The sequence below is a fragment of the Desulfosporosinus burensis genome, assembly GCF_054657535.1.
Genome location: NZ_BAAHYN010000012.1, coordinates 175172 through 228118, shown reverse-complemented (window position 1 = coordinate 228118; position 52947 = coordinate 175172). Strand labels below are relative to the sequence as shown.

Genomic DNA, 52947 nt, shown 5'->3' with positions numbered 1-52947 from the left:
TTTAGGGTAGTGGTTGTTGACCTTCTCAAACTATCAGGACTCTGCAGTTTCTCCTGGGCGACCTCAGCTGAGATCAGACCCTTTTGAACTAAGTCAAGAATAGCTTTATCCATGGTCTGCATCCCAAGCTTAGCATTGGTTTGAATGACTGTGGGCAGTTGATGAGTTTTACCCTCACGAATAAGACTGCGAACTGCAGGGGTTGCCAACATGACCTCTATGGCAGCCACGCGCCCTTTTTTATCTGCCCTAGGGAATAATTGTTGAGACATTATCCCTTGTAAAACGGCCGCCAGCTGCACTCGAATTTGTTGTTGTTGATGTGGTGGAAAAACATCGATCATCCGATCCACTGATTGGGTCGCATCATTTGTGTGAAGTGTGCTAAAAACTAAGTGCCCTGTTTCAGCCGCAGTAACAGCCGTGGCAATGGTTTCTAAGTCTCGCATCTCTCCGACTAAAATAACATCGGGATCTTGCCGCAAGACCGCGCGTAAGGCATTGGTAAATGACATGGTATCATTACCAACTTCTCGCTGATTGACCAAACTTAAATTATGTCGGTGCAAGTATTCAATGGGGTCTTCAATCGTGACAATGTGACAGGACCGCGTACGATTAATATAGTCCACTAATGAAGCAAGAGTCGTCGATTTTCCACTTCCGGTTGGGCCGGTCACAAGCACCAGCCCTTTGTGTAAGCGTGCTAACTCGATACTTACAGGGGGCAACCCTAAACTCTCAGGACTTGGAATAACGAAGGGTATCAAGCGAATGACTACGCCAATCGACCCGCGCTGGCGAAAAACATTAACCCGATATCGTCCGATTCCAGGCAAACTGTACGATAAATCGAGCTCACCGGATTCGGCAAACCGTTTAGCTTGTGTCTCATTCATGAGGGAAAGGGCGAAGGTTTCTAAATCAGATTGGGACAGTTTATCCGCTTGAAGTTGAACCATGGAACCGTCAATACGTAAGACGGGCGGACTCTCTACAGTTAGGTGAATATCCGAGGATTTTTTTTCCCCAGCTATGATTAGTAATTCTTCAAGTGTTAGCATGTGTTTAACTTCCCCTCTTACCCTCAAATACCAGATGCCGCATGGAGTAATTCCTCCATGGTGGTTAATCCTTGGGTTACTTTTAACAGACCATCTTCGAAAACCGTAAGCATACCTGAAACTAACGCTTGTCGCTCAATGTCACTAGAATTATGTCGCGTCAACACAAGGTCTTTAATTTCTTGATTATAAAGCAAAAATTCATGAATCCCAATCCTGCCTCGAAACCCAGAGCCAAAACATTCCGGACATCCGGTTGAGCGATAGAACAAATTAATCGATGCAGGTAAGCGGAGGGCCCGTTTTTCGGTTTCCGTTAGCCTATACGTTGTCTTACAATGTTCGCACAACCGGCGTACCAGGCGTTGGGACAAAACTCCACTGACTGCTGCTGCTAATAGATAAGGTTCTATCCCCATATCAACAAGCCGAGCTAAGGCCTCTGCTGCCGTATTAGTATGGAGGGTTGATAAAACTAAATGACCTGTAAGTGCAGCTGTTATCGCAATTCTCGCTGTTTCTTCATCTCGGATTTCTCCAACCATAATCACATCGGGGTCTTGTCGCAAGATATGTTTCAACCCAACAGCAAAACTGAGCCCTGCCGGCAGATTGACTTGTACTTGGTTTACCCCTGAAAGCTGATATTCAACCGGCTCTTCAATGGATATAATGTTCTGCTCTTCAGCCTTCAATTCCCTCAGCAGTGCATAAAGAGTTGTGGTCTTACCACTTCCCGTCGGTCCTACTACCAATATTAAGCCATTCGGACGTGTCAATAAGGATTTTACACCTGCTTCTATCTCCGAACGCATACCTAAGCCATTAAGCGAACGCTGTGCCATTTCTTGGTCCAAAATACGTACGACAATCTTTTCTCCATAAACAATGGGCATTGAGGACATGCGAAAATCAACCTGTCGCACCCCTGCGTTGAACGCCATTCGACCATCTTGAGGGATTCGTCGTTCTGCAACATCCATTTGGGCCATGACTTTTAAACAAGAAACTATACTTCGGGCAGTTTTTGAGGAGAGAACGTGTTTCTTCAGAAGTTTACCATCTATGCGATAACGCACGACAAAATCATTCTTACGGGGTTCCCAATGAATATCGCTTACGCCTTGCAAAACAGCCTCATGCAAAATTGAGTAAACCAATTTGAGCGTGGGCGCATCCTCTACTAAGGAATCGAATTCAACCGATTCAAGAGATTCGTTCGACCAAACGCTCTGATCCTCAAAGATATGATCCTCAAAATGCGTAATTCGGGCGACGGACTGTTCCACGGTTAAGTACTGGCGGATTGCAGCCTGAATTTCCTCAGCCTTAGCGAATACTGGCTCAACCTCTAAACCCGTAAACATTCGAACATCCCGTATAGCTCGTTCATGTGTGGGTTCTAACATGGCTACTCTTAAGACTCCCGATCGTCGCTCAAAGGGAATAAGGGTATAGCGGCGAGCCATTGCTTCGGGAATTTGCCCTGCAATTTCTGGGTCAATTGTGACTCTGGTCAGAGAAACTTCCGGGATGCCCAAATATCTACGTACGGCTTCCGATAACTTCGCTTTGGACAACACACCCATCCGCACAAGGATATCACCGATGGGTTCCCTTCCTTCCAGGGCAAAATCTAACCCCCCCGCCAAGCCCTTTTCGTCAATATACCCCTTGACAAGCAAAAACTGACTAAATTCAAGCGGCTTTTCCATGGTTAGCGGTGTAGTTCCTGATAACTCGTCATGACCCACTTTCCCGAGTCTAAGTGCAGTGTTTGTTCAATTTTTCGAATGGCTAAGCCTGACCGTCCCTCAGAAATCACTTTATACCCTCCTCCACTTAACTCAATAACAATAATAGCACGTCCGGTTGCCAAAGAAACGTTACCCATACTAAGTCCTGGATTCTCTAGCAGATGAGCTTTCGCCCACTCAATTCCTCCCTCAGCAACGTAAAGAGCCTGCCTGCTCTGAGTTTCCCGTTTTACCATACGATTCTCTGCATTAGCCTTCAGATAGACTTCCATCCCTAGTCCGGCTAAAGTCGTTAATAAAAGGAGGATAAGCAGAGTGACATACCCTGTTGACCTGTGCTTTGAACCACTGAAGTATGCGGTGATCCGTGACATATCGTAGAATGCGCACGTTGTCGGATCATACTCTGCCAAATAACAGTTTGACCCTCGACACTTGCTTGCAAAAAGATCTCCCACAGTCCCGGTTCCACCTCCATACATTCCCATCCAATAACATAACTCGCCACAGGCTGCGAAGCACCTAAATGTCTCCAATAAAGATCCCTCGTCCCATCATGATCTAAGTCAGCCACGAAATAGATGTCAAGAGACGGTGTGAGATTTGCGTCATCCGGTAAGGGTAAAACTTTTAGCATCCCAGAATCCGGAACCCATTCCACAGTTTGCGCCGTTCGAATCACATCCGAGACAGTATTGCCAGCCGTCATCACGAAATAGTGAGCTTCTAAATGATTTTTGAGAAAACGCGCTCCCCGCCACTGATCCGTGAAAAATCGCAAGGCCATGATTAAGAAAATTCCGGTGATTAATAAGGCAAATAAAACTTCCATGAGCGTTAGGCCACATTCAGCATTACTACCATTACAATTGCTATTTCTATTGCGACTATTCGACAGCATAAAGACTCTCCAGTTTGTACTGGGAAGGATTTTCCTTACCTTTCCAGAATACTTCCACACTAACTCTCAAAAGCTGCGGCATATCATCCCATTCAGAACGGATGATCCACTGGAATTTTCCTTCTTGTCCTCTCACCGTCCCACCGGGTATGCAGGCTTGTTGAACCAGGTTATCCCTCCATTCATGGTTCGCCAACCGATCCATGATTTTCTGGGCAAGATTCGCTCCCTCCATAAGGGTAAAGGCTTGGCGGGATTGGGTAACCGCGCTCTCCGTCAAGCCAAAGAGAACAGCAAACCCGAGGGAAAAAAGAAACAGGGCAAGCAACACATCAAACAATATATAACCCAAGGAAGCGTTTGCTCGTTTCGTTCTTCATCCCTCCTTGAATTTCTTCAAGTCGCTTAAAGTTCTTCTTAAAATTTTTTCCGTGTATTCTTTCTTGAACCTATAAAGCTGTTCGTGCTTTAACCCGTCCCAAGGCATCGAGCTGATAACTCAGGACGGAATTGAAAGGATCTTCTGGAACCTCAGCTAAGTATGGACCGCGCCATCCACTCACGCCGATCGGAGAGTGAACCAAATCCGAAACCCTCACCGGAAACGTTCCCACATCAATTCGATACAGCTGAACTGCCCCTTCGATCATTATTACATTCGCGAGATCCACGCGGTTCCGAACCTGACTCGTAGCTGAACCGAAGTGAGGTGTTAGGGCTAGGAGAATTCCCATTAATGAAAGTACAAGTAGAAGTTCCCACAATGTAAAACCTCTTTGCGTGTTTTTTCCACTTTTCAAGGCCTCACTCCTTTCCAATAGAAACCCGTATTAATTGCACAAATTACAAATCACGATTTACGATTGATAATTCACAATCTCAAACTTACACCAGATTATTTCTGTCTAATTCCTTTTGATTTCTCCATCCATTATTAAATCCCTTTCGACTCGACATATCTTTCTTATAAATACCTTCTATTGTCATTCTCCCTTATTAATTCGCAGTATATCGTACAAACACTTGCAATTTCTCCACTTAAAACAAGAAATCTGACAAAGATCCCTCGATCTATGCCAGATTATCAATCTACTTGTTAGTTCACTTGTCTGAGGTAATTACCTGTTCCCATGCGCTTAATATTTCTTGGTCGGTACAATCCTTAGAAATAACCGCATGTCCGATTCCTTTGGGAAGAATCAGGATTTTACGTCCCCCCTGGTTTTTCTTATCTGTTTGCATGCGCTGCAACAAGGTCAGTGGGTCTTGCCCCTTTATAGCCACCTCGGTCGGTAAACCAAAGTGAGTCAATAATTGCTTAATTCTACTAACCTCTAAGGAGGTCATTAGTCCTTTGGTCTTCGCTAAATATGAAGCTGCTACGAGACCAATACTAACCCCTTGCCCGTGAGTCACTCCACGATAGTTCATCTCCGTCTCTAAGGCGTGCCCGAAGCTATGTCCTAGATTCAACAAACCACGTTTCCCTTGCTCGTGTTCATCTTGGGAAACTATACCTATCTTTACCGCCGAAGACCGTGTCACCATTTCGCTCCAAATCAGGGGATCGCGTTGCTTAATGTTAAGTTCTTGTTGTTCGAAAAACTCAAATAGGTCCAAATCCGCAATTATGGCATGCTTTATGCTTTCTGCTAATCCGTTTTCAACTTCTTGCCAAGGTAAACTATCTAGTGTCGTAAAATCTGTCCAAACTGCCAACGGTGGAGTAAAAGTACCCAGAATATTTTTCCCGGCCGGATGATTGACAGCCGTTTTCCCACCTATACTACTATCAACTTGCGCTAACAGGGTTGTCGGAACTTGAATAAAGCGAATTCCCCGCATAAAGACGCTGGCAAAAAAACCGGCCAAATCCCCAATTACCCCACCTCCCAGAGCAATAACGAGAGTTTTGCGGTCTGCACCACAACGTAGTGCGGCTGTCGTAAGCTGACTTAAACGTTCCAGCGACTTTTCTGTTTCTCCAGCAGGGACAGTCAATAAATTCACGCGATAGTCAAGCAGACCTTTTTGGAGACGTTCCGCGTAAAGTTCCCCAACTTCCCTATTTGTAATGATCAGAATGTGCTCCACATCGTTTATTTGAGAATGAAGGTACTCCCCTAGCGCTTCGAGAGGCGCTCCTAAAAATACTGGATAGGGTTTATCCGAGCTGACTTCAATCTTTTGCAACTCCGCTAGACTCATTATTATTAATCCTCCTAAGTATGGTAAGAATCTCACTTACCACTTCATCAATATTTTTTTGAGATGTATCAATTATAAAGTCAGCCTGAGCGTAGCAGCCTTGACGCTCCGACCATAACTTCTCAATCTCCTCTTTGGAGCCTTTCAGCAGCGGACGATCATTTTTATGGCCAATCCGATTAAGAATCTCTTCCAGCGAAGCATGCAGACCGATCACAGTCCCCTTCTGAGCCAGCGCCTTCCAGTTGAGCGGATTTAATACTGTACCGCCGCCTGTCGCTATGACAATATGGTCTAATTGACTGAGCCTAGCGACCACAATGCTTTCTTCTGAACGAAAACGCGTCTCTCCATGACGACGGAAAATTTCTGTCACACTTAAATTAGTGACTTCTCCTATTTCATTATCAGTATCGACAAAATCCCAATTAAGCGCCTGGGCTAACCGCTTACCAACCGTGCTTTTGCCAGTTCCCATGAATCCTATGAGAACGATGTTTCGCATGGTGATCAATCCTCTCGATGATAAAGTAATAATTACAATCGTTCCGATGACCGCAATTCGCACAAATCTCCCTAGTTATAAGTAAGTCCGTTATACCTAGATTAAGCTAAAAGCTACATCATACGCAAGTTTTCTTGATAAGCTTCCCAGGTGGATTTTAATTCGGCAAAGCTATCTGCTGGAAACTTCTCCAGGACCGCTTCAGCAATCACCCAAGCTACCACATGTTCCAAAACGACTAAGGCAGCTGGCACGGCACAAACATCTGAACGCTCCACACTTGCCTTTACCACCTCTTTGGTTTCCAAATGCACCGTATCTAAAGGTTGATAGAGGGTCGGGATGGGTTTCATAACCGCTTGAAGGATTATGGGTTCCCCATTACTCATTCCCCCTTCAATTCCTCCCGCATTGTTGGAAGCCCTAGCAAAGCCTTGCCCCTGACGATAAGTGATCGGATCATGAACCAGCGAACCCATGCGTTCCCCTGCCTCGAAGCCTAGCCCAAAGGAAACCCCTTTGATCGCTTGCACTGAGAGAACTGCTTGGGCCAGCTTTCCATCTAACTTGCGGTCCCAGTGCACATGGGAGCCTAATCCTGCCGGAATATTATGCACTTGTACCTCTAATAGTCCTCCCAAGGATTCTCCTTGATTCCGAGCAATAAGGAGTTGATCCTCCATCTTTTGTTCAGCAAGAGGATCTCCCACCGACCACTCGGATTTTTTCACATGTTGCCAATACTCTTCCTTGTCCGAACGTTCCGCATGAACACCGCCCACCGCCAGGACATGCCCTCTGATTTCCACTCCGAGGGCGGCCAAAGCTTGCCTTACTAGATTTCCTATCCCTACCCGCATGGCAGTCTCTCGGGCACTCGCCCGTTCGAGGATATTCCGGACTTCTGTACGATATTTAAGAGAACCCGTTAAATCCGCATGCCCCGGCCGAGGGGTTAGCACTTTTCGGCTTTCTAAGTCAGCCTCTTCTCCCCAAGCCATGATTTTCTGCCAATTTTCCCAATCACGGTTGAGGATCTCTAAGGCGATTGGAGCGCCCGTACTTAATCCTCCTCGTACCCCGGAAATAATTTGTATCTCATCTTGTTCAATAGCCATTCGTCCACCACGACCAGGTCCTTGTTGTCGCTGCCTTAAGGCAATATCAATACTATCTTTGGAAATCTTTATTCCAGACGGAAGTCCTTCGATGATACCGACTAACTTTTGACCATGTGATTCTCCTGCCGTTAAAAAGCGCATCTCATGTCCCTTCTCTCTATTCCGTAATCGTAAAAATTGATCTATGTATCATAAACTTTGGTCAGCGCAAAACTAATCCATATTTTGTTTGGTACACGGCTTGCACAGAAGGTTACTCTGCTCTGATTCGCATCCCTACAGGAGCCACGATAACACGACTTCGCTTACCCGAAGGGGTTGTCAAAATAATCGTTGAACCGACACTTCGACCAGAAGCATTAAATTGTAATTCTGGCGGGCTGCCTAAAAATCGAACCCCATCTTGGAAATAAACGTCTTTCACCCTTGTCCCTTGACGAAAAATCTGATAATGATGGTTAGTTTGATAGTAAAACTTGATCGCATACCAGTTATTTTCAGCAAGTGCCGCCTGGCGAGTATCACGAATTTCCTCTAACAATTGGGTTGTCGCCAAGGCTAAATGTTGCTTTTCGAAATTTATAGGAAGCTTAATAAACAGCACAAACCCAGCACCAGCTAAGAGCGTTAATACAAGGATCATTTCCAGAAGTGTAAATCCGAAATCCTTACCCTGCAGATTTGGCATTTTCTTCGTCCTCTTTAACTCTCAGTTATCCTTTATCAAACAGCCGCTCAAAGAATTGACCTTTCAAGGCTTGTCTCATCTCCTCGACAGGAGCCTGTCCACCGAGCCAAAATTCCCAAGCCAAAGCCCCTTGATAAAGCAGCATACCTAGTCCGTTCTGCGTACGACAACCCAACCGTTTAGCTTCTCTTAAGATGGCAGTCTCCCTCTGATTAACGATAATATCAACCACGAGCGCCCGCTTAGAGATCCCTTGAATCGAAAATGGAAAAGACTCATTAAGTAACCCAAGGGAGGTTGTCTGAACTAAAAGGTCTACATCCTCTAACCACGCTCCGGGAGCAAACTCCCCTGATGTCGCTGTTCCTCCCCAGTGTTGAATGACCTGAACTAATTCCTTGGCCTTTTCAGGAGTCCGATTAAGAATATGTAACTCCATTCCTTGCTCCGCCAGCGCCAAGGCAATTCCTTTTGCTGCCCCGCCAGCGCCGAGAAGGACCGCCTTTTTTGCCTGAAAGCCGTTTAATTCCGCTTCCACAGAACGCACAAACCCAGCCCCATCTGTATTGTGCCCAATCTTCTGCCCCTCATGGATTTTAACTGTATTAACAGCCCCAGCTCGGCGGGCTTCGGAAGTCAAACTATCGAGCAGGGAAACGATAGGTTCCTTGTGGGGGATCGTGACGTTCCAGCCCGAAAACCCCAGAGCACAAAGTCCTTCCACTGCCTCAGCTAACTGAGCGGGCTTAACTCGAAAACGATGGTACTCCGCTTTTATTCCTAAAGCCTTGTACCCAGCATTGTGCATCCCAGGGGAGAGCGAATGCTGAATCGGGTCACCGATCACTGCATAATGTTTTTCTAGGTCATTTTGGTGTTTTTCCATTTATTACTCCTCTTGCATTGTGGTCAAGGATATCATGAACGTTTAATTGGTACCACCGATTTGCTTTAGTACAGCCAAGTTGCCTATATGCACACTACGGAGGTTCAACCGTATAATGAAAAGGAATGGCTAAGCCATTCCTAAATGCTCAATGAATTTTTGGACTAAACGGTTTTGCAGAAGCAAAATGTTTCATCAGCCAGACAAGCACTTTCTCCAACTGACGCATAATCCGGGTTCCGATAAACTCTTGGTCATTGATGGGTGTAACCAAGATCGTATAAAGACCAAGCCGATTTCCACCCAATATATCCGTAAACAACTGATCTCCAATCACAGCCGTATCCTTCTGCCCTGTCTTTAAAAGATCCATTCCCGCTCGAAAAGCTCTTCGACGTGGCTTTGTCGCCCCGAAAATAAAGGGTATACCCAAACGGTCGGCGACCACCGCCACACGCTGTCGCTTACTATTGTTGGACACCACGCAGGCGCCAATTCCTGCTGCCTTGACTTTTATAAACCACGCTTCCACTTTAGGACCTACTTCGACATTGTTCCATGGAGTCATGGTATTATCTAAATCGATAATTAGCCCTCGGATCCCGTCTCGAACAAGTTGTTCTACTGAAATGAGATCAAGCGAGGTAGCTTGAAGTGTCGGCCGAAAATACTCAAACATTGAATCCTCCAAAGCGCTAAAGTTTATTATATATTATACCCTAGAGGATGCCATGAGAGCAAGTAATGGACTTATCTATTTGAATCAATTTTCCCCATCTCTTCCATCAATTTTTGAATAGCTTTCTTCTCGATGCGAGAGACATACGATCGGGAGATTTCCAAGGCTTTAGCAATCTCCCTTTGAGTGCGTTTCGGACTGTTCATCAACCCATAACGCAACTGGAGTACTAATTTTTCCCTTTTAGTCAGTTTTTTAACGAGTTCTAGCAAAGCTTTCTGTTCAGATTCATTTTCGACCTTCAACGAGATGTCCTCTTCGTTCGACCCTAGTACATCGATCAGCGAAATTTCATTGCCTTCTTTATCCATTCCGATCGGATCGTAAATAGAAACCTCGCCGCGGGATTTTTTCAAAGATCGCAAATGCATTAAGATCTCGTTTTCAATACAGCGGGCAGCGTAGGTGGCCAGCTTCGTCCCTTTCCCTGGATCAAAGGTATTAATCCCCTTGATTAAACCAATCGTGCCAATGGAAATTAAGTCATCACCATCTTCCCCTGTTCCGTCAAACTTCTTGACAAGATGAGCTACCAACCGCAGATTATGCTCCACTAAAGTGTTGCGTGCGTTCTCTACTTCACGGGTTAAGGTAAAGGGTTCTGTTTTACTTTCACTAAGAATTTTCAAATAACGCGCTTCTTCCTGCTCATTTAAGGGCTGAGGAAAGGCATTGTTGTTTATATACGAGACTAGCAATGAAACTCCCTTAAGAACAGAGAGTGCCATACTGACAAAAAAGAGTTCCGCGAACATCTTCTCCACCCCTTTCGCACTGTTCTAATACCTATGCTTCAGAGGAGGGAATTTTGCTTATCCACGTTATAATAAAAATCCGCACTCCCGATTGTCTTCGGGAGGCGGTTTACTAAGGTTGAAATATTTTCACGGGAGAATCCACTCCGATGGGCGAATTCATAAAGGTGGGCTTTTGATTCAAACCGTTTGAGATTCCGATGCTTGCATAAGCCGTCAATTTTAACTCCGTCCGCATGATCCCTTGCGAAACTGAAAGGTTTATGCTTTTGATCGCCAATCGTTGACTCCCTCCGAATTGCAAATCTTGAATCAATGTGAGTATGTCCGCCGTTTTACCCAAACAGCTGAAGCTCATCCCCATCTCTTGATAGGCACCTTTATTTTGAGCTTGCTCAAAGGCTATCGTTTGAGGAATAACTGAGTGTTGTTTAGCCAAAGTATAGAGCCCAACCATGAGTTGGGGTTTATCAAGCCGATTGGGAAGCTGGGCATTCAATTGGAGGACTTTAGTCTCCAACGTTTTAATTTCCTGTTGAAGCCCGCTTTGATTTTTTTGGAAGGTTAGCAATTCCTGATAATGATCTTTCTGAGCATATAACTGACTTGTTGAACTTTTAATAACCATCCATTCGGGCAAAAAAAGAAGTGTCATATAGGCATAGACAAGCCCGAACATCACAAAAAGGATTAGTGCTATTATTTCTAGTTTTTCTTTTTTTAACTCCTTCACCCTTTTTGCTCCTAACTCTTCTACGTCTGACAGTCGAATCCGAATTCTACTTTAACTTTAAATTGAAATTCAGAGTTTGTGCCTTATCTTGTAACGATACGGTCTGAATATCAACCTCTTGGAACATCCCAGAATCGCGCAAACTGACCCACAGCCGCGCCACGTCCACCGGTGTTGGAACACTCACGCCCATTGTCAAAGTATTTTCCTGCAAGGAAAACGTATTGACTACCGTCCCTATAGGTAAGGTATTTTTTAATTTTTCCAAAATAGGACCGGGATCTCGGGTACTTTTTTGCATAAGATCTAATAACTGCTGTTGTCCTTCAGCTTGAACCTTTAACGCCCTAAGTTGTTTAACCTGATTAGGGATCTCCCCGAGCGCGGAGATTTGCTGTTCAACAAGGGTGATATCTCTTTTCACCTTATACTCCCATAGCCATGGAGCACTTCCTACTACTGCTAAGATTAATAGGCTTCCCGTTCCCCAAAGCAATGCTCTTTTTTTCCATTTTGTAGGACTCTCACTCTCTCGGGCCAGCCCGTCAACCCATCGTTGGGCAAAATTAAACTCTTTCTTTTCCCTCATTTAGCCCTCCCGCAAGGCCAAACCATAAAGGCTGCCATATTTCATCCCGTTTTTCTGAAGAGTTGTAATCCTTCTGCTAAAACGGGGACGCCAAGCATTAGGGAAGCCCACCTGGGTAAATACTTCTAAATTAGACTCAAAAATCTCTTGTATAAAGGGAAGATCCGAATAGTCCCCGGTAAGATAAATGCGATCAATGGATTTACCAAAATGTCTTGCCGCAAAAAATCCGAAAAATTCGGATACTGACTGTAGGACATTTCCCAAAGTTGACTCAATTTCCGCTTTAGCCCATTCATGCAATCTCATTGTCTGTAGATCAGAATCTTGCGTATCTTCGCTTAGTCCATCCCCACTCTCTCGAGAAGTAACATTCAATGCTATCTTAACTTGATCCAATCCTTTTAAAGAAACCTCTAAATCCGAATACAAAAAAAACACTCCATGCTCCATGAGAATAAATTCCACTCGATCAGCACTCAGTTCTACAATCGCTAAATCAAGAGGAGTCTCCAACTCAGCCGTGTTCTTTTTGTTCTTACCCTTCAGAGTCAATTGCGAATATAAACGAGCCAATCCATCTGCAGCTAAATCCACCACTTTTGGTTTAAACCCGATGTTTTCCCACTCTGACCATAATGTCTCCCACTGATACTTAGGCAGAGCAGCCAGAAGAACTCGTTGACGCATTTCCCCGTCTTCTATTAAACGTTCCAACACTCTATAATCTACAACATAATCCGAAATATTTAAAGTGAAATACTGATCCACGTGCAAGGTTAAAAGTTTATCTAAATCTTGGGCTGACATTAGCGGAAGAGTGATCATCCGCGTGATCACTCCCGGGCAAGAAACCGCAATGCGAAGTTTTTTGACGGGAACACGGTTTTTATCCAACCACTCTTTAAGTAAAGCCGTGTTTTTCCCACCATTCGAGCGCTTCTCTTCTTGAAAACTTTCTTTCTGTGCGAGAACATTCTCCCCGAGTTGCTCTTGACCGTCTTCGGATTCAAATTCAAATTCAGATTCTGATTCGACGCGGAATTCAGACAAGCGAAGAATATCCAGATTATACTTCCGGCGAGCCACTTTGGCAACAACCCAGTGGTTTCCCCGTACAACTGCCAGCCATTGTTTTTGTTTGAACACGTTGCAATCTCCCTCAAAGCTTATTCATCAACTATTTCTTTTTCCCAAATGAGTCTATTATTAGGTTCCGGAGCTGGCGGAACAGCATTGACCGTCAAGTCAGCTGTTCCTGATTGGCCCTCGAAAGTGGCTGTGATAGTGCTAGTTCCAGCGGCTACACCTGTCGCAACACCACCAGCCATCGTCGCTATGCTTTCATTTGAGCTGGACCAAGTTACCGTATCGATATCCGTAGAAGAACCATTAGAATAAATCGCCATAGCTGTGAATGTTTGAGTTTGGCCGACTTGAACCGAAGCATTCGTCGGGGTCACCAGGATCAACTGAAGCAATGGCGCTGCGATCGTTAAGTTAGTTGTTCCAGATTTACCGTCGATACTCGCTGTGATATTACAGGTACCAGGTGCCACCCCAGTCGCAACGTTACCCGCCATTGACGCCTTGCTTACGTCTGAACTGGACCAAATGGCCGAATCACTCACATCTTCCGTGGACCCGTCAGAATAGTTTGCTATAGCGGTAAAGGTTTGAGTCAGACCCACTTGAATCGTAGAATTAGCTGGGGTTATAGTAATGGTCTGCAGGACTGGAGGAGGGACACTAATATTAAAAGAATTGCTGTTTGCTTTGGCAAATATTTCATGGTTTTTATTTTTACTAATATATCCCTCAACATGTAAATGTACCCTTGCTTCATAATCAAGAGATAGATTACTAATGACAGCGTAACCAACGCCCTCATTAATAGTGGTTGTCCCAACTTCAATAGTTTTCGAACGTGTTTCATCTATAATCGTTAGTTTTACATCTTGAGCAGACATGTCTTTATCGTATCCACCATTGTTTATAATATAAATGTAAGCAGAATAGGTATGGCCTACCTGTTTATTCGGTATCTGATAATCTTGTTCCGGATAAGGATAGACATCTGCAATTGCAAAAGTACGAGAGGTATGATCCGTTTCGGCATCATCCCCGGGATAATATTGTTCCCAACAGCCTGTAAGCAAAAAGGAAGCCAATACAAGGAAAATAACACTCCTGATCAGTTTAAAACTGTTCAACATAGACTGACCACCCCCATCATCCGAAACGATTAACTCATTAATTTCCAGGCAGCGGAAATATCCGGTTGGGCATTTTGGGAATACCACTCAGCTCTATACCTGTGTCCATTATACACGACTTCATCCCCGGTAATATAAACATTAAACGATCTCCATTCGTCCGTTAATTCCTGCCAGGGGCTGCTTAGTAATCCGGGTTGCTGATTATTCGAATAATTCCTTGCTCGAAACTGTTTGGAGTTATAGATTACAATATCTCCTGTATTATATACATTAAAGTCCCGCCACTGATTCGTTAGCTCCTGCCAAGGGCTGCTTACTAACCCAGGTTGCTGATTAGTTGAATTATTCCTAGCTTGAAACTTTTTGCCATTATAACATACAATATCATTTGTGTGATATACATTGAAATTTCTCCATTGTTTCGTTAGCTCTTGCCATGGACCGCCAATGCTTGCTCCTGGAACATCACTGGCATGCGCATACCAAATGTTATAAAAAACTCTTCCGTTATAGATGACATAAGTTCCACTCGTAGAATATACCTGTGCAACCCATAATGGATAATCCGGAAGAACATCGTCATCTTCGCAATCGTCATCGTCGTCATCGTCGTCATCGTCATCGTTGTCGTCCCCGTACTTATACTCGGCAACTTTTTTCCTGATAATACCTAAATATGTACCCGTACTTGTAACAATGAAGGAAGGTCCATCTTCACTATCCTGCCACTGAACTTTAAAACTTCCACCTTGCCCAAAAGGGTCATTGACTGTTTCAGATTCTGGAAGAGGATCCCCCTTTTTGATATTTTCATCCAGTACTTTCGCAATTCCATACTGTACACCCGCTTCAGCCAAATAATAAGCCGTGAGACCCTTTTCTTCAGAAGATTCGAGCTTTGTGTGTGACATAACCATGGTAAAAAACACCCCAGAAATCGAAACAAGGATCATGATGGATATTACTGCAGTCAATAAAGCAGAGCCGCGGTCCTTCACAGTAATATCCCTCCTTAATACAAACGCACCCATGTTAGTAGTTCGTGATTTAAATCCCCCGAATCATCTTTGGCTTCAAGATAGATTTGCACTAAATGTTCAGTAACTGGAAGTATGGTTACGGAATTGATCTCGTCAGCAATTAAATGAACGGAATTCGAACCTGTGTTCCTATACCAAAGCTTCTTGGCATCATAGTCGTAATATATTTTTGTTCCACTCGGCAGTGCGCTGATATTGCCCGTTAGCACTGTAGGGTTAGGATATATGTCAATGAGACACTTCGTAGGTTGACCGGGTTCCGTTGTATACACACCATGGTCATAGGAACCAGAACCGGAAGAATAATACGTGAATCGGTTAAGCCTGATTTCATCCATCATCTGAACTATAGCTGTCCTTGCTTTGTGCTCTATCTCACTTTGTCTACTGGCATTGTTGAACATTCGGATTTCTCCGCGCATGATTTGAGCAATCATGGTCATTAAGAACCCGAAAATTGCAATAGCAATCATCACTTCAAGAATTGTGAATCCTTTGTCTCTCTTCGTCATTTTTTCACCCTATATGTAAACAGACTTACAGGTTCTGGGTCTGTGGGAGAACTTGTAAGGTATACCTTCACCTGCACTTTTTCAAGATGAGCACTCTGATCGACTGTAATAATATCCGCTTGGAAATTACTAAACGGCTCGGAATTTACGGTGGGCCTGATCCCTTCGATCTGGGCCTCTAATAGTCCTGCAGCATAAAATGTCATCTGTTGTCTGACTTGGCCCTTGTAGAAGTACTTATGTGCCACCGCGTCGCTCTTAAAGATAAAACCAACACCAATCATGAAAATACTGAGGGCGAAAACTACTTCAAGTAACGTTATTCCTTGATCGGTCGAGCGCTTCATCTAAGTCCTCCTCGATACTAGTAAACGTTTATGGCCAAGTAATAGAAAAATAGCCCGTTTTTTCTGCAATCTGCACACCCACTTGTCTTAGACTGGTCGGATTAAGTAAAATTGTCCCAAACTCAGATATAAATCCTTGATAATTGTAATACACGCCGTATCCAAGCAGAGCATTGGTATTTAAGTCAACTAGGGGGACCATCCAAGAATCACGCACTGGGTCAAAGATAAATGTGACTCCAGTGTCAAATTCCTTTTTATCTAACGTTTGATAATTTCCGTTTCTTATTTGCATGACTTGAACACTATTTGTGTTTAAAACGACATAGGTCTTTCGTCTTTGATCCTTGGCCAATTGTTGAGCATACTTAAGTTCTGCTACTACAGCCTGAGCAGAAGCTTCCAGACGATATTGACTTTTAATAGCTTGAAATTTCGGTACCCCAACTACCGCTATAATGCCAATAATCGCCAAGACAATCATCAATTCAATCAGAGTAAAACCAGACGTTAGCTTTGCATTTTGACGAACTCTAGTTAACCCTAACATTTAGGCGCCCTACTCTCTACATCTTTGTAAGGTTTGTCTCCCCACCCATCAATATCATCGAACCTCAACTTCAACTTTATTCACTTTGCCCCACTGACCCCACTCGCCATGTTGAAAATTGGTAAGGCTATCGCTATGATTAAACCCCCTGCAAAAACCCCGATTATGACCGTAAAGATCGGTTCAACCAAGGCCACTAAACGAGCAAGTCCAATCTCCACCCGTTTATCATAGTGATTGGCAACTTCCACCATTAATTCTTCTAAACGCCCAGTCTCTTCCCCAATGGACATCATTTGAATGACGAGCGGATCAAAGAAGGGTTCCATTCCAAAGGCCAAAGCCATCGTCTCTCCACGAATAATAAGGTCTTTTGAGCGGGCAACTGCTAAACGGGGAACTTCGTTGCCCACTATGGTTTCGAGCGAGTTCAAAATCGGCACAATGGGTATAGAAGAATGTAGAAACAAGGCAAGGGTTCGGGAGAAACGAGCAATGATGACATCTTTCATGTTCTTCCCCAAAAGAGGGGTTTTCAGAAGGAAAGCATGCAGATAATAGCGGTACTTGGGAATCTTGAAAACCCTATTCAAAAGAACAACAAGTGCGACTATGCTAATTAAGAGGTATAATCCATTATTCAAAAGAAAATCCGACGCATCGACAATCATCTGGGTAGCTGCGGGTAGGCTTTGCCCGTTCCCCTTCATGAGTTCGGTGATTTCCGGGAGAATAAAGTTCAAAAACAAGATCACAAGTCCGATGAGTACGACGGTGAGAACTACTGGATAAACTGCCGCGCTCGTAATCTTTTTTCGGATAAAATTTTCCCGCTCGTAATACTCAGCCATACTTGTCAGGACCGAGTCCAAACTTCCACTTTCCTCACCGACACCTACCAAGTTAATCAGCAGCTCCGGCAAAGCCCCTTGGCATTCTCTCATAGCCGCGGATAACGAACTTCCTCTGCTGACACTACGATGAATCGTTTCTACGACTTCTTTTAGACGGCGATCCTCCATCTGAGACTGAAGAATGTCCAGTCCCCGAACTAAATTGGCGCCAGACCGGATCATCATCGCCATTTGTGTGCAAAAAGCGGCAATGGAATCATACTTAACCTTACTCTTAAATCCCATGGAGAGTATACTACTGAGACTAGATGCTTGCTCCAAGGAAATAATTTGCCAGCGGTTCTCGAGAACTTGTCGCCTCGCGCTCTCCAGATCAACCGCTTCCAATACTCCTTCTGTCACGCGCATTTCTTGATTGATAATTTTATAGCGAAATTGCATTCCTGCCGTTCACCTCAGCCTATTCATTCACATAAGTAACCCGCAGGAGTTCATCTATGGTCGTGACTCCTTCTAAAACCAGTCGCGTTGCCGCATGCTTAAGGGTCGTCATCCCCTGGTCAATCGCATAGTTTCTTAATTCGTCCGCAGTTGCTCTCCGGTCAATGAGTTGTCTGTGTCCTGCCGTAATCGGCATAATCTCAAAGATGGCAATCCGTCCTTTATAGCCGCTCTTATTACAGTAAGTGCATCCCTGCCCTTTTTTTAATCCAAGGTGGATTGCATTGGGAATTCCTAGTAACGAATGCTCCTTAGCGCCTGCCTCATATTGAGTCAGGCATTGTGGACAGATGCGCCGGACAAGCCGTTGAGAAATGATTCCTAGGACCGAAGCGGAAAGCAGAAAAGGCTCAATCTCCATATCCATTAAACGCGTAATTGAGCTGGCTGCGTCATTGGTATGAATGGTGGATAACACCAAATGACCCGTTAAGGCCGAACGCACAGCTATTTGAGCTGTTTCATTGTCCCGCATCTCACCTACCATGATAATGTCCGGGTCTTGCCTCAAAAGAGAACGAAGTCCTGTGGCAAACGTAAGCCCCGCTTTAGGGTTTACCTGCATTTGATTGATCCCTTTAAAGTTAAACTCAACTGGGTCTTCAAGAGTCACAATGTTTTTCTCGGGTGAGTTTAATTGGTTCAGAGCCGTATATAAAGTTGTCGTCTTCCCACTTCCCGTCGGTCCCGTAACCAATACGATCCCGTAAGGTCGCGAGATCAGATCCTCAAACGTTTTTAAATCTTTCCCGACCAGCCCCAAAGCTTCCGTCTCTAGTATAACACTAGATTTATCCAAAATACGCAAAACAACTTTTTCCCCGTACATTGTCGGAGTTGTGGACACCCGAAAGTCGATCGCCTTACCCCCGACAAGATAGGAAATTCGACCATCTTGCGGCAAACGACGTTCCGCGATATTAAGGTCAGCCATAATTTTCACGCGACTAACAACGGGATTGGCCATGCTTATAGGGGTACGCATGATCTCCCGTAACACGCCATCTATCCTAAAGCGCACCCGAAGTTCTTCATCAATGGGCTCGATGTGAATATCACTGGCATGATTATTGACTGCATTCTCGATAATCGTGTTTAAAAATTTAATGATAGGGGTTGATTCCTCATCCACGACTTCCATCCCAGCAACAACGTTTGCAGACGCCTGGGACGTTGCTGCAACTGGGACCACTCCCAATTGTTTCGAATATTCACGGGCCGCCTTTTCTGCTTCACTCCGACCATAGAAGCGATCAATGGCCCGGAGGATATCCCCTTTTTTGGCTAGACAAGGCTTAACCATCATTCCTGAAGCCAAGCGTATGTCATCGATCGCAAAATAATCGGTTGGATCGCTCATAGCCACCAGAAGTTGGGCATTGCTCATTTCCACGGGAAGGACCGTATATTTCCGCACGACGTTCTCGGGAAGTAACCTGAGAATTTGATCAGGCACAACAACGCGGTTTAGATCAATCGAAGGCAGCCCCAACTGACTTTGCATCGTCCGCAGGATGTCCTCTTCCGTGACAAGCCCTTGCTTAATTAAAACCTCGCCTAAACGAAGACCAAGAGACTTTTGCATAGCAAGAGCCTCTTCCAAGTGCGTCGAAGAAATCACACCACCAGCGATAAGTATTTCCCCGAGACGTTTGCGTTCTTGGCGTAGGGCCATGGCGGAGCCTCCTTTCTGATTACCTTAAGGATATAGGAAAAGGGTGTTTTGGTAAACACCCTTCCAAACATCAATTTTTTACTACGTTTCTATACCTTATCATGACTAAGGAGTTATTGTAACTGTTTTCTCAGTAATAGTTGCACCAGTATTATTATCATGACCAGTAATAGTTATAGCATATGATGGATCCACATCAATACTAACAACTACTGCTCCTTTATTTGTTGTTGCATCAGCATCTTGTATTAGTACGGTTAAAGCATTATTACCTGCAGCATCATCTATGGTAGTTGAAAGAGTAAAGGGATTTGAAATTTTCTCACTACTTGAATTTAAATCAAATGCAGCTAATATGTCACTCTGAATAGCAGCGGCCGAAACACTTTTGTCTGCCCATTTTGTTATTTTGCTCTGAACATAGCCCTCTACTAACCGAATGTTGGTATCCAGCCCAGTAGCTTTCGCTTGAGTTTTAACAGTTCCCACCTTCGGCACCAACACAACCGCCAAAATCCCAATTACTGCAATAACAATCATAAGTTCGATTAAAGTGAAACCTTCATCTTTTCTCCGTTTGATCATTTCATTCAACTCATTCATCCCTCTCCTTTGTGTACTTTTTCCCTTTCTCAACACTACATTTAGGACCTTCGGCCTATTCACTTGGGGCCTTTTTCCTATTGACTATTTTTTCATATATGCTCATATTATCGGTTTTATTACTGATCGTCAATAGGGTAAATTCTCAAATTTTGATTTCTTTATAGAACATTATTTTAGTCAGAATTGTATCGTCATTTGCAACCCTGTCATAAGCTTACCCACTTCGTCACAGCCATAGACTACTATGCTATTGTCAGCTTGTACAATTGCTACGACTGCTCCTTTATATTCTGACTGCTCTACTCCTGATGGTACTGCATCTAATACATAGACTGCTGCTGTTGGTTCATCGGTGAGGGCCACTGCAGTTGCCACCCCCATCTTGTTGGTAATTGGATTTGTCATATCTTCAACTTTAGGACTTACTGAATTGCCAAAAAGAGACGTTAATTTTGTGGCTACATCATCCGTGCTTTGCAGTCCGTAAATTGTCGTTATTACTGATCTATAGTTTGATTGAACCCCGGTAAGTTTCGCAGATGTTCTAACCTGCTCTACTTCTGGAAATGCCAGAACCCCCACTATCGCAATGACAATCATGAGTTCGATTAGGGTATACCCGTCCTCTTTTTTTCGTCGGATCATATTAATCTATCCCTCCTACATATAAAATGTTGCCATTTTGTAGGAGTTCTAACCTCGGTCTCTCTAGTGAATCGGTAGTTAATTTGAGTGAAAAGAGTATTTTGATATGGAACAAGACAAAAGATTATATTTAAAGCGAGTTCATTTGAACTCGTTTTAAATATAATCTTATTAGCTATACGACCCCTTGGTTGTGCTCCTAACGATAAGCATCCCTACGGTTAAGTACCCTGAGAGCATATACTACTACGGAATAGTCTCCTGCTCTTTCTATAATAATTCGGTAGTCCCCTGAACGTATACGATATAATTGTTTGCCAGATAACTTTAAAATATCCACTTGCTCTCCTGCAATATACTTGTCGAGGACAAGTGATATTTGTTTCTGTGTTGTCCTGTCAAGTTTGGCTAAATCTTTCAGCGCAGGCTTAGTAATTACTACCTTCAACCAAACCCAACTCCCTCTTCGCATCTTCCCAATCAGATACTTCCCCTATTGAAATAGCCTCTTTTGCTTCCCTAACGGCTTCTTCATCCTCTTCTGTCCAAGGCTCATCATCATAACGAGGATTTGCAAGAGCATCCTCCCAAGTTTGATGACCTAGTAAGGATTGAAGGAGTTTAATAGCTTTTTCTAATTCCTCAACAGTCATTGACTGCGATATTCGATTTAGTTCATCTTGGAGTTTTTCTTTGGGTAACATGATAATCAACCTCCCATCTTTTCTTTGGGGTCTGACCCCAGTGTTCCAGTGAAGGACAAATAACTAAACAATCCACGAGAGGAAGATTTCCTCCGGTCGATCTTAACCTCCGCTTCTGAGTATATAGGCAGGGATTCTGTCCAAAAGCTTGATTTCGATATCTTATGAATCAAATACCTTCGAATACCGGCTTTAAATCTACTACAAAGTCTGGAAAAACAGAAACTTTTATTTTATCTGTTTCCGTATATGATTCCGGACGGCCATATCTATAATTCGGCTGTAAAGTAAATACAGTGACAAATTTAGCGTCCGTTTCTACTATCCAATATTCTTTAACACCAGCTTTTTCATATTTGTTGAACTTCCAAATCTTATCATTTCTCGTTGTTGAAGGGGAGGATATTTCTATTACAAGGGTCGGCGTTCCAAAGTAGCCCGTTCCTTTTAGACCCTTTTTGTCACATACAACAATAATGTCCGGCTGTACAACAAATGTGGTTTCTTCGTCCTTTTCGTTCCCCTCGGGTAGCCTCAAATCGAAAGGAGACGCAAACACTTGACAAGACTTCCCGGCTAGGTAATTGTAAAACTGTGATAGTAATGCCGCCGATAATGCTTGATGTTGCCAGGTTGGGGCAGCCTGCATATAGGGTACTCCATCAATGATCTCCCATCTTTCATTTTCCGGCCACGTTAAATAATCCGCATAGGTATTTATTTTGTTGTCTTGCGGTAATGGCATATAGAATCACTCCTCTTTTCTGTCTCTATGTCATTAACCCAATAAAAATTTCTATTCAATTAGTTTCTTGATAAAATTTTACAAGAACGTACCGTACCGTGTCAAGATAATTTGGAATATTTATGGATTCTGAATCCTAGCCAATTACAACATTATAATTGTATAGTCATTTGTAACCCTGCCATCAGCTTCCCTGCTTCGTCACAGCCATATACGACTACACTATTGTCAGCGTGTACAATTGCTACGACTGCTCCTTTATATTCTAAAAACGCGGGGTTCCTTCTCTAGAGCATCAGATAAATTCTATCTCAATCGGCATCTTTTCTATCACACTCTTCAACTCTGGCCAACAATCCTTCGTCGTTTGGATCATAACCTCTCCCAGTGCTTTGTTCGTCGTGGTGACAATGCCAAGATGACCTAAACCCTCAACCAATTTGCATAGCATTTGGATTTCTGAGCGGTCTATGCGCGCTTTGATGATAAGGTCAGCATCCGCATACACAGAGTTCCCTGGGGGGGTATTCTGTACTTCTAAAACATTCATCAGCGATTCTCCCTTACATCCAAGCAAATTTTTCGTTTTATCGCAGCAAAATGCTACTTGATAGAACCTTCTTTATTACCGGTAAACGATCGTTAAGCTCGTGCACACAACAAGGCACCTCAACTTTTGAGCGTAAACGCTTGAGAATACAGACAACATAGCCTTACCAGAAGGCATCGTGCTTATAGTGACTATTGATCCAGGGTTCAACAAGCCTTATCAAGATAATACTGGGGCCTTCTGGGTTATAAGTGGTGCCGATAAACGCAAAGTCACTTCTAGAGAAGAAATCCAACGAATGTTTCAAATCATAACTTCCCCTAATGCTTTATTTGTCGTCGTTACTATACCAAGATAACCTAATCCCTCGACAAGTTTATCTAATATTTGCATTTCCACGCGTTCTAAGCGGGCTTTAACAATAACATCAGCATTCGCAAATTGAGAACTTGCTGAGAGTTCTCTCTTGGCGATGGGCAAAGAATTCATGCACTCGTCCCCCTTAATTCAACCTACTTTTTGTCAGTTTTCGCCCGACGCAAAATACTATACGGGTGGATCCTCTCAGGTACCGTCATTTTGATCTTTTGTTGGGCATGGCGAGCGACTTCGATCGGAATTCCCTCGTCATCCCACATCTCCTTGACTTCAAATGACCAGGGAATTCCCTGCGGAGTTAAAACTTCCAACACCTCTCCGAGCTTAAAGTTGTTCCGTTGCTCGATCCATGCCGTGTAACTATCTGTAGAGTCTGTAGCGTCGCCCTCAGGTTCATCGTCCTCAGGTTCATCGTCAGAAAACCTCACCCCGACGAAATCATAATCCCGGACATAATGGGAGGACTCTAAATTATGCGATTTTGCCCCAGGTTTACCGAACAGAAAACCTGGTGAATAGTCTCGGTGACTGACTTTATCCATCTCTTCTAACCACTGAGGGAGCTTTTCTTGAAATGCTTCCTCCCCTTGATCCCACAGCGTATCGATTGCTTCACGATAGACTTTAACAGTACTGGCAACATATTGAACGCTTTTCATCCGCCCCTCAATCTTGAAGCTGTTCAGGTCAATCGGCTTTAACAAGGGTAGATGTGGCAAAAGACATAAATCATGCGAGTTAAAGACATAAGTCCCGCGTTCATCTTCCTCAATAGGGAACCTTTGCTCCGGTCGCTTTTCCTCCACCAGACTATATCCCCAGCGACAGGGCTGGGTACACTCGCCCCGGTTGGCATCTCGCCCGGTTAAATAATTACTCAGTAAACACCGTCCAGAATAGGACATACACATCGCTCCATGGATAAAGATCTCTAGCCCGCCCTCAACCTTGGTACGAACATCCCGTAGTTCCTCAAGCATTAGTTCCCGAGCGAGCACGACTCGTTCGATCCCTTGTTTCAGCCAGAATCGAACTGCATAGGAATTCGTACTATTCGCTTGGGTGCTTAAATGCAGAGGCAAGCCCGGAGCCACCTCCTGAGCCATCGCAATGATGCCCGGATCAGAGACAATAGCTCCGTCCACTCTCAGCCCTTCCAATTGCTTTAGATAAGCCGGAAGTTCCTCAAAATCAGGTTCATGAGCAAATATATTCACCGTCACATAGAGTTTCTTGCCCAACCCATGTGTCCAGCGAACCGCTTTCTCCATTTCCTCTAAGCTGAAATTCCCTGCATAAGCCCGAAGGCCAAACACCTGACCGCCCATATAGACTGCATCCGCTCCATATGCCAGAGCGTATTTTAACTTTTCCCAATCTCCCGCAGGTGCTAACAATTCTGGTTTTCTCATGAAGATTCCCCTAACGTTTACTCTAAGCCCGATTTAATCAGGCTTATTTATGTAGTTTATCATAAACAAAGGAATATTAATAAAATTTTATCTCTCATCATAGCCTTAAGTGACAATATTAATTGTAGCGACTTCTAAATGTTGCAAGTTGAAGAAGGAACCCGTATGGGTTCCTTCTTTGGAGTCCGTTATTCCTAAAGTTTCAATTTTCCTCATCCTTAATGTCAACTTCTACTGCTGGTTGCTCGAGAACACGATACTGTTTCACATAACTCTGGCACATCATGATTAATGGTTTCCCATACGGTTGGAATAGTAATATCTCCATATTTATGGGCCATAATATTCCTCATGCCCTTAATATTTCTCCATGGGACTCCGGTGTAAATCTTCTTAACTAAATAGGAAACCTTATACAATAGTGGTATGATTATGTTAGAAGAAGTTCAAAACGTTGAGGAGGCACCAATAGAATGACCGAACAATTATCTTATCAAGGAACTGAGGATTACATTGTTTCAAATGATCTTCAGAACAGCGTTAATATCTCAGTGGCTTTAAAAAGACCCCTCTTGATTAAAGGAGAGCCTGGCACAGGCAAAACAGTCTTAGCGGAAAGTATTGCTCGTTCACTTGGTCTGCGCTTGATTATCTGGAATATTAAATCGACCACCAAAGCTCAGGATGGTCTTTATGTCTACGATACAGTCCAGCGCCTCTATGACAGTCAATTTGGAGAGCAGAATGTTTCTAACATTAAACAATACATTAAGCTTGGCAAATTAGGTGAGGCCTTTGAATCGACGGAGCGGGTTGTCCTCTTAATTGACGAGATCGATAAGGCAGACTTAGAATTTCCCAATGATTTACTCTGGGAATTAGACGTCATGAATTTTTACATACCGGAAACGGGCGAAACCATCACAACGAACCATAGGCCGATCGTCATCATAACGAGCAATGCCGAAAAAGAACTACCCGATGCCTTTTTGCGACGCTGTGTTTTCCATTATATTGACTTTCCTGACCAAAAAATGATGGAAGAGATTGTGCATGTCCATTTTCCAGACTTGGAAAAACAATTACTGGCTGAAGCTTTAAAAGCCTTCTATTGGTTGCGTAGTATCTCAGGTTTACAGAAAAAACCGAGTACTAGCGAACTTCTGGATTGGGTTCAAGCCTTGACGATCGGTGGTATCGAGCCCAGTAAGATTGCTCAGGAAATCCCGTTCTTAGGGGCCCTGTTAAAGAAGAATCAGGATTTTGATTTGACCTTAAGGCAACTTCATACGCGCGGGACTGATAATTCGTCTCGAGCCAAACGCGGCTGGTAGACTATGTATACAAACTTTTTCTATACACTACGTCGTGAGGGGATTCCCGTTTCTATCACAGAATGGATGACCTTGATGGAGGCTCTTTCAGTTGGCTTAGCTGACTCTAGTCTGTCTGGTTTTTATTACTTGGCCAGAGCTGTCTTGGTTAAAAGTGAAAGTCATTTTGACCAATATGATCTTGCCTTTCAAAAGTATTTTCAAGGCATAGAAACCCCAGCACAATTATTGGATCAGGTTTCGAAATGGATGGAAAATCCTTTGCCTCCAAAAATGTTCTCTGAAGAAGAACGCAACGAGCTGTTAAAGAAATTGGGCTTGCCGGATTGGGAGAGTTTAAAAGCCGCTTTGGAAGAACGTTTACGCACGCAAGATGGCGCTCATCACGGTGGAGGTAATTGGATTGGTACGGGCGGAACCTCAGCCTTCGGTCACTCTGGTTTTCATCCTGGTGGAGTGAGAATCGGGGGTGAGTCATACGGGCAGTCCGCGGTTAAAGTGGCATCTGAACGGAATTACCGAGACTATCGCAGTGATGAAACCTTAGGAGTACGTCAGTTCGAAGTTGCTTTACGTAAGCTGCGTCAGTTCAGTACACGCCTTGATGGCGTCAAAGATCAACTTGACTTAGACGATACGATTGATGAAACCTGTAAAAATGCCGGACGCTTAAAACTGGTCTGGACAAGACCTCGCAAAAACTCCGTCAAGGTTATCGTACTGATGGATGTCGGTGGTTCGATGACACCTTATGCCAATATCTGTAGCCAATTGTTCTCAGCGGTTCATAAAGCCTCTCATTTTAAGGATTTGAAGTTCTATTACTTCCATAACTGCTTCTATGACCTACTGTATTTAGATGCTTCGAATAACCCCAGAAAGACCATTAAAACTGAGGACATCCTGAGTTCGCTCAGCTCAGACTACAGAGTGGTTATTATTGGGGATGCAGCCATGGCTCCCAGCGAATTGATGATGAGTGATGGTAACATCTATTGGGGTCTTGGCAATGAAGAACCCGGAATTACCTGGTTACAGCGGATAGCTAAGAAGTTCCCGTATAACGTTTGGCTCAATCCTATTCCAGAGAAGTATTGGGAACGCATTCACGGATACCAAACGCTAAAAATAGTGCGTGAAATTTATCCGATGTTTGAATTAACTCTGGAGGGGCTTGATCGGGCTATTAAGAAACTAATGGTACGCAAGTAGATAGAGGAACCCAAAAAGTTTCTTCTTGCGTTCCGTTAAATCAGTCTTTACTCCTTTTGATTCGACAATTCCGTATTACGATGAAGAAATATTTGGTAATTCAGTCAAAGATATGATATTCTTTTACTTATACAACTGAATAGGGCGGGTGGGCGGCCGATCCCTCTACGAAAGGGGGTGAGGCTTATGAGTACGTACCAAGCATTGATGTTTGCCGTGGCATTTGCGACATTAGTTGTATTCATACTTAAAGAAAAGCAAAAGAGCAAGTAGTCCACCCCAAGGAGCTCTTGCTCTTTACCCTGTATTTAGCCGCACACTACGGCCAGTTGTATAGCCGGGATGTTTGCACCATCCCGGTTTTAATTATTGTATGCGGTCTTTAAAGTAATTATACGATATAAAAGCAATAACATCAAGTTAGCAGTGCATACGTACCCTATCCGTTTAGTTTATCATGAACAAATATACTCTCGGCAGTGATTGAATTCAACCCCACTCGATGATTGTTAAACAAATAAGCTAAAAGTCAGCCACCGAAAATCTTTTACTCAACACCCCTTGACGAAACTCTTCTGCTATATTACAATACAGAAAATTAACATGCAAGACAATGATGAGAATTAGTAAGTCTTTTGAGGAATGTTCTAGCGAGTCAGAGATGGTGAGAGTCTGATACACTTCCTGTAGACCGAATGGATCTCAGAGTCGTAATCCGAACACGCTTTGGCGTCATTAGGTGATACCGGGGGTTTCCCGTTACAGAGACACGGATATCGAGAGGTCGACTCTCCGCATCTGCTTATTTGTACCAAAGTTGAAAGTATAAATTTCAGGTGGTCTAAGAACAACTAAACGACGCCTTCGCTGAGGCTTGGCGCTTGTAGTTTTTTATAGGCAAGAGATTCGAGACTACTCCGTATCTAAGAACTGAAGTATGGGTTCTGATGGAACCTGTGCGAAAAGGTGGCATAATGGAAATTAACTTTCCGTCCTTTACTAGGGCGGAAAGTTTTTTAGTTTCAAAAATTAAATGAGTGATGGAGGAATTCGGAATGGAAAAAGGATATTTTGGTCAATATGGCGGAAGTTTTGTCCCACCTCAATTACAGGATGCTCTAAATCAATTGGACGATGCCTTTGAGACGTATAAGGACGATCCTGCCTTCAATGAGGAACTAGACTACTATCTACGCCAGTACGTTGGCCGTCCCAACCCACTCTACTTCGCTGAAAAACTTTCCAAACAATTAGGCGGAGCAAAAATCTATTTCAAACGAGAAGATCTAAACCATACCGGTGCCCATAAAATTAACAACGTCCTAGGTCAAGCCTTACTTGCTAAACGCATGGGAGCCAAACGAGTCATCGCAGAAACTGGAGCAGGGCAACACGGGGTAGCCACAGCAACGGCCTGTGCCCTCTTTGACATGGAATGCGTCATTTATATGGGAGAAGAGGACACGAAGCGCCAATCCCTCAATGTCTTCCGGATGGAACTCTTAGGAGCCCAGGTGATTTCCGTAACTTCTGGAACACGCACACTTAAAGATGCTGTAGACGCAGCCCTTGGAGACTTCGCCGTTAACTATGAAACGACCTTTTATATGCTTGGTTCAGCTGTGGGGCCACATCCCTTCCCCACCCTAGTCAAACACTTCCAAGCGATCATTTCACGCGAAGCACGCCAACAAATCCTGGAAGCCGAGGGGAAACTTCCCGATGCAGTCATGGCTTGTGTCGGCGGTGGAAGCAACGCCATCGGCATGTTTGCTAATTTCATCCCCGATTCAAACGTCAGACTCATAGGGGTCGAGCCAGCTGGTCTGGGCTTAGAAACCGGAAAACATGCAGCCCCCCTCACTGCCGGAGCTCCTGGAATCGTGCATGGTTTTAAATGTTACGTCATGGCAGACGAACAGGGAGAGCCCCTGGCCACCCATTCCATCTCAGCTGGCCTAGACTATCCCGGTGTAGGACCTGAACACAGCTACCTGAAAGATATCGGCCGTGCCGAGTATGTGAGCATTACCGACCAGGAATCCCTGGACGCTTTCCACAGACTTTCTAGAACTGAAGGCATCATCCCTGCCCTAGAGAGCGCACACGCAGTCGCCTATGCCCTTAAGCTCGCCCCTACCATGAATCCTGACCAAATCCTAATCGTCAATCTATCCGGCCGCGGCGACAAAGACGTAGAACAAATCTTCAACATGAGTAAGTAATCCAAGTGAACTCCTTCAGGTAAAGCCGAGCATCGGGACTTCTCTGACGAAAGCTTCCAGTACGATAGTCTCCTGTGAAGAGTATCGCCGAAGCCGCGATCCCTAAAGGAATACTTACCGGCGTAGGATAGGGTTTCGCCGAGCTGCATATCCCAAAAGGAATACTACGCGGCGAAGGAGACATTAGTCTCCGCTGGAGACTAATGCCGAAGGGCCAACCCCAAAAGAACACTGTAGCCCGTAGGATATCTCCCCCCATCGAAGAGAATATGGAACACCCACTTACAAGAAGTGGGTGTCTTAAAGCAAAGATGGATTTTGCAAAGTGAATCCCATAAACGGAGTTTCGGGTGAACGTGCAAAATCCATCTTGCTTACTTTCACTGATATAATTTTACGTTCTTTAAATGCTCCGCATAGGTTTTAGCAAACGCATGATACCCGTCTTTTTTCGCCACATAATATCGAAACTCCGTTTGGGCCGGATACAATACCGCTTGCAGAGAGGCGTGTCCAGGATTGGCAATCGGTCCCGGCGGGAATCCTGAGTAGAGATATGTATTATACGGAGAGGGAATCTGCAGATCCTTGTAATTCAGTTTCGGCTTGGGAGTCTCAAGCAAAAACTGAATTGTAGCATCAATTTGAAGGGGCTGGTTAATCTTCAATCTATTTAGTAACACTGAAGCAATCAAAGAGCGATCCTCCGCTTTCACTGCCTCTTTTTCGATCAAGGAAGCCAAGGTCACCCACTGAGAAACGGATAAATTCATCGCGTTGAGCTGCTTTTGCACCTCTGGCGTGATTTCTTTCTCAAACTGTCCAAGTAATAAATCGATCACAGCATGGGGGCTTGCCTTCTTGTCAATCTCATAGGTATTAGGAGACAAAAATCCTTCTAAGCGATGAATTCCCTTTGGCACATCCTTTAAAAATGCATATGGAAATACATCTTGCGTAACAACTTTAGTATACTCTTCTCTACTCCCGAATCCTTTCTCTACTAGTAGTTCAATAATTTGATTTGTAGTATACCCTTCAGGGATCGTCACACGGTCAGCGTCCACATATTCTGTGCCTCTTATCAATCGATTGATCATTTCATCCGGGGACATCATCGGAGCTAGTTGGTAATCCCCAACATAAAGCCTGAATTCATCGTTCCGTACACGCGCTAAATATCTAAACGCCCATGCACTGCGAATCAGCTGACGCTGTTCTAACTCCCCAGCTAATTGAGCAGCCGTTGTTCCTGGAGCAATCGTAATAATTATTGGACTTTTGTCGGTAGACGAATAGGGCTTTATAGCCCAAGACCACCAAGACAATAAACCAAAACCCCCAGCCATGGAAAGTAGAATAACCCACTTTAAGATGCCGATGCCGAAGGACTTTTTCTTTCTGGACATTTCTCACTCCCTCTCCACTATGTTTCAGAAATACCTCTAGTCCCCACACGAAAAATCTGGTTCGTCGGTGCATACCAGTCACGACCCAAAAACTGCTTGCCTTCATTGCCATCCTTGTCTCGAGTCACCTTCCAGGTGTTGACAACGATCCCCTTCGAACCCTTTTGCTCCTGAACAACTCGGCCTGCAGAAAGTTTGGGGTCAAGTCGGTTCTCTACCTTATAGTTGAGTTCCTTCTCCACTTGTCGTTCAATACTGATGGATAATCCCGTCTTCTTACCCCATATCCGAACAGTAAGAACGCCTGCTTTTACATCTGTCCGCAAATAGACCATACTCAGGGAATTATTTTTAAATTTAAAATCAAGATTGGGATAACTGACGGTTGCATCTTGACCCGCCGGAACATAACTAACGACGACCTCATGGGGTTTCCGTTCCATAATTTCTAAATTGCTTAGTAACACGGCATTATATAACGTCGAAGAGACTTGGCATATGCCGCCTCCGGTTCCTTGCACATATTCCCCATTGACAATCACGTAGGCCTCTTTATACCCTGTCTCCGGCTCTCGGGGACCTACTGTCTCGTTGAATGAAAAAGTTCCCCCCGGAAGAATGACTTTGCCGTCCAAAGCCTTAGCGGCCGCTGTTAAATTCGCAGAACGATTCTCCTCTTTGACTGAAAACTTTGTCGTGAATTCCCCGATAACTGAATCAAAAGCCAAAGCTTTTATAGACTCAGTCGTCACTGTTGCCGGAACCTCTTCCATCGGAAGGTCTATCCTTAACGGAACCTCACTGAGATTGAATTTTAGAATATCCCTTATTAGGCGGTCAACATCCACTGTCCGGCCACTCTCTGACGGATGAATAACCACATTATCCATTTCGATCTTATAAAAAGCATCTTTTGCCGGTCGATTAAATTTCTTCAACCTTTCCTGAAGCGCCTGACTAGCAGCTAAAGGATCGACTTTAAGCACACTTGACACTGCCAATCCAGGGATACGTTGGGCCTCTTCAACAATTTTCTGGGTATCAACTTCAATACCCATGTCTTTTAACGAAATCGGAATCTCTTTTTCATTGTACAACAGGACACGCGTTTCTTCCAGCTTGTCATTTGCCCAAGCATCTATTTTCGAGGGTGCTTCAGATACTAAGGTGCCGCTTAGATCCAAATCATCCACTTTTACGCCATTTGAAATAACAATAGATTTTGTTTTGGTTCCTACCTTATTATGCGAAGTACTATCATTCTCTAAGGTGTGACTTGAAGGGATACATCCTATTAATAGGAACGTTAGCGATAGAAGACCTAACGTTGTATAGAACGTCCGCATCCATGTTTGTCGTATTTGCTTCAAAATCCACACTCCTCTGCTTTCGTCAATCTTAGTATTTCCACAGAGCTTAACGTTTATCTTGTGATTTATTAACTTTTCAGTAATAAATCACGAGATTTTCTTTATAAAACATAAGAACCCGCTGAGATCGTCTCAACAGGTTCTTTGTGGCTATGAAAACAAAGTGACAAGAGTTTATTCTTTTTCGTCGTCTTCGGATTCAACTAAGTTCTCCCAAGCGTCAGCAACTTTTTCCCACTCTTCATCGTCTTCGATGTCTTGGAGCATTTCGTTGCCCTCAGCATCTTTGCCTAATTTAAGAATAATGGCCTCATCTGCATCCTCTTCTTCGCTGTCTTCGTCTGCAATAGGCATCAGAACGAAGTATGTCGAGCCTTCAAGTTCCAAGGTATCGAGATGGAGAAACTCGTGGTCTTTTCCCTCATCATCTGTGAGAACGACTGTGTCAAACTCTTCAGCGTCATGCTCATCATGGTTATGTGTTTGGTCGGACATTTATTTCACCTCTTATCAAAGAATATGGTCATTGTACTATTGTAGGTAATGATTGTCAAATATCATCCTGGAATATTTCTCGACTGCCGACGATCTAGATAACCCTGGAGGATAAAAACAGCCGCCATCTTATCAATCACGAGCTTTCGCTTCGAGCGCGATACATCCGCTTCCAGAAGAGTCCGCTGTGCTGCCACTGTGCTTAATCGCTCATCCCACAACTCCACCGGAAGCCCAAACTCCAAACGTAAAGTCTCGGCAAATTCATCTGTCAAGGCACAACGGGGCCCCAAGGTTCCATTCATATTTTTAGGATAACCTACGACAATCTCCATCACCTCATACTCGCGAATGAGTTCACGCAACTCCTCGATTTCCTTCTTGGAACGCTTAATCGTTTTAACCCCCTGGGCGGTCCATAATAAAGCATCACTCATCGCCACACCAATCGTCTTCGACCCAAAATCCAAACCCATAATTCGCATAATAGTTTCCTCCAGATACCCAAGTCTAAATAGTAACGAGCCACGGCAGGGCATATTAATCCTTTACAACTTTTAACCCTGAATACACTATTAGTAAAATAATACTAACCACTAGGGAATATTCAAAATAATTTTTAAATAAAGCAATACTCCAATTATCTTCTCCTATAATCCAATAGGCTAAGAAATTATGTATCCCTATTCCATCATTAAGGCTCGGAATTGCCGCTGCAGTATAGTTTGTTCCCAAACTAAGCGAAGCAATGACGCTAAGTATAATTAACGGTAGCAATGGATCGAAAAATCTAAACTTATGCTGTAATCTTTTCTTCATAATAAAAACGTATATTCCCCAAATTAGAAGGACTATCATTGTAAAAAGCATTTTTCATCTCCCTTCTGATCGAGTTAAATGCCATAAGGCCCAGCCTCTCCCGCGATATGCACCAAGTCCCCCATCTAAGCAAGAGCCGAGGCGATTTGCATCCCAAGCACCCTCTTGGTCCGACCTTCAAGCAGGGGGGGCTGCGTAGCCGGAGCTAAGCGTCAAACGACAGTGTGCGAAGCGAAGCCCACCAACTCCCCCGACATGCACAGTCCCCTCGAGCAATTCACCTCGGTCTTCCTTCCAAATCCTAAACGATTTTAAGGCAAAAATGCGGACAAGCCCTTCCGCAATACCCACAAAGCACACACGCTTCATTATCCACAACGGCTATTTTTTCAATACTCAATGCACTCTGAGGGCATGCTTCCAAACATAACCCACACCCTTGGCACCAATCAGCCACATAAAGGTTTCGCTCTCTGCGCTTCACTTTTTCCCGCAACTTCTGCGGGATTTCTTGCCCTGAAACCAAGAGCAAATTATAATCCACTTCTTCACGACTGGACATACCCAAGGCTATTGCTTGCACACCCGGAACCCTTTGGATAAAACCTACGGCTTTTTCTGGATCATTCGTCAAATGCCCGCCCCCGAAAACTTTCATTGCGTAAATCCCAATACCCATTTCCGCTGCAAAAGTAACTGCATCAAGCATATCGTCTAATTTACCATCGATAATCCCTAGACCCTGATAATTTAAGATGGGATGGATCACATCAAGTCCGGGCTGGAGGGCCCCAGCCCGGACTCCTGCCACGGCATGCGTTGAAAGGCCGGTCCAGCGTACAATCCCCTTTTCCTTGGCTTTTAGAAGTTCTTCCCAAGCCCTAATGTGCCCCTTGAGAGTAAGTGCGCTTTCCTGCTCATGGAGCAGAAAAAAGTCGAGAGTATCTCGATTAAGAGCAGTACGAGCTTTTTCCAGGCTCAAACGCATTTCCTCCGCCGTCACTGCGTAGCTCTTACTAACAATTTGAACGTCAGGGTAATCTTTGATGACCGTAGCAATTTGCTCATAATTGTTATAGATTTCTGCTGTGTCAATCCAGTTAACCCCTTGTTCAAGGGCATAGCGCAAAACATTAGCCCCTTCAGCCGCTGTCAAACGTCCTTGTAACGGGGATATAGCTAAACTTCCAAAGCATACCTCTGAAACTTCCGATCCCCATAAACCAAGTTTGACCTGACGCATCTCTTACTCCTTTCGAAACAGTGCGAAGTGCGAAGTTCGAAGCGCGAGGCGCGAAGTTCAAGACCCAAAGTCCGTAGTCCGAGACCCAAAGTCCGAGCTTCATATATCGCTTCTAATCTCTTATTCAGCGTGTTTCGCGCATCGCGCCTCGTACCTCGCGCCTCGCTAAAGTTAAACCCTCACCAGGTTGAGTGAGGGTTTAACTTTAGCATTACTTTTCTTGCAAGTAGGTTCTGACCAGCTCTTCGATCAGCTCAAAGCGTTCAAGTTTACGAATCATCGCTCGTGCCTGATTGTGGCTCGTAATATATACGGGGTCGCCAGACATGAGATAGCCAACCATCTGATTTATTGGGTCATATCCTTTTTCTTGCAACGCAGCGTACACCTTCTGCAAAATATCGCGGGCAGAAACTTCCTCTTCTCCCACTGCCTTAAACATCATGGTTTCTTCCATTCGATCCATTTCCTGTCCCCCTTTCGCCTTTCGTTAGCACTGATTACCCTACTGCCAAGGGTTGTTTTAGGTTTAAGAAAGATCCTTCTCTATTTTTTGAGAAATCCTCTTACTATTGTTGGTACACGATCAATGGCTTCACCCAGTTTACTAGGATCTTTACCACCAGCTTGTGCCATGTCCGGCCGACCGCCCCCGCTTCCGCCCGTAATTTTAGCGACTTCTTTTATAATCTGTCCGGCATGTAACCCACTTAAACCTGTAGGGCTTACAACCGTTACAAAATTCACCTTACCTTCGCTTGCCGCACCTAAGACGATGACTCCAGACTTGAGTTTAGCTCGCAAAAGATCTGCCATTTGACGAAGGCCTTCCATGTCAGAAACATGCACCGGAGAGGCTAAGACCGGAATTCCCTCGATCTCAGTAACCCGTTTTAGCAATCCTTCCACTTCATTTTTGGCGAGTTTTGCCTGAAGCTGGCCAATTTCACGTTCAAGGTCTTTGACTTGAGTCATCAGCCCTTGGACGCGTTTTCCTACTTCTAAGGGTTGGGCTTTAAGGTTTTGGGCAACTTCCATGACTTGTTCATCAAGAGCACGGAAATACGCTAAGGACTCTAAGCCTGTGATAGCCTCAATCCTGCGCAGGCCAGCCCCGATTCCACCCTCGCTGAGGATTTTCACCAGCCCAATTTCTCCAGTATTTTTAACATGCGTCCCACCGCACAGTTCTTTACTGACCATTCCCATATTAACAACTCGAACTGTTTCTCCGTATTTCTCTCCAAAAAGTGCCGTAGCCCCGCTCAGTTTAGCCTCATTCAAGAGCATTTCAGTGGCTTCTACCGGCAAGCTTTTCAGCACTGCTTCATTAATAATACCCTCAACTGCTCTAAGTCCCTCCGCCGTCAGCGGAGAAAAATGGGTAAAGTCAAAACGCAGGCGTTCTGGAGAAACTAAAGACCCCGCTTGCTGGACATGTTCCCCCAAAACAGAGCGCAGGGCAAAATGAAGCAGGTGCGTCGCGCTGTGATGGCGAGAGGTGGCTTGGCGGGCAACGAGATCAATTTCTGCATCGACTGTTTCCCCAACGTGCAAGACTCCTGTGGTTACCTGAGCACGGTGATAAAGGGTCCCAGTAACACCTTTTTTCACTTCAAGCACACGAGCCTCGGCACGAGGGGTTCGGATCACTCCCCAATCAGACACCTGACCGCCGCTTTCTGCATAAAAAGGAGTCTCAGCAAGGAAGATGAGGACCTCTTCCCCTTCACCTGCATCCTGCTTCTCCTCACCACCAACAAACAACCCTTCAATTCGAGTCGTTGTTGAAAGCCTCTCATAACCCACAAAAGGAGTCAGCCCTAAGAGTTTGGCTTTTTCCATGAGTTGTGGGCTTTCAACCACAGCGCGCATTTGCTGAGATTGCTCTTTTGCCCTCAGGCGATGCTCCTCAGCCGCAGTTTGGAACGCCCCCATATCAACGGTTAAGCCTTGCTCTTCAAGCATTTCTTCCGTCAACTCTACCGGAAAGCCATAGGTTTCATAGAGATAAAAAGCATCCGGTCCGGCTAAAACCGTCTCCCCTTGTTTCATAAGTGCCTTGACCTTCTCCTGCAAGAGCTGAGTGCCTTGCTCCAAAGTTGCTTGGAAGTTCTTTTCTTCTAAGTTTAAGTGATTTAAGATAAAATTCTCATTTTCCTTAAGCTCTGGATAGGCATCAGAGTAATCTCTTTGGATAATCTGAAAGGCCGATTCCAAGAACGGTTTGTCAATTCCCAAAAGTTTAGCATACCGGACAGCGCGCCGCAAAATACGACGAAGAACATACCCTCTACCTTCATTGTTCGGGCGAATCCCATCTGCTAACATAAACGACACCGCCCGAACGTGGTCAGATACCACTTTTAAAGCCAGATCATTTTTAGCATTCTCCCTATATTTAACTCCAGCTAAGGTTGCCACATGGTCAATAATGGGACGGAATAGATCCGTATCGAAGTTGGTCTCAACCCCTTGCATCACTGACGCAATCCGCTCTAAACCCATACCTGTGTCAATGTTTTGCTTCGGAAGAGGGGTCAAGACACCCCCTTCATCGCGATTATACTGCATGAAGACTAAATTCCAGATCTCTAAAAAGCGATCGCAATCACAGCCCATAGCACAACCAGGTTTGTCACACCTTCTGGCTTCTCCCAGATCGACATATATTTCCGAGCAAGGTCCACAAGGCCCTGTAGGACCAGCAGCCCAAAAATTCTCAGGATCTCCTAGGATTCGCTCGGACTTGACGCCCGCTTTCTCCCAAATCATTTTGGCTTCTTCATCTTCAGGATAGATAGTTACCCAAAGTTTTTCCACTGGGATTTTCAACACCTCGGTAATATACTCCCAAGCCCAGGGAATTGCCTCATTTTTAAAGTAGTCACCAAACGAAAAATTTCCCAACATCTCGAAATATGTATGGTGGCGAGCTGTTTTCCCTACCTCTTCCAGATCCGGAGTACGAACACATTTTTGAGCAGTTGTGGCTCTGGGAAAGGGAGGTTCTACCCTGCGTTGAAAATAGGGTTTAAAAGGAACCATGCCTGCGACAGTTAATAACAACGTCGGATCATCTTTGGGAATCAGCGAGGCACTGGGCAAAATATTATGTCCTTTAGCCTCAAAATACTTTAAAAACATGTCCCTCAATTCATTACCAGAATACATACGAACACCCCTTTAGAAATTCAATCTAAACTTTGCTTGCACAATAAAAAAATAACCTCACCCTATAAATCAGGGACGAGATTTTTTTGAGATCACCCTGCATATTCTACGGTTCAAAGAACTTTAATCTTCAATTCAATTGACAAATTCCCCATTGTTTATAAAGTATATACAGGGTAAGTCTTATTTGTCAACCAAATTAAACTTTTGTCGAAACTAACCTAAAATATACATGATTCAAGATGACTCGAATAACAGCAGCCAACGGGACTGCCAAGAACATGCCCCAGAAGCCGGCAATCTCCCCACAGGCCAAAAGGGCAAAAACGACCCACAGAGGATGGAGTCCTACACTTTCACCCATGAGCTTAGGCGAAATAATATTGCCTTCGAGCTGTTGTACGATAAAAATAATTAAAGTAACTTTCAAGGCCATAGCAGGTGACTGCGTTAAAGCCAACAAAACTGCTGGTACCGCCCCAATTACTGGTCCAAAGTAGGGAATCAGATCAAATACTCCGCAGATCAAACCAATCAACAAAGCATACTCCATCCCCACTAATTTTACACCAATACCGATTAATATCCCTACAATCACGGCGACGACTAGGTCTCCCCGTATAAATTGGCGAATCACATGGTTGATATCTTGCCACAACCGTCGCCATTCCATCCTCCAGCGTTGTGGAATAATTCGAAAGAAACCATTTCCTAGGCCCTTCCAGTCAGCAAGGAAATAGATGGCTATAACCGGGGATAACATGTAAAGAGTGAATGTGGACAATACATTAGGTAAACTAGCTAAGAAAAGGTTAAGCCGATCGGCAATTATGATCTCGCTCTGCGCTAATTGTTGATCCAAGACCTGCGCCACACGGCTCGGCAAGCCAGTCGCCTTAAATTGCTCACGAAAGCCTTCTATCATGACTGTAATTGACTGAATTGTCTTAGGTAGCACTACCACCAATTTATTAAGTTCATTGTAAATTATCGGCAGGATAAAAAATATTGCAGTAGCTAAAATCGTCATAATTAAAGTAAAAACAATCGCTATGGATTTGTTCCGGCTGATCCTATAGCGTTCCAATCCTTCGACAAAGGGATTAAGAAGAAAAGCAAGGACAAAAGCAAGAAAAAACGGACCTAAAATTGCCCTCACCTTGAAAAGAACTAAGATTGCTATGAGTAGGCAAGTTCCCGTAAAAATCCATTTCCAATACTTAAACTTCATCTTATCTTCATCTTATCTCCTTCTTATTAAAATTGAAGAAGCTGTATTTATGCTTTCTTCTGCAAAGAACCTTTTTCATTAATCAGTAATGCCGCGTAGTATCATAGGGTTCTGACTAGTAAAGAAAACTTGGCTGGCGCCAAGTCTTGGCGAAGGCGGCCGCCTAGTTGCACTCATGCTTCCAGAAAGTATATAACGTAAGTTATACTTTCTGACTAGTATAAAAAAAAGCACGCGATGCGCGCTTTTAATTTCTAAATCTTAATGAAATAGTTTAGTTTTTTTCAGCAACATACGGCTACCCTTTGTCAAAACATTCATGCCACGTCGCATAAGCATCGGCTTTTTCTTTTGTCGAGGAAACATGGATAAAACGAGAGCACCCACTAAAGCGACACTCCCAGTAACGAAACCGCTTAGCATTTGCTTAGATCTCATTATTCATCTCTCCATCTCTGTTTGATATGGATTACTCTATAGCGGCACAGGAAACACCCGAGTCTAGGGCTGGATCATCCCAAGCAACGAGAGAACCATCTTCCGCTAGATCATAAATAACCACTTTGTCTGTTTGAGTAGTAAATTCAACGCAGCAATCCCAACAATAGAACTGCTCTACTCCCACTTTACCAATAGCTCGTCCACCGCAAACTGGACAATTCATGATAGTATACCCCCTTCATTCGCTTGATCCAAGGGGGATACTTGATTATCAACGATCAATATGTCTTTTCCATCCATCATAACATGGGGTCTAAGAATCGTTCCCCTGCCATGAAGTAGGTCAGCGAAGAGCCCGTCTGAAACTTCAAATCCTACCATTCTTTCTACGGAATCATCGAGAAAAACATCTTCGATCGTGCCTCTAGCCTCTCCACCTTGGGTATAGACTTCATTACCCACTTTATCAGACCATCGTGTCCCCTTAAGTACTTCAACTGTTTTTTTATTGACGGTCAAAGCATCCTTCCCGACCGTTATGATGGCCTTTCGCGGAATGCCTTTTGCGGACTGGAAGAAGTGTCCGCCCTCTAAGAGAATTCCTACAACCTCATCTTTGTCATTGTCGAGGACCAAATCATGTACCCAACCAATCGAGTCCCCGCTTTTCAGATCCAAAACAGGTAGTCCGACAATCTCTCGAGTGCGTCGCATGTTTACTTCCACCTCGCCAAAAAGTACTATCTATACTCTGCCCGACAATCCTAAACTTTATGCATGCGCCGGCCATGGATGGCCAAGTGTCTCTGTAGCCATGGATGGCAAGGTCTAAACGTTCGAACCTCGATCCTCGAACTTCGAGCCTCGCATTTGTCCTCGAGGATCGGAAATAATTTTTCCCCCTCCAACGACTAAATCCCCCTGATAAAAGACCACTGCTTGTCCAGGGGTTACAGCACGTTGTGGTTCATCAAAACAAACCTTTAGATCATAGTCTGCCCCCATCTCAGCAGGATAAAGAGTCGCGTCAGCCCCTATGGAGTTATAACGAATTTTAGCTTTGACCTTCAGAGGTTCCTTTAGATCCGGAATCGATATCCAGTTTGGCTCGATCGCCCAGAGCGTATCAGTATATACATCCGGATCCTCCCCCAAAACAACCTCATTACTTTCAGGATTCAACCCCACTACAAACATCGGTTTACCAAAGGTAACCCCAAGCCCTTTGCGCTGCCCCACCGTGAAGTGAAGAATCCCCTCGTGCTTACCTAACTTATTTCCTGCAAGGTCTACAAAATAACCTGCCTTAATGGGAACCTTGATACGCTCTCGAACAAATGAGGCATAATCATCATTGGGCACAAAACAGATCTCTTGGCTTTCTGCTTTATTAGCCACCCCTAAACCACGTTCTCTAGCCATTTCTCGAACCTGTTCTTTTTTGTAGCCTGCCAAAGGGAAAAGGGTGTGCTCCAACTGTTCTTGGGTCAACATATACAGTGCATAGGTTTGATCTTTGCGCTGATCTGCGCTCTTACTTAAAAGAAATCGTTCACTTCCCGGATCTCGTAACACTTGAGCATAATGTCCGGTGGCGATGAACTCAGCCCCCAGCCCACGTGCCTTACGGAGTAGCTCCCCAAATTTTACATACTTATTACAGGCTAAACATGGGTTTGGAGTTTCTCCATACAAATAAGACTGTGTGAAGTAATCCACCACAGTCTCCTCGAAATACGAACGGAAATTCATGACATAATGGGGAATTCCCAGGATAAAGGCCACCCGCCTGGCGTCATCAATCGCTGAGTTAGAGCAACAGCCCCATTCTGTCTCCGGGCCCGCTGATTCCCAAATTTGTAACGTAACCCCGATCACATCGTATCCTTCTTCTTTAAGTAAAGCGGCGGCCATGGAACTATCCACACCGCCGCTCATACCTACAACCACTTTTGGTTTCGTTGTCAGAGCCATAATTATCATCTATTCCTTCGTTTGTTGTTTATCGCGATAATTCCCAATCGCTTTATGGAGCGCATCAGCTGCCAGATTGGAACAATGCATTTTCGTTTCAGGTAGCCCTCCTAAAGCCTCAGCAACAGCCGCATTGGAAATTACCATCGCTTCGTCAATCGTCATCCCCTTGACCATTTCAGTAACCATACTACTTGTGGCAACGGCAGCACCACAGCCAAAGGTTTTAAACTTGACGTCCTTAATAATGTCTCCCTCAATATCTAAATAGATACGCATAATATCTCCACATTTAGCGTTTCCTACTTCACCGACGCCATCTGGATTTTCCATTTCGCCAACATTACGAGGATTATTGAAATGATCCATTACCTTTTCTGTATACATTTTCCCGTCACTCCTTATTGTGCTTTTTGCTTATGAATAACCTGATCGTACAGCGGCGACATCATACGCAAACGCTCTACAATTTTCGGTAATTGTTCAAGCAGATAATCAATTTCCGCTTCCGTGTTTTGACGTCCTAAGGTAAAGCGCAGGGAGCCGTGAGCAATCTCATGGACCAGCCCCATAGCCAGGAGCACGTGGGAAGGATCTAATGACCCTGACGTACAAGCGGAGCCGCTTGAGGCGGCGATTCCCAACATGTCAAGTGATAATAACAAGGACTCTCCTTCGACATAACGAATACTGACATTCACATTATTGGGTAAGCGTTTATCTCCAAGCGGTCCATTGACTTTTACGTATTCGATGCGCTCTAGGATTCCATTCATGAGTTTATCGCGCAGTTTCGATTGATGCTTAGTGTCGTCCGCCATTCGTTGCCCAGCCAGCTCGCAAGCTTTGCCAAACCCTATGATTCCGGGGGTATTCTCTGTTCCGGCTCGACGCCTCTTTTCTTGCCCCCCCCCATGAGCCATAGGTACAACCCGTACCCCTTTTCGAATATATAAAGCCCCTACTCCCTTGGGACCATAAATCTTGTGACTGGAAACAGTCAATAGGTCTACATTCATCTCATCCACGTTAATAGGAATCTTGCCTAACGATTGAACTGCATCCACGTGAAACGTTATACCATGTTCCTTGGCCAGTTTACCAAGTTCAGCAATTGGCTGGATTGATCCCACTTCATTATTGGCATGCATCACGCTGATTAAAATCGTATCCGGGCGAATTGCCTTTCTAACCTCGTCGACTGAGAGAATTCCCTCTTCGTTTACAGGTATAACTGTTAGATCAAAGCCATTTTTTTCTAAGTATTCACAGGTTTCAAGAACAGCGTGGTGTTCGATACAAGAAGTAATAATGTGTTTCCCTTTTTTGCGGAGTGCTTCAGCAGTGCCTAAAATTGCAAGGTTGTCCGCTTCAGTCCCACCACTAGTAAAGGTAACCTCTTTAGGGGTAGCACCTATGAGCTCTGCGACTTGGCTTCTTGCTTGCTCTAAGGCTTGTTTAGCCTCCCTACCAAAACCGTGAACACTAGACGGATTGCCATATTTCTCAGTGTAATAAGTCATCATCAAGGCAGCCACTTCTGGATCAACCGGAGTGGTTGCACTGTGGTCTAAATAAACTCGCATGACGGGGTTCACTCCCTTTATCGTAATTCTAGCGTGTGAAGCGTTGCTTTAAATATAGTACATATATAAGCTCCGCTCCGTTTCAATCTTTTTAGCATCTTCGAGCATCGTTTCCAGAGTGATCGAATCAAGAACATCCGCGATGGAGTCTCTTACCTTTTCCCAAATTGTTCGTGTAACACAAAATTCAGCTTTGGAACACATTTCCGGGGCCTCTTCTGATACACAATCTGATGGCGCAATGGGCCCTTCTAGGACGCGAATAATATCTCCAATTCTTATTTTTTCGGGTTCTCTTCCCAGTAAGTAACCACCTTGAGCGCCGCGAATACTCTTGACAAGCCCTGCTTTACGCAAACCTGAAATCAGTTGCTCTAGATAATGCTCGGAAATGCCTTGTCTCTCTGCAATGCTTTTCAAAGAAGTTGGGCCCTCACCCACATGTTGAGCTAAATCAAACATGGCTTTGACACCATATCGCCCTTTGGTCGAGAGTTTCAACACCCTCACCTCTTTTCCGCAAGTTAAATTCTATATTCTTTGAATCTCTTATTTATATTGCTTATATCTTATAAAAATACTCGGAATTTGTCAAGTCTGAACATGAACATAACACCTTTGTATTTTACACGAAAGTTTCCTCTTTAGAAAGGGCATATATATGATCTGAGCAGAGATAATAATTTAGACATGCTCTGGAACCATTTTGATGAAATCGCCGTACCAGAACAAGGTCGTTTTGTCGATGGATAGTAATTGAATTGATTGGTAACTATAATAATTGATAACTCTGGCATTGACTGAATCATCCTCAACAGAGGTTAGACAATTACTGCGTAATCATCTCGAGGATGCTCTTAATAGGAATGAGAAGGCTAGTAACTTCATGGCAAATAAGGGCTGGTATGATGCTTATGTAAATCGCCGAATTCTAATGGATTACATAATGCTGAAACTGTTCTAAATCTATGATTAAATCTAGTAACTAAATTCAATCAGGGGGATCTCAATCAATGAGATCTCCCTAATAATTTTTTGACCCCGTCTATAGGTCCAAAAGGTAATTTTATGAGCATGTTTCCTAGAGTAGCATATGTTTTACTGTTTATCTCAAGATAGACATACCAAACTTGACTAAGCTGAGCAAACTAACTTTGTCGGCAGAAAAAGGGGGGGAATTCATTGGAATCGTTACTTCTGAAGAATTGTCTTGTCTTTCAAATTAAAGGCGAAACAGAAAAAAAGGATATATTAATCCAGTCTGGGAAATTTTCTAGTATTTCAGACACCCTCTTTTCCGATTGTTGTGATGAAATTATGGATATGAAAGAACATTATGTCTTGCCGGGATTTATTGATTGCCACACTCATTTAGGAATAATCGAAGAAGGTACAGGGAAAATAGGCGTTGACAATAACGAAACATCAGACGCCGTAACACCCCATTTAAGAGGTATCGATGCAGTTAATCCTTTAGATATAGCCTTTCAAGATGCCGTTAAGTCAGGGATTACAAGCGTTATGACCGGCCCAGGCAGTAATAATGCGGTCGGTGGTTTATCTTTAGCCATCAAGACCGCCGGGAATATCCTTGATAAGATGATTTTAAAGAACCCGGTTGGCTTAAAAGTCGCCCTTGGTGAAAATCCAATCAGCACGTATGGAATAGATAGTAAATGTCCAGTTACAAGAATGGGTACTGCTTCCTTGATTAGGGAATTGTTCATGAAAACTGAGGATTACATGGGTTTAAAAGAACTGGGTAAACTTAAGTACCGAGATATTCGTCTAGAGTCTGTAATCCCAGTTCTCAAAGGGCTAATCCCCTTACGGGCACATGCTCATCGGGCTGACGATATTATTACAGCTATACGCATTGCGGAAGAATTCAAAATCAGTAAACTTGTGATAGAACACGGTACTGAAGCGGATTTAGTGAAAGAGTATCTCAAGGAACGGGAGATTCCCGTCGCATTTGGTCCCATGTTAACCCCTAGAATAAAAATGGAACTAAAGAGTCGGAACTATAAGACTGCCATCAATTTAGTTGAAGCGGGCGTGAGAGTAGCACTTATTACAGATCATCCTTATAACTCTATTGATCAATTACGAACAATCGCTGCCTTGACCATCGCAGAGGGTCTAAATCAGGCAGACGCTCTCAGTTTGTTAACCTCTCATCCGGCAGAAATATTGGGCTGTAGTGATAAGGTTGGTGAAATTAGTCCAGGTTACGATGCAGATCTAGTTGTATTCAGCGGAGAACCCTTTAACCTAAATTCAAAAGTCCTCTATACTTTTATAAACGGTAAACTTGAATACTCGAAAAAGTAGGGGTATAGCAAAACTCGTCCGGCATGCCACATCCCCATGATTCACTGTAAATACATAAATACTGAGAGCCTTTCACCATTTATATATTAATCGTGAAAGACTCTTTCTATTGCCATATATCCCACCAATAATCCTTTAAAGATTAACTTCAGACAGAGGACTGTCTCATGTTATAATTATGTCCAGCAAGCGTCTTTGCGTTATAACGCAAACAGCACCGATCCTATGCAAGTCAAGTCGAACCGCCCCTTACTTGCATAACTTGCACGTCCCTACCGTTCTAACCCCCGTCGACCCAAGCCAGAGGAAGTTTCTTAGCTTAGAGAACACGATTAGTGGAATCGCGTCAATGAGCGCAGTCGATGTGGCGTTAAAAAACGCAACGAGACTTGTCCATGGATGGACTGATGCCGCGGTGCCAAGGATGGCAAGGAGCGGCGCACATGCGACGGCACAGGACGTGCCTAGTGTCGAATGCGCCAGGACGGCATAGCATTCGACTATAAAGCCCAGAGGTTTTGCGTTTTAGACAAATCGACAACGATAGTCTCCAGTGGAGAGTATCGCCGAAGCCGCTGATCCCTAAAGGAACACTTCGCGGCGAAGGATAGAGTATCGCCGAAGGCGCTAACCCACAACGAACACTTATCGCCGTAGGATGCTAAGACACTTCCTCCACTTCCTCCCAGAAAGGAAAAACTAAAATGGATCTTTTCTCCGCCTCATTTAATCAACATCAAGTAGCACCCCTTGCGGAGCGTATGCGCCCACGCTCGCTCGATGAATATATCGGTCAAAGTCATATCCTCGGCCCTGGTAAACTCCTAAGAAGGGCTATTGAAGCTGACCGAGTATCCTCACTCATCCTCTATGGTCCTCCTGGAACGGGCAAAACCTCTTTAGCACAAGTTATTGCGGCCAAAACTGCCTCACACTTTATTCGCATCAACGCTGTCACTTCGGGCGTAAAAGACATTCGTGAAATTATTTCGCAAGCCACGAATGATTTACATCTTTACGGAAAACGAACCTTGGTTTTTTGTGACGAAGTTCACCGCTTTAATAAAGGACAACAAGATGCTCTTCTTCCAGCGGTAGAAAACGGAACCATTACCTTTATTGGAGCTACAACAGAAAACCCCTTTTTCGAGCTTAATTCTGCCCTCCTAAGCCGTTCTACTCTATTCCGCTTAGAACTACTTCTCCCTCCAGAAATCCGCCTAGGCCTTGAACTAGCCTTACAAGATACCGAACGTGGTCTGGGCAGATATCAGGTAGAAATAGCTCCTGAGGCTTGGGAGCATTGGATTAATTACGCTAATGGAGATTTGCGACGCGCTCTTAATGCCTTAGAATTAGCCGTTCTTACTACATCGCTAGAAAACGGGATTCGCCAGATAACCCTTGATATTGCCGAAGAATCGATTCAACAAAGGGCCATCCGCTTCGATAAATCTGGAGATAATCATTATGACATCATTTCGGCATTTATCAAAAGCATGCGCGGCTCAGACCCCGATGCTGCTCTTTACTGGTTAGCCGTTTTACTCGATGCTGGAGAAGACCCTCGTTTCATCATGCGCAGAATTATAGTCCATGCCTCGGAAGACGTAGGACTCGCTGATCCTATGGCTATGCTTCAGGCCCATGCTGCTGCCGCTGCGCTCGAATGGCTAGGAATGCCTGAAGCAAGAATACCTATAGCTCAAGCAGTACTAGCCATTAGCACCGCCCCAAAAAGCAATAGCGCCGTCGAGAGCATCGACCGTGCCCTAGCTTACGTAAGAAAACACCCCACCGGAGAAGTTCCCGTCCATCTTAAGGATAGTCACTACCCCGGTGCCGATAAATTAGGAAACGGGCAAGGATATCTTTACCCCCACGCATACCCCAATCACTGTGTCGAACAATCCTACCTCCCCCCAAGTATCCAAGGGCAAACCTTTTATGTCCCCTCGCAAATGGGAAAAGAAAGTATGAACTCTTGCACAAATGATAGCGTTAAAAAAATCAACCCAGAAGGTTAAGTATAATAGGCCATATTCTATCTTCCTAAACTATAAAAGCGATGCCCTAGTCAGTAGGGCATCGCTTTCTTTCTATCTGAAATTAGACCTGCGCATCGAGCATTTTGACAAGATCAGGTTTGCCACGGAAACCTACGATTTTGTCAACCATCTTGCCACCTTTGAAAATACCAAGCGTCGGAATACTCATGACTCCATATTGGCTGGCTATCGGACCGTTCTCATCTACATTGAGCTTTCCAATAGCAATCCGTCCGACATACTCGTCAGCAAGTTCCTCGACAATAGGAGCAACCATGCGGCATGGACTACACCAAGGAGCCCAAAAATCCACTAAAACAGCTTGCTCAGACTTCAGAACGTCCGACTCAAAGTTTTCTGTAGTAAAGGTTTTAACATTTGCACCTGCCATTTAAATTCCTCCTAAATTCGACTACTTTATAAACTTAGTAAGCACCCCAATAAGCTCTTCAATTGCAGCTTCCTGATCATTGTTTTCAACGGCATTACGCATACATCCGCGTGAATGGTGTTCAAACACAATAGTGCCAACTCTATTGATTGCAGCACGCACAGCAGCCACTTGAATCAACACATCGACACAGTATTTATCACTCTCGACCATGCGTTGAATCCCTTTGACTTGACCTTCGATTTTTTTCAGCCTTCGGACGAGGTCTTCTTTAGATTCAGAATATGTCGTTGAATTTTTCATTTCAGTTCCTCCGATACCCTAAGGGGGTAGCTACAATAATATTATAGCTAAAAACCCCCTCCCCTGTCAACTCTTAACGCACACTGAGTTTATCGGAAAAATAAGATATGTCCCATGAATCCTATAGGGCGTTGAAGTTTTGTTTATTTTACTCCAACGACCTCAATCTTAGTCATAATATGCAAATCCTTTAGTTGTCTTAGTGTCACTGGCGAAGGAGCATGTGCCATTAAATCAGAAGCACTCTGCGTCTTGGGAAAAGCAATCACGTCTCGGATGTTATCTTTACCTGTTAAAAGCATAATCAACCGATCGAGCCCAAAGGCAACTCCACCATGAGGAGGTGTACCATACTCAAAGGCTTCTAAAAGATACCCAAACTTATCAACCGCTTCTTCCTCGGAAAAACCTAAGGCACTAAATAACTGTTCCTGAACCTTGCGGCGATGAATACGAATACTTCCGCCTCCCAGTTCTACACCATTAAGGACCATGTCGTACGCCTTAGCCCGAACTTTGAGTGGTTCCGTCTCTAGAAGGGGTAAATCTTCATCCATAGGAGCAGTAAACGGGTGATGAATAGCAATATAGCGTTTTTGTTCCTCATCGTACTCTAGCAGAGGAAACTCTGTAACCCATAAGAAATTAAGCGCATCCTCCGAAATCAGGCCCAATCGTTTGGCTAATTCTAAGCGCAGATGACCTAAGGCATCCGAGACAACCGAGTACGTGTCTGCGACAAAGAACACGATATCCCCTGTCTCAGCACCAACATGTTTGATGAGGGCGTTCATTTCTTCTTCTGTAAAAAACTTGGCAATCGGAGATTTAATTCCTTCCTCAGCCATGACAATCCAGGCTAAGCCTTTGGCGCGATAGGTACTGACATACTTTGCTAAGTCATCAATCTCTCGACGGGGCATTCCGGAACAACCTTTGGCACAGATACATTTCACACTTCCGCCATTGGCCACAACATTGGCAAAAACCTTAAAACCGGTCTTAGCTACAAGGTCCCCCACATCAATGAGTTCCATCCCAAAACGCGTATCCGGTTTATCCGAACCATAACGGTCCATAGCTTCCTTATACGTTAAACGAGGAAAAGGCATCATTAACGACGTTCCAATCGTCTCTGAGAAAATTCGAGCCATCAATTGTTCCATCATAGGTAGAATGTCCTCCACCTCGACAAAGGACATTTCAATATCCAGCTGAGTGAATTCTGGCTGGCGATCCGCTCTAAGGTCCTCATCCCGAAAACAACGTACTATTTGAAAATACTTCTCCATACCGCCCACCATCAGAAGTTGCTTATATATCTGCGGCGACTGAGGTAAGGCGTAAAATTCTCCTGGATGGACACGGCTGGGAACAAGGTAATCCCTTGCTCCTTCTGGGGAGGATTTTATGAGCATCGGAGTTTCGATTTCATAGAAGCCTTGGTTATCAAAAAAATTGCGCATGATTTGCGTTACTCGATGCCGGGTTTTGAACACTGCCTGCATCTCAGGGCGACGCAGATCTAGATAACGGTGTTTGAGACGCACTGTTTCATCGACCTCAACTTGATCGACAAGATAATAAGGAGGAGTCTTGGCTCCATTCAGGATTTCTAAGGATTCAGCAACGATCTCGATTTTCCCAGTAGCCAAGTTCGGATTAATCATCCCTTCCGGACGCGCAATCACTAGACCTTGGATGGAGACTACAAACTCTGAACGAAGACTTTCGGCATCAGAAAATCCACTTCCCATTTTTTCTGGCCCAAAGACCACTTGCACAAGACCAGAACGATCTCTTAGATCGACAAAGATTAATCCACCGTGGTCACGGCGACGTTGAACCCAGCCCAGCAAGCGTACGACCTCACCTACTTTATCTAGGCCTAGCGCTTCATTGTTGATACGTTCTGAAAACATCGTCATGCTAAACACCCCTCTGATACTTCTTGTTGATTTCTTCGACAGCACTAGCTAACGGAACCTCGTTTTGTTCCCCAAGCGTTAAATCCCGAATTAGGAGCACATTTTTCTCCAATTCTGCTTCTCCAAGCATAAGGGCATAGCGGACGTTTTGGCGATCAGCCGCTTTAAGTTGGGCTTTCAAACCTCGACTGAGCAAATCCATGCCCACAGGGATTCCTAGATTTCTTAACTCACATAGGATTGAAAAAGCCTTATTCTGGGCCTTTTCGCCCAAAGGGATCACCATAGCAAATAGTTTTGGCTTTTCCTGGGGAAGTTTGTTCTGTACTTGTAAGGCCGCTAAAACACGCTCGATCCCCATAGCAAATCCGATACCTGGGGTAGGAGATCCACCAATTTCCTCAACTAGCTTATCATAACGCCCACCACCACAGATAGCACTTTGTGCACCAATTTCCTCAACCATCACTTCAAAGGCAGTTTTTGTATAATAGTCAAGCCCTCGAACTAAGCGTGGATTAACTCGGTACGCCACTCCCGCTGCACCTAATAAAGCAAGAACTCCCTCAAAGTGAGTGCTGCATTCCTCGCATAAGGTATCTTTTGTGGTCGGGGCCCCTGTAGTAAGCGTTTGACAAGAGCTATTCTTGCAATCAAGAATGCGCAAAGGATTACGTTCAAACCGTTCCTGACAGTCGCTACAAAGTTCATTTTGGCGTTTATCTAAAAATTCCTGAAGCTGTTTGCGGTGCTCAGCCCGACAAGTTGGACAGCCAACTGAATTGACATGGACCTCTAGACCCACTAAGCCCAGACGTTTATATAAATTCCAGACTAAACTAATTACTTCTGCGTCAACCAGCGGTTGGTCTGCTCCCAACACCTCAGCTCCAAATTGATGGAACTGGCGATAACGCCCGCTTTGTGGCCGCTCATAGCGAAACATGGGGCCCATGTAGTATAACTTGACCGGTTGGGGTTGACCGTGTAGCTTGTCCTCCACATAAGCGCGACAAACAGAAGCCGTCATCTCGGGACGAAGGGTCATGGAACGGTCCCCTTTATCTAAGAAAGTATACATTTCTTTCTTGACAATATCGGTCGTTTGACCTACCCCTCGCTGAAAAAGTTCAGTTGCTTCAAACATTGGTGTACGAATCTCTTCATAACCAAATTCACGACAAACGCTTCGGATCGTCTCTTCGAGATAATGCCATTGTTCAATTGTACCTGGCAAGAGATCCTGAGTCCCTTTAGGACGCTGTATCGCCATAATGATTCCTCCTCTATATGCATATAGAAACTTAGCTAGCGCCCGAAGACACTGTCTTCGCACGTATAGGTCATTCTGTCAGCTTCAGCGAAGGCGGTCGCCTTAGTTGCAGAAAGTATATAACATTCAGCTCTACTTTCTGACTAGTACAAAAAAAGCCCTCGTTCCTTGCTTTGCTGCAAGGGACGAGAACTTCTCGTGGTGCCACCCTAATTGACGGAAGGTTTCCGCCCACTTTACAGTCCGTAACGAGACTACCCGATGCAAAACTATTCCCTTCTGGAGTGTCTAACCGAGTGTCTCCCAGGCTAGTTCCAGTCTTGCTAGCCCTCCCTGTCGAAAGAATAACGCGGATTTTCCAAAGGTATTATGAATACTTTTACTTATTATTTAATGTTCATCCAACATATTATCAAATATTACGGCCATTTGTCAAATTATGAGTGAGCAACTTTTAGCTCTTGGACGAAGATCTTTACCCTAAAAAGGGATTATCGCGCTTTTCTTCTCCGATAGTGGTCGCTTCGCCATGCCCAGGAAAAACAAGTGTCTCTTCAGGCAGGATTAGGAGTTTTTTCTTGACTCCAGCTAGGAGTTGATCTAACGATCCGCCTGGAAAATCCGTCCGACCTATCGACCCTGCAAAAAGCGTATCCCCGCTAAACAACCCTTCAGAACATAAAAAACATGACCCGCCAGGAGAATGCCCCGGAGTGGAAATAACTTTGAGCCGTTCGTTGCCAATCATGAGTTCTTGCCTGTCCTCCAGCAGGATATCTGCTTTTTTCTGGACGAGATTCTGCCCCATATAACCTGAGAGGTTCTTCCTCCCATCGGTCAGCATGCCTGCATCGCCCGCATGAATCCCTACTTGGACATTTCCTCCTAATAATTCTCTTAGTTCATCGACAGCACCAATGTGATCGATGTGTCCGTGGGTCAGAAGAATATAGTCGACCTTTACACCCTTCTCTAAAATCCAGCGATGAATCTTCTTAGCTTCAGCTCCTGGGTCAATAATTACCGCTTTCTTTGTTTCCGTACAGGCATACAGATAACAATTTGCCCCCATAGCCCCCATAGCTCGCCCTTCAATCATTTGCATTCCTCCTAGAATTTCTTTTCACTATCCAACAGTATCGTCACTGGTCCAGCGTTGATCAGTTCAACGTCCATTTCAGCTTGAAAGACCCCCGTTTCGACCTTAAGACCATAGCTGCGAATTGCTTCCACACTTCGCTCAAACATTTCCTTGGCCTGCTCCGGCGGTGCGGCTGAAGAAAAGCTTGGACGTTTTCCCCTCCGACAATCTCCATAGAGAGTAAACTGAGAGACCACCAGAATTTCTCCGCCTACCTCCAATATCGAACGATTCATTTTCTGTTCTTCATCTTCGAAAATCCTCAGACCGACAAGTTTATCCACCATCCAGGTCAAATCCTCTGCTCCATCTCCCTGTCCGACGGCTAACAA

At 44.3% G+C, this 52947-nt stretch carries 59 protein-coding genes and 1 pseudogene (1 of these 60 running past the window's edge); 6 read left to right on the top strand and 54 right to left on the bottom strand.

Going from position 1 to position 52947, the window contains the following annotated elements; genetic code table 11:
• The 32 genes and pseudogenes from ACYQ3Q_RS20920 to ACYQ3Q_RS20765 form a co-directional block, all read right to left on the bottom strand.
• Window positions 1-1064, bottom strand: a 1064-nt coding sequence (locus ACYQ3Q_RS20920; RefSeq protein ID WP_459930427.1) for a type IV pilus twitching motility protein PilT, incomplete at its 3' end; no start/stop codon positions are given.
• 23 nt (window positions 1065-1087) lie between these two features.
• The gene (locus ACYQ3Q_RS20915; protein WP_459930426.1) at window positions 1088-2779 is read right to left on the bottom strand and encodes a GspE/PulE family protein; all 1692 of its coding nucleotides are present in this window, start codon (window positions 2777-2779) and stop codon (window positions 1088-1090) included.
• Window positions 2780-2781: 2 nt separating this feature from the next.
• The gene (locus ACYQ3Q_RS20910; protein ID WP_459930425.1) at window positions 2782-3093 is read right to left on the bottom strand and encodes a hypothetical protein; all 312 of its coding nucleotides are present in this window, start codon (window positions 3091-3093) and stop codon (window positions 2782-2784) included.
• Between the two features lie 20 nt (window positions 3094-3113).
• Window positions 3114-3722: a PulJ/GspJ family protein gene (locus tag ACYQ3Q_RS20905; RefSeq protein WP_459930424.1), complete on the bottom strand. Its 609-nt coding sequence runs from the start codon at window positions 3720-3722 to the stop codon at window positions 3114-3116.
• Window positions 3709-4053 carry a type IV pilus modification PilV family protein gene (locus ACYQ3Q_RS20900; RefSeq protein WP_459930437.1) on the bottom strand — a complete coding sequence of 115 codons (345 nt, stop codon included), beginning with the start codon at window positions 4051-4053 and terminating at the stop codon, window positions 3709-3711. Before ACYQ3Q_RS20900 ends, ACYQ3Q_RS20905 begins: the two co-directional genes overlap by 14 nt.
• Before the next feature lie 118 nt (window positions 4054-4171).
• Window positions 4172-4522, bottom strand: coding sequence for a type II secretion system protein GspG (locus tag ACYQ3Q_RS20895; protein WP_459930423.1), 351 nt, complete (start codon window positions 4520-4522; stop codon window positions 4172-4174).
• Between the two features lie 301 nt (window positions 4523-4823).
• The gene (aroB, locus tag ACYQ3Q_RS20890) at window positions 4824-5930 is read right to left on the bottom strand and encodes a 3-dehydroquinate synthase (RefSeq protein ID WP_459930422.1); all 1107 of its coding nucleotides are present in this window, start codon (window positions 5928-5930) and stop codon (window positions 4824-4826) included.
• Window positions 5902-6435: a shikimate kinase gene (locus ACYQ3Q_RS20885; RefSeq protein ID WP_459930421.1), complete on the bottom strand. Its 534-nt coding sequence runs from the start codon at window positions 6433-6435 to the stop codon at window positions 5902-5904. The genes aroB and ACYQ3Q_RS20885 overlap by 29 nt, the downstream gene beginning before the upstream one ends.
• A 113-nt stretch (window positions 6436-6548) precedes the next feature.
• Window positions 6549-7697 carry a chorismate synthase gene (aroC, locus tag ACYQ3Q_RS20880; RefSeq protein ID WP_459930420.1) on the bottom strand — a complete coding sequence of 383 codons (1149 nt, stop codon included), beginning with the start codon at window positions 7695-7697 and terminating at the stop codon, window positions 6549-6551.
• 112 nt (window positions 7698-7809) lie between these two features.
• Window positions 7810-8244 (bottom strand): prepilin-type N-terminal cleavage/methylation domain-containing protein, encoded by a 435-nt coding sequence (locus ACYQ3Q_RS20875; protein WP_459930419.1) that lies wholly within the window; start codon window positions 8242-8244, stop codon window positions 7810-7812.
• Window positions 8245-8269: 25 nt separating this feature from the next.
• Complete coding sequence (aroE, locus tag ACYQ3Q_RS20870) at window positions 8270-9130, bottom strand: shikimate dehydrogenase (protein WP_459930418.1); 861 nt, start codon at window positions 9128-9130, stop codon at window positions 8270-8272.
• A gap of 148 nt (window positions 9131-9278) precedes the next feature.
• Window positions 9279-9809: a YqeG family HAD IIIA-type phosphatase gene (locus ACYQ3Q_RS20865; RefSeq protein WP_459930417.1), complete on the bottom strand. Its 531-nt coding sequence runs from the start codon at window positions 9807-9809 to the stop codon at window positions 9279-9281.
• Window positions 9810-9880: 71 nt separating this feature from the next.
• Window positions 9881-10624 (bottom strand): RNA polymerase sporulation sigma factor SigK, encoded by a 744-nt coding sequence (gene sigK, locus ACYQ3Q_RS20860; protein ID WP_459930416.1) that lies wholly within the window; start codon window positions 10622-10624, stop codon window positions 9881-9883.
• A gap of 112 nt (window positions 10625-10736) precedes the next feature.
• Entirely contained in the window at window positions 10737-11357 is a 621-nt protein-coding gene (pilO, locus tag ACYQ3Q_RS20855; protein WP_459930415.1) for a type 4a pilus biogenesis protein PilO, read from the bottom strand.
• 46 nt (window positions 11358-11403) lie between these two features.
• Window positions 11404-11946 carry a PilN domain-containing protein gene (locus ACYQ3Q_RS20850; RefSeq protein WP_459930414.1) on the bottom strand — a complete coding sequence of 181 codons (543 nt, stop codon included), beginning with the start codon at window positions 11944-11946 and terminating at the stop codon, window positions 11404-11406.
• Window positions 11947-13095 carry a type IV pilus biogenesis protein PilM gene (gene pilM, locus ACYQ3Q_RS20845; RefSeq protein ID WP_459930413.1) on the bottom strand — a complete coding sequence of 383 codons (1149 nt, stop codon included), beginning with the start codon at window positions 13093-13095 and terminating at the stop codon, window positions 11947-11949.
• A gap of 20 nt (window positions 13096-13115) precedes the next feature.
• Entirely contained in the window at window positions 13116-14162 is a 1047-nt protein-coding gene (locus ACYQ3Q_RS20840) for an Ig-like domain-containing protein (RefSeq protein WP_459930412.1), read from the bottom strand.
• Between the two features lie 29 nt (window positions 14163-14191).
• On the bottom strand, window positions 14192-15163 hold the full coding sequence (locus ACYQ3Q_RS20835) for a carbohydrate-binding protein (protein ID WP_459930411.1): 972 nt from the start codon (window positions 15161-15163) through the stop codon (window positions 14192-14194).
• Window positions 15164-15177: 14 nt separating this feature from the next.
• Window positions 15178-15717 (bottom strand): PulJ/GspJ family protein, encoded by a 540-nt coding sequence (locus ACYQ3Q_RS20830; RefSeq protein WP_459930410.1) that lies wholly within the window; start codon window positions 15715-15717, stop codon window positions 15178-15180.
• Complete coding sequence (locus ACYQ3Q_RS20825; protein ID WP_459930409.1) at window positions 15714-16064, bottom strand: type IV pilus modification PilV family protein; 351 nt, start codon at window positions 16062-16064, stop codon at window positions 15714-15716. Before ACYQ3Q_RS20825 ends, ACYQ3Q_RS20830 begins: the two co-directional genes overlap by 4 nt.
• A 28-nt stretch (window positions 16065-16092) precedes the next feature.
• Complete coding sequence (locus ACYQ3Q_RS20820) at window positions 16093-16614, bottom strand: pilus assembly FimT family protein (protein WP_459930408.1); 522 nt, start codon at window positions 16612-16614, stop codon at window positions 16093-16095.
• Between the two features lie 80 nt (window positions 16615-16694).
• Complete coding sequence (locus tag ACYQ3Q_RS20815) at window positions 16695-17909, bottom strand: type II secretion system F family protein (protein WP_459930407.1); 1215 nt, start codon at window positions 17907-17909, stop codon at window positions 16695-16697.
• 19 nt (window positions 17910-17928) lie between these two features.
• Entirely contained in the window at window positions 17929-19644 is a 1716-nt protein-coding gene (locus tag ACYQ3Q_RS20810) for a GspE/PulE family protein (protein WP_459930406.1), read from the bottom strand.
• 105 nt (window positions 19645-19749) lie between these two features.
• Complete coding sequence (locus ACYQ3Q_RS20805) at window positions 19750-20229, bottom strand: prepilin-type N-terminal cleavage/methylation domain-containing protein (protein ID WP_459930436.1); 480 nt, start codon at window positions 20227-20229, stop codon at window positions 19750-19752.
• 198 nt (window positions 20230-20427) lie between these two features.
• Window positions 20428-20895 carry a type II secretion system protein gene (locus tag ACYQ3Q_RS20800; RefSeq protein WP_459930405.1) on the bottom strand — a complete coding sequence of 156 codons (468 nt, stop codon included), beginning with the start codon at window positions 20893-20895 and terminating at the stop codon, window positions 20428-20430.
• A 199-nt stretch (window positions 20896-21094) separates the two neighbouring features.
• The gene (locus ACYQ3Q_RS20795; RefSeq protein ID WP_459930404.1) at window positions 21095-21343 is read right to left on the bottom strand and encodes a type II toxin-antitoxin system RelE family toxin; all 249 of its coding nucleotides are present in this window, start codon (window positions 21341-21343) and stop codon (window positions 21095-21097) included.
• Window positions 21324-21599, bottom strand: a complete 276-nt coding sequence (locus tag ACYQ3Q_RS20790) for a hypothetical protein (protein ID WP_459930403.1) — start codon at window positions 21597-21599, stop codon at window positions 21324-21326. The genes ACYQ3Q_RS20795 and ACYQ3Q_RS20790 overlap by 20 nt, the downstream gene beginning before the upstream one ends.
• A 169-nt stretch (window positions 21600-21768) precedes the next feature.
• Window positions 21769-22344: a Uma2 family endonuclease gene (locus ACYQ3Q_RS20785; RefSeq protein ID WP_459930402.1), complete on the bottom strand. Its 576-nt coding sequence runs from the start codon at window positions 22342-22344 to the stop codon at window positions 21769-21771.
• A 295-nt stretch (window positions 22345-22639) separates the two neighbouring features.
• Window positions 22640-22894, bottom strand: a complete 255-nt coding sequence (locus ACYQ3Q_RS20780; protein ID WP_459930401.1) for a DUF4911 domain-containing protein — start codon at window positions 22892-22894, stop codon at window positions 22640-22642.
• A gap of 306 nt (window positions 22895-23200) precedes the next feature.
• Window positions 23201-23383: pseudogene (locus ACYQ3Q_RS20775) on the bottom strand (DUF4911 domain-containing protein); the annotation flags it as partial.
• Window positions 23384-23406: 23 nt separating this feature from the next.
• Window positions 23407-24684: a peptidase U32 family protein gene (locus ACYQ3Q_RS20770; RefSeq protein WP_459930400.1), complete on the bottom strand. Its 1278-nt coding sequence runs from the start codon at window positions 24682-24684 to the stop codon at window positions 23407-23409.
• A 224-nt stretch (window positions 24685-24908) separates the two neighbouring features.
• Window positions 24909-25025 (bottom strand): ribonuclease HepT family protein, encoded by a 117-nt coding sequence (locus ACYQ3Q_RS20765; protein WP_459930435.1) that lies wholly within the window; start codon window positions 25023-25025, stop codon window positions 24909-24911.
• Window positions 25026-25157: 132 nt separating this feature from the next.
• Here ACYQ3Q_RS20765 and ACYQ3Q_RS20760 point away from each other — a divergent pair, with 132 nt between their 5' ends.
• The 3 genes from ACYQ3Q_RS20760 (at window position 25158) to trpB (ending at window position 29455) form a co-directional block, all read left to right on the top strand.
• The gene (locus ACYQ3Q_RS20760; protein ID WP_034141400.1) at window positions 25158-26018 is read left to right on the top strand and encodes an AAA family ATPase; all 861 of its coding nucleotides are present in this window, start codon (window positions 25158-25160) and stop codon (window positions 26016-26018) included.
• A 3-nt stretch (window positions 26019-26021) separates the two neighbouring features.
• On the top strand, window positions 26022-27230 hold the full coding sequence (locus tag ACYQ3Q_RS20755) for a vWA domain-containing protein (protein WP_459930399.1): 1209 nt from the start codon (window positions 26022-26024) through the stop codon (window positions 27228-27230).
• A gap of 1055 nt (window positions 27231-28285) precedes the next feature.
• Window positions 28286-29455 carry a tryptophan synthase subunit beta gene (gene trpB / locus ACYQ3Q_RS20750; RefSeq protein ID WP_459930398.1) on the top strand — a complete coding sequence of 390 codons (1170 nt, stop codon included), beginning with the start codon at window positions 28286-28288 and terminating at the stop codon, window positions 29453-29455.
• Window positions 29456-29835: 380 nt separating this feature from the next.
• On the opposite strand, the gene mltG is transcribed toward trpB, so the two are convergent.
• The 16 genes from mltG to ACYQ3Q_RS20670 all read right to left on the bottom strand — a co-directional run bounded on the left by mltG (window position 29836) and on the right by ACYQ3Q_RS20670 (window position 43698).
• A complete protein-coding gene (mltG, locus tag ACYQ3Q_RS20745; RefSeq protein ID WP_459930397.1) occupies window positions 29836-30864 on the bottom strand; it encodes an endolytic transglycosylase MltG in 1029 nt (342 codons plus the stop codon).
• Between the two features lie 17 nt (window positions 30865-30881).
• Entirely contained in the window at window positions 30882-32243 is a 1362-nt protein-coding gene (locus ACYQ3Q_RS20740) for a VanW family protein (RefSeq protein WP_459930396.1), read from the bottom strand.
• A 165-nt stretch (window positions 32244-32408) separates the two neighbouring features.
• Window positions 32409-32729: a DUF1292 domain-containing protein gene (locus tag ACYQ3Q_RS20735; protein WP_459930395.1), complete on the bottom strand. Its 321-nt coding sequence runs from the start codon at window positions 32727-32729 to the stop codon at window positions 32409-32411.
• A gap of 62 nt (window positions 32730-32791) precedes the next feature.
• On the bottom strand, window positions 32792-33214 hold the full coding sequence (gene ruvX / locus ACYQ3Q_RS20730) for a Holliday junction resolvase RuvX (protein ID WP_459930394.1): 423 nt from the start codon (window positions 33212-33214) through the stop codon (window positions 32792-32794).
• Window positions 33215-33269: 55 nt separating this feature from the next.
• Window positions 33270-33548 (bottom strand): hypothetical protein, encoded by a 279-nt coding sequence (locus ACYQ3Q_RS20725; protein ID WP_459930393.1) that lies wholly within the window; start codon window positions 33546-33548, stop codon window positions 33270-33272.
• 301 nt (window positions 33549-33849) lie between these two features.
• Window positions 33850-34791 carry an aldo/keto reductase gene (locus tag ACYQ3Q_RS20720; protein WP_459930392.1) on the bottom strand — a complete coding sequence of 314 codons (942 nt, stop codon included), beginning with the start codon at window positions 34789-34791 and terminating at the stop codon, window positions 33850-33852.
• A 211-nt stretch (window positions 34792-35002) separates the two neighbouring features.
• Entirely contained in the window at window positions 35003-35257 is a 255-nt protein-coding gene (locus ACYQ3Q_RS20715) for an IreB family regulatory phosphoprotein (protein ID WP_459930391.1), read from the bottom strand.
• Window positions 35258-35337: 80 nt separating this feature from the next.
• Window positions 35338-37965: an alanine--tRNA ligase gene (gene alaS, locus ACYQ3Q_RS20710; RefSeq protein WP_459930390.1), complete on the bottom strand. Its 2628-nt coding sequence runs from the start codon at window positions 37963-37965 to the stop codon at window positions 35338-35340.
• A 199-nt stretch (window positions 37966-38164) separates the two neighbouring features.
• Window positions 38165-39196: an AI-2E family transporter gene (locus ACYQ3Q_RS20705; RefSeq protein ID WP_459930389.1), complete on the bottom strand. Its 1032-nt coding sequence runs from the start codon at window positions 39194-39196 to the stop codon at window positions 38165-38167.
• 261 nt (window positions 39197-39457) lie between these two features.
• Window positions 39458-39634, bottom strand: coding sequence for a hypothetical protein (locus ACYQ3Q_RS20700; RefSeq protein WP_459930388.1), 177 nt, complete (start codon window positions 39632-39634; stop codon window positions 39458-39460).
• Window positions 39635-39665: 31 nt separating this feature from the next.
• Entirely contained in the window at window positions 39666-39860 is a 195-nt protein-coding gene (locus tag ACYQ3Q_RS20695) for a hypothetical protein (protein WP_459930387.1), read from the bottom strand.
• Window positions 39857-40351, bottom strand: a complete 495-nt coding sequence (locus tag ACYQ3Q_RS20690; RefSeq protein ID WP_459930386.1) for a PRC-barrel domain-containing protein — start codon at window positions 40349-40351, stop codon at window positions 39857-39859. Before ACYQ3Q_RS20690 ends, ACYQ3Q_RS20695 begins: the two co-directional genes overlap by 4 nt.
• A 114-nt stretch (window positions 40352-40465) precedes the next feature.
• Window positions 40466-41611 (bottom strand): tRNA 2-thiouridine(34) synthase MnmA, encoded by a 1146-nt coding sequence (mnmA, locus tag ACYQ3Q_RS20685; RefSeq protein WP_459930385.1) that lies wholly within the window; start codon window positions 41609-41611, stop codon window positions 40466-40468.
• A gap of 9 nt (window positions 41612-41620) precedes the next feature.
• Complete coding sequence (gene nifU / locus ACYQ3Q_RS20680) at window positions 41621-41998, bottom strand: Fe-S cluster assembly scaffold protein NifU (protein ID WP_459930384.1); 378 nt, start codon at window positions 41996-41998, stop codon at window positions 41621-41623.
• Between the two features lie 14 nt (window positions 41999-42012).
• On the bottom strand, window positions 42013-43197 hold the full coding sequence (gene nifS / locus ACYQ3Q_RS20675; protein ID WP_459930383.1) for a cysteine desulfurase NifS: 1185 nt from the start codon (window positions 43195-43197) through the stop codon (window positions 42013-42015).
• A 48-nt stretch (window positions 43198-43245) separates the two neighbouring features.
• The gene (locus ACYQ3Q_RS20670) at window positions 43246-43698 is read right to left on the bottom strand and encodes an RrF2 family transcriptional regulator (RefSeq protein WP_459930382.1); all 453 of its coding nucleotides are present in this window, start codon (window positions 43696-43698) and stop codon (window positions 43246-43248) included.
• 280 nt (window positions 43699-43978) lie between these two features.
• On the opposite strand from ACYQ3Q_RS20670, the gene ACYQ3Q_RS20665 reads away from it, so the two are divergent.
• From ACYQ3Q_RS20665 to ACYQ3Q_RS20655, 3 genes are all read left to right on the top strand, one after another.
• A complete protein-coding gene (locus ACYQ3Q_RS20665; protein ID WP_459930381.1) occupies window positions 43979-44161 on the top strand; it encodes a spore coat protein in 183 nt (60 codons plus the stop codon).
• 218 nt (window positions 44162-44379) lie between these two features.
• Window positions 44380-45531: an amidohydrolase gene (locus tag ACYQ3Q_RS20660; protein ID WP_459930380.1), complete on the top strand. Its 1152-nt coding sequence runs from the start codon at window positions 44380-44382 to the stop codon at window positions 45529-45531.
• Between the two features lie 704 nt (window positions 45532-46235).
• A complete protein-coding gene (locus ACYQ3Q_RS20655; RefSeq protein WP_459930379.1) occupies window positions 46236-47558 on the top strand; it encodes a replication-associated recombination protein A in 1323 nt (440 codons plus the stop codon).
• Between the two features lie 82 nt (window positions 47559-47640).
• On the opposite strand, the gene trxA is transcribed toward ACYQ3Q_RS20655, so the two are convergent.
• The 6 genes from trxA to dtd all read right to left on the bottom strand — a co-directional run.
• Window positions 47641-47970, bottom strand: coding sequence for a thioredoxin (trxA, locus tag ACYQ3Q_RS20650; RefSeq protein WP_034145996.1), 330 nt, complete (start codon window positions 47968-47970; stop codon window positions 47641-47643).
• A gap of 21 nt (window positions 47971-47991) precedes the next feature.
• A complete protein-coding gene (locus tag ACYQ3Q_RS20645) occupies window positions 47992-48273 on the bottom strand; it encodes a metal-sensitive transcriptional regulator (RefSeq protein WP_459930378.1) in 282 nt (93 codons plus the stop codon).
• Between the two features lie 143 nt (window positions 48274-48416).
• A complete protein-coding gene (gene aspS / locus ACYQ3Q_RS20640) occupies window positions 48417-50201 on the bottom strand; it encodes an aspartate--tRNA ligase (RefSeq protein WP_459930377.1) in 1785 nt (594 codons plus the stop codon).
• 1 nt (window position 50202) lies between these two features.
• Window positions 50203-51474, bottom strand: coding sequence for a histidine--tRNA ligase (gene hisS, locus ACYQ3Q_RS20635; RefSeq protein ID WP_459930376.1), 1272 nt, complete (start codon window positions 51472-51474; stop codon window positions 50203-50205).
• Window positions 51475-51949: 475 nt separating this feature from the next.
• A complete protein-coding gene (locus ACYQ3Q_RS20630; RefSeq protein WP_459930375.1) occupies window positions 51950-52573 on the bottom strand; it encodes an MBL fold metallo-hydrolase in 624 nt (207 codons plus the stop codon).
• A gap of 11 nt (window positions 52574-52584) precedes the next feature.
• On the bottom strand, window positions 52585-52947 hold the 3' portion of the coding sequence (gene dtd, locus ACYQ3Q_RS20625; protein ID WP_459930374.1) for a D-aminoacyl-tRNA deacylase. It continues 87 nt past the right edge of the window; the window shows 363 of its 450 coding nt (coding positions 88-450); its start codon lies off the right edge, out of view — the gene reads right to left on this strand; its stop codon occupies window positions 52585-52587.

Coding starts and splice junctions, on each gene's coding strand:
- ACYQ3Q_RS20915 (WP_459930426.1), bottom strand. CDS start 2,779: ATGGAAAAGCCGCTTGAATTTAGTCAGTTTTTGCTTGTCAAGGGGTAT.
- ACYQ3Q_RS20910 (WP_459930425.1), bottom strand. CDS start 3,093: ATGGAAGTCTATCTGAAGGCTAATGCAGAGAATCGTATGGTAAAACGG.
- ACYQ3Q_RS20905 (WP_459930424.1), bottom strand. CDS start 3,722: ATGCTGTCGAATAGTCGCAATAGAAATAGCAATTGTAATGGTAGTAAT.
- aroB (WP_459930422.1), bottom strand. CDS start 5,930: ATGAGTCTAGCGGAGTTGCAAAAGATTGAAGTCAGCTCGGATAAACCC.
- ACYQ3Q_RS20885 (WP_459930421.1), bottom strand. CDS start 6,435: ATGCGAAACATCGTTCTCATAGGATTCATGGGAACTGGCAAAAGCACG.
- aroC (WP_459930420.1), bottom strand. CDS start 7,697: ATGCGCTTTTTAACGGCAGGAGAATCACATGGTCAAAAGTTAGTCGGT.
- ACYQ3Q_RS20875 (WP_459930419.1), bottom strand. CDS start 8,244: ATGCCAAATCTGCAGGGTAAGGATTTCGGATTTACACTTCTGGAAATG.
- aroE (WP_459930418.1), bottom strand. CDS start 9,130: ATGGAAAAACACCAAAATGACCTAGAAAAACATTATGCAGTGATCGGT.
- ACYQ3Q_RS20865 (WP_459930417.1), bottom strand. CDS start 9,809: ATGTTTGAGTATTTTCGGCCGACACTTCAAGCTACCTCGCTTGATCTC.
- sigK (WP_459930416.1), bottom strand. CDS start 10,624: ATGTTCGCGGAACTCTTTTTTGTCAGTATGGCACTCTCTGTTCTTAAG.
- ACYQ3Q_RS20850 (WP_459930414.1), bottom strand. CDS start 11,946: ATGAGGGAAAAGAAAGAGTTTAATTTTGCCCAACGATGGGTTGACGGG.
- ACYQ3Q_RS20840 (WP_459930412.1), bottom strand. CDS start 14,162: ATGTTGAACAGTTTTAAACTGATCAGGAGTGTTATTTTCCTTGTATTG.
- ACYQ3Q_RS20830 (WP_459930410.1), bottom strand. CDS start 15,717: ATGACGAAGAGAGACAAAGGATTCACAATTCTTGAAGTGATGATTGCT.
- ACYQ3Q_RS20825 (WP_459930409.1), bottom strand. CDS start 16,064: ATGAAGCGCTCGACCGATCAAGGAATAACGTTACTTGAAGTAGTTTTC.
- ACYQ3Q_RS20820 (WP_459930408.1), bottom strand. CDS start 16,614: ATGTTAGGGTTAACTAGAGTTCGTCAAAATGCAAAGCTAACGTCTGGT.
- ACYQ3Q_RS20815 (WP_459930407.1), bottom strand. CDS start 17,909: ATGCAATTTCGCTATAAAATTATCAATCAAGAAATGCGCGTGACAGAA.
- ACYQ3Q_RS20810 (WP_459930406.1), bottom strand. CDS start 19,644: ATGGCCCTACGCCAAGAACGCAAACGTCTCGGGGAAATACTTATCGCT.
- ACYQ3Q_RS20805 (WP_459930436.1), bottom strand. CDS start 20,229: ATGATCAAACGGAGAAAAGATGAAGGTTTCACTTTAATCGAACTTATG.
- ACYQ3Q_RS20800 (WP_459930405.1), bottom strand. CDS start 20,895: ATGATCCGACGAAAAAAAGAGGACGGGTATACCCTAATCGAACTCATG.
- ACYQ3Q_RS20790 (WP_459930403.1), bottom strand. CDS start 21,599: ATGTTACCCAAAGAAAAACTCCAAGATGAACTAAATCGAATATCGCAG.
- ACYQ3Q_RS20785 (WP_459930402.1), bottom strand. CDS start 22,344: ATGCCATTACCGCAAGACAACAAAATAAATACCTATGCGGATTATTTA.
- ACYQ3Q_RS20780 (WP_459930401.1), bottom strand. CDS start 22,894: ATGAATGTTTTAGAAGTACAGAATACCCCCCCAGGGAACTCTGTGTAT.
- ACYQ3Q_RS20770 (WP_459930400.1), bottom strand. CDS start 24,684: ATGAGAAAACCAGAATTGTTAGCACCTGCGGGAGATTGGGAAAAGTTA.
- ACYQ3Q_RS20765 (WP_459930435.1), bottom strand. CDS start 25,025: ATGGCCCATAAATATGGAGATATTACTATTCCAACCGTATGGGAAACC.
- ACYQ3Q_RS20760 (WP_034141400.1), top strand. CDS start 25,158: ATGACCGAACAATTATCTTATCAAGGAACTGAGGATTACATTGTTTCA.
- ACYQ3Q_RS20755 (WP_459930399.1), top strand. CDS start 26,022: ATGTATACAAACTTTTTCTATACACTACGTCGTGAGGGGATTCCCGTT.
- trpB (WP_459930398.1), top strand. CDS start 28,286: ATGGAAAAAGGATATTTTGGTCAATATGGCGGAAGTTTTGTCCCACCT.
- mltG (WP_459930397.1), bottom strand. CDS start 30,864: ATGTCCAGAAAGAAAAAGTCCTTCGGCATCGGCATCTTAAAGTGGGTT.
- ACYQ3Q_RS20735 (WP_459930395.1), bottom strand. CDS start 32,729: ATGTCCGACCAAACACATAACCATGATGAGCATGACGCTGAAGAGTTT.
- ruvX (WP_459930394.1), bottom strand. CDS start 33,214: ATGCGAATTATGGGTTTGGATTTTGGGTCGAAGACGATTGGTGTGGCG.
- ACYQ3Q_RS20725 (WP_459930393.1), bottom strand. CDS start 33,548: ATGAAGAAAAGATTACAGCATAAGTTTAGATTTTTCGATCCATTGCTA.
- ACYQ3Q_RS20720 (WP_459930392.1), bottom strand. CDS start 34,791: ATGCGTCAGGTCAAACTTGGTTTATGGGGATCGGAAGTTTCAGAGGTA.
- ACYQ3Q_RS20715 (WP_459930391.1), bottom strand. CDS start 35,257: ATGGATCGAATGGAAGAAACCATGATGTTTAAGGCAGTGGGAGAAGAG.
- alaS (WP_459930390.1), bottom strand. CDS start 37,965: ATGTATTCTGGTAATGAATTGAGGGACATGTTTTTAAAGTATTTTGAG.
- ACYQ3Q_RS20705 (WP_459930389.1), bottom strand. CDS start 39,196: ATGAAGTTTAAGTATTGGAAATGGATTTTTACGGGAACTTGCCTACTC.
- ACYQ3Q_RS20700 (WP_459930388.1), bottom strand. CDS start 39,634: ATGAGATCTAAGCAAATGCTAAGCGGTTTCGTTACTGGGAGTGTCGCT.
- ACYQ3Q_RS20695 (WP_459930387.1), bottom strand. CDS start 39,860: ATGAATTGTCCAGTTTGCGGTGGACGAGCTATTGGTAAAGTGGGAGTA.
- ACYQ3Q_RS20690 (WP_459930386.1), bottom strand. CDS start 40,351: ATGCGACGCACTCGAGAGATTGTCGGACTACCTGTTTTGGATCTGAAA.
- mnmA (WP_459930385.1), bottom strand. CDS start 41,611: ATGGCTCTGACAACGAAACCAAAAGTGGTTGTAGGTATGAGCGGCGGT.
- nifU (WP_459930384.1), bottom strand. CDS start 41,998: ATGTATACAGAAAAGGTAATGGATCATTTCAATAATCCTCGTAATGTT.
- nifS (WP_459930383.1), bottom strand. CDS start 43,197: ATGCGAGTTTATTTAGACCACAGTGCAACCACTCCGGTTGATCCAGAA.
- ACYQ3Q_RS20655 (WP_459930379.1), top strand. CDS start 46,236: ATGGATCTTTTCTCCGCCTCATTTAATCAACATCAAGTAGCACCCCTT.
- trxA (WP_034145996.1), bottom strand. CDS start 47,970: ATGGCAGGTGCAAATGTTAAAACCTTTACTACAGAAAACTTTGAGTCG.
- ACYQ3Q_RS20645 (WP_459930378.1), bottom strand. CDS start 48,273: ATGAAAAATTCAACGACATATTCTGAATCTAAAGAAGACCTCGTCCGA.
- aspS (WP_459930377.1), bottom strand. CDS start 50,201: ATGACGATGTTTTCAGAACGTATCAACAATGAAGCGCTAGGCCTAGAT.
- hisS (WP_459930376.1), bottom strand. CDS start 51,474: ATGGCGATACAGCGTCCTAAAGGGACTCAGGATCTCTTGCCAGGTACA.
- ACYQ3Q_RS20630 (WP_459930375.1), bottom strand. CDS start 52,573: ATGATTGAAGGGCGAGCTATGGGGGCTATGGGGGCAAATTGTTATCTG.